At 40.2% G+C, this 57,671-nt stretch carries 53 protein-coding genes and 2 pseudogenes (1 of these 55 running past the window's edge); 19 read left to right on the plus strand and 36 right to left on the minus strand.

Translation table 11 applies throughout. The features are described 5' to 3' along the window. From RIC88_RS17450 to RIC88_RS17460, 3 genes and pseudogenes are all read left to right on the plus strand, one after another. Positions 1-480 carry the 3' portion of a sensor histidine kinase gene (locus RIC88_RS17450; protein WP_350218855.1) on the plus strand. 288 nt of this gene lie to the left of the window's left edge, so 480 of the gene's 768 nt are visible here — the last part of the coding sequence; the start codon falls outside the window, past its left edge; it ends in the stop codon at positions 478-480. Positions 481-505: 25 nt separating this feature from the next. Then, positions 506-853 (plus strand): annotated as a pseudogene (locus RIC88_RS17455) (response regulator); the annotation flags it as partial. Positions 854-928: 75 nt separating this feature from the next. Further along, positions 929-1,165 carry a response regulator transcription factor gene (locus tag RIC88_RS17460; protein ID WP_350219162.1) on the plus strand — a complete coding sequence of 79 codons (237 nt, stop codon included), beginning with the start codon at positions 929-931 and terminating at the stop codon, positions 1,163-1,165. A gap of 461 nt (positions 1,166-1,626) precedes the next feature. Here the strand turns inward: RIC88_RS17460 and RIC88_RS17465 are convergent, their stop codons facing one another. From RIC88_RS17465 to RIC88_RS17480, 4 genes are all read right to left on the minus strand, one after another. Next, positions 1,627-3,087 carry a M28 family peptidase gene (locus RIC88_RS17465; protein ID WP_350218856.1) on the minus strand — a complete coding sequence of 487 codons (1,461 nt, stop codon included), beginning with the start codon at positions 3,085-3,087 and terminating at the stop codon, positions 1,627-1,629. 104 nt (positions 3,088-3,191) lie between these two features. Beyond that, positions 3,192-4,367, minus strand: a complete 1,176-nt coding sequence (locus RIC88_RS17470) for a thiolase family protein (RefSeq protein WP_350218857.1) — start codon at positions 4,365-4,367, stop codon at positions 3,192-3,194. Positions 4,368-4,397: 30 nt separating this feature from the next. Further along, the gene (locus RIC88_RS17475; RefSeq protein ID WP_350218858.1) at positions 4,398-6,779 is read right to left on the minus strand and encodes a 3-hydroxyacyl-CoA dehydrogenase/enoyl-CoA hydratase family protein; all 2,382 of its coding nucleotides are present in this window, start codon (positions 6,777-6,779) and stop codon (positions 4,398-4,400) included. A 35-nt stretch (positions 6,780-6,814) separates the two neighbouring features. Beyond that, complete coding sequence (locus tag RIC88_RS17480; RefSeq protein WP_350218859.1) at positions 6,815-7,309, minus strand: MarR family winged helix-turn-helix transcriptional regulator; 495 nt, start codon at positions 7,307-7,309, stop codon at positions 6,815-6,817. Positions 7,310-7,405: 96 nt separating this feature from the next. On the opposite strand from RIC88_RS17480, the gene RIC88_RS17485 reads away from it, so the two are divergent. After that, positions 7,406-7,963 (plus strand): hypothetical protein, encoded by a 558-nt coding sequence (locus RIC88_RS17485; RefSeq protein WP_350218860.1) that lies wholly within the window; start codon positions 7,406-7,408, stop codon positions 7,961-7,963. A gap of 48 nt (positions 7,964-8,011) precedes the next feature. On the opposite strand, the gene RIC88_RS17490 is transcribed toward RIC88_RS17485, so the two are convergent. Together RIC88_RS17490 and RIC88_RS17495 are read right to left on the minus strand one after the other, a co-directional pair. Further along, entirely contained in the window at positions 8,012-8,869 is an 858-nt protein-coding gene (locus RIC88_RS17490; protein WP_350218861.1) for a hypothetical protein, read from the minus strand. A gap of 98 nt (positions 8,870-8,967) precedes the next feature. Continuing rightward, positions 8,968-10,206, minus strand: a complete 1,239-nt coding sequence (locus RIC88_RS17495) for a cystathionine gamma-synthase family protein (RefSeq protein WP_350218862.1) — start codon at positions 10,204-10,206, stop codon at positions 8,968-8,970. 138 nt (positions 10,207-10,344) lie between these two features. On the opposite strand from RIC88_RS17495, the gene RIC88_RS17500 reads away from it, so the two are divergent. Next, on the plus strand, positions 10,345-10,815 hold the full coding sequence (locus RIC88_RS17500) for an Lrp/AsnC family transcriptional regulator (protein ID WP_350218863.1): 471 nt from the start codon (positions 10,345-10,347) through the stop codon (positions 10,813-10,815). On the opposite strand, the gene RIC88_RS17505 is transcribed toward RIC88_RS17500, so the two are convergent. The 8 genes from RIC88_RS17505 to RIC88_RS17540 form a co-directional block, all read right to left on the minus strand. Further along, a complete protein-coding gene (locus tag RIC88_RS17505; RefSeq protein ID WP_350218864.1) occupies positions 10,792-12,600 on the minus strand; it encodes a tetratricopeptide repeat protein in 1,809 nt (602 codons plus the stop codon). The two genes, RIC88_RS17500 and RIC88_RS17505, sit on opposite strands and share 24 nt — an antisense overlap. A gap of 381 nt (positions 12,601-12,981) precedes the next feature. Further along, a complete protein-coding gene (locus tag RIC88_RS17510; protein ID WP_350218865.1) occupies positions 12,982-14,664 on the minus strand; it encodes an Ig-like domain-containing domain in 1,683 nt (560 codons plus the stop codon). After that, positions 14,661-15,533: a class I SAM-dependent methyltransferase gene (locus RIC88_RS17515; RefSeq protein WP_350218866.1), complete on the minus strand. Its 873-nt coding sequence runs from the start codon at positions 15,531-15,533 to the stop codon at positions 14,661-14,663. The genes RIC88_RS17510 and RIC88_RS17515 overlap by 4 nt, the downstream gene beginning before the upstream one ends. Continuing rightward, a complete protein-coding gene (gene mnmG, locus RIC88_RS17520; protein ID WP_350218867.1) occupies positions 15,533-17,398 on the minus strand; it encodes a tRNA uridine-5-carboxymethylaminomethyl(34) synthesis enzyme MnmG in 1,866 nt (621 codons plus the stop codon). The genes RIC88_RS17515 and mnmG overlap by 1 nt, the downstream gene beginning before the upstream one ends. A gap of 61 nt (positions 17,399-17,459) precedes the next feature. Beyond that, on the minus strand, positions 17,460-17,882 hold the full coding sequence (gene ybeY, locus RIC88_RS17525) for an rRNA maturation RNase YbeY (protein WP_350218868.1): 423 nt from the start codon (positions 17,880-17,882) through the stop codon (positions 17,460-17,462). Continuing rightward, positions 17,883-18,284, minus strand: coding sequence for an ATP-binding protein (locus tag RIC88_RS17530; protein WP_350219163.1), 402 nt, complete (start codon positions 18,282-18,284; stop codon positions 17,883-17,885). Further along, positions 18,280-21,666 carry a DUF4175 family protein gene (locus tag RIC88_RS17535; RefSeq protein ID WP_350218869.1) on the minus strand — a complete coding sequence of 1,129 codons (3,387 nt, stop codon included), beginning with the start codon at positions 21,664-21,666 and terminating at the stop codon, positions 18,280-18,282. Before RIC88_RS17535 ends, RIC88_RS17530 begins: the two co-directional genes overlap by 5 nt. Before the next feature lie 40 nt (positions 21,667-21,706). Further along, positions 21,707-22,063, minus strand: coding sequence for a hypothetical protein (locus tag RIC88_RS17540; protein WP_350218870.1), 357 nt, complete (start codon positions 22,061-22,063; stop codon positions 21,707-21,709). Between the two features lie 23 nt (positions 22,064-22,086). Here RIC88_RS17540 and RIC88_RS17545 point away from each other — a divergent pair, with 23 nt between their 5' ends. Next, positions 22,087-22,752, plus strand: a complete 666-nt coding sequence (locus RIC88_RS17545; protein WP_350218871.1) for a ComF family protein — start codon at positions 22,087-22,089, stop codon at positions 22,750-22,752. Between the two features lie 51 nt (positions 22,753-22,803). Here the strand turns inward: RIC88_RS17545 and gldJ are convergent, their stop codons facing one another. Beyond that, a complete protein-coding gene (gene gldJ, locus RIC88_RS17550) occupies positions 22,804-24,138 on the minus strand; it encodes a gliding motility lipoprotein GldJ (RefSeq protein WP_350218872.1) in 1,335 nt (444 codons plus the stop codon). 150 nt (positions 24,139-24,288) lie between these two features. Then, on the minus strand, positions 24,289-27,648 hold the full coding sequence (mfd, locus tag RIC88_RS17555) for a transcription-repair coupling factor (protein WP_350218873.1): 3,360 nt from the start codon (positions 27,646-27,648) through the stop codon (positions 24,289-24,291). A gap of 345 nt (positions 27,649-27,993) precedes the next feature. On the opposite strand from mfd, the gene RIC88_RS17560 reads away from it, so the two are divergent. Further along, positions 27,994-28,761 carry a S1/P1 nuclease gene (locus RIC88_RS17560; protein ID WP_350218874.1) on the plus strand — a complete coding sequence of 256 codons (768 nt, stop codon included), beginning with the start codon at positions 27,994-27,996 and terminating at the stop codon, positions 28,759-28,761. On the opposite strand, the gene RIC88_RS17565 is transcribed toward RIC88_RS17560, so the two are convergent. Continuing rightward, positions 28,758-29,216: a tellurite resistance TerB family protein gene (locus RIC88_RS17565; protein WP_350218875.1), complete on the minus strand. Its 459-nt coding sequence runs from the start codon at positions 29,214-29,216 to the stop codon at positions 28,758-28,760. The two genes, RIC88_RS17560 and RIC88_RS17565, sit on opposite strands and share 4 nt — an antisense overlap. A gap of 101 nt (positions 29,217-29,317) precedes the next feature. On the opposite strand from RIC88_RS17565, the gene RIC88_RS17570 reads away from it, so the two are divergent. After that, positions 29,318-30,802 carry a DUF4301 family protein gene (locus RIC88_RS17570; RefSeq protein ID WP_350218876.1) on the plus strand — a complete coding sequence of 495 codons (1,485 nt, stop codon included), beginning with the start codon at positions 29,318-29,320 and terminating at the stop codon, positions 30,800-30,802. Here RIC88_RS17570 and RIC88_RS17575 read toward each other — a convergent pair. The 8 genes from RIC88_RS17575 to RIC88_RS17610 form a co-directional block, all read right to left on the minus strand. Further along, the gene (locus RIC88_RS17575; protein ID WP_350218877.1) at positions 30,799-31,161 is read right to left on the minus strand and encodes a response regulator; all 363 of its coding nucleotides are present in this window, start codon (positions 31,159-31,161) and stop codon (positions 30,799-30,801) included. The genes RIC88_RS17570 and RIC88_RS17575 overlap by 4 nt on opposite strands. Beyond that, positions 31,158-31,871: a sensor histidine kinase gene (locus tag RIC88_RS17580; RefSeq protein WP_350218878.1), complete on the minus strand. Its 714-nt coding sequence runs from the start codon at positions 31,869-31,871 to the stop codon at positions 31,158-31,160. The genes RIC88_RS17575 and RIC88_RS17580 overlap by 4 nt, the downstream gene beginning before the upstream one ends. A gap of 612 nt (positions 31,872-32,483) precedes the next feature. Next, positions 32,484-33,032 carry a hypothetical protein gene (locus RIC88_RS17585; protein WP_350218879.1) on the minus strand — a complete coding sequence of 183 codons (549 nt, stop codon included), beginning with the start codon at positions 33,030-33,032 and terminating at the stop codon, positions 32,484-32,486. Between the two features lie 128 nt (positions 33,033-33,160). Further along, complete coding sequence (locus RIC88_RS17590; RefSeq protein WP_350218880.1) at positions 33,161-33,694, minus strand: hypothetical protein; 534 nt, start codon at positions 33,692-33,694, stop codon at positions 33,161-33,163. Beyond that, entirely contained in the window at positions 33,691-33,885 is a 195-nt protein-coding gene (locus RIC88_RS17595) for a hypothetical protein (RefSeq protein WP_350218881.1), read from the minus strand. Before RIC88_RS17595 ends, RIC88_RS17590 begins: the two co-directional genes overlap by 4 nt. Before the next feature lie 280 nt (positions 33,886-34,165). Next, positions 34,166-36,340: a ribonuclease R gene (rnr, locus tag RIC88_RS17600; RefSeq protein WP_350218882.1), complete on the minus strand. Its 2,175-nt coding sequence runs from the start codon at positions 36,338-36,340 to the stop codon at positions 34,166-34,168. Positions 36,341-36,362: 22 nt separating this feature from the next. After that, positions 36,363-37,085, minus strand: coding sequence for a 3'-5' exonuclease (locus RIC88_RS17605; protein ID WP_350218883.1), 723 nt, complete (start codon positions 37,083-37,085; stop codon positions 36,363-36,365). Between the two features lie 85 nt (positions 37,086-37,170). Next, positions 37,171-37,560, minus strand: coding sequence for a hypothetical protein (locus RIC88_RS17610; RefSeq protein WP_350218884.1), 390 nt, complete (start codon positions 37,558-37,560; stop codon positions 37,171-37,173). 64 nt (positions 37,561-37,624) lie between these two features. Between RIC88_RS17610 and RIC88_RS17615 the strand changes: the two genes are divergently transcribed. Next, positions 37,625-38,326, plus strand: coding sequence for a hypothetical protein (locus tag RIC88_RS17615; RefSeq protein ID WP_350218885.1), 702 nt, complete (start codon positions 37,625-37,627; stop codon positions 38,324-38,326). On the opposite strand, the gene lipB is transcribed toward RIC88_RS17615, so the two are convergent. Together lipB and RIC88_RS17625 are read right to left on the minus strand one after the other, a co-directional pair. Continuing rightward, positions 38,327-39,034 carry a lipoyl(octanoyl) transferase LipB gene (gene lipB, locus RIC88_RS17620; RefSeq protein WP_350218886.1) on the minus strand — a complete coding sequence of 236 codons (708 nt, stop codon included), beginning with the start codon at positions 39,032-39,034 and terminating at the stop codon, positions 38,327-38,329. Then, positions 39,031-40,017 carry a type I phosphomannose isomerase catalytic subunit gene (locus RIC88_RS17625; protein WP_350218887.1) on the minus strand — a complete coding sequence of 329 codons (987 nt, stop codon included), beginning with the start codon at positions 40,015-40,017 and terminating at the stop codon, positions 39,031-39,033. Before RIC88_RS17625 ends, lipB begins: the two co-directional genes overlap by 4 nt. A gap of 41 nt (positions 40,018-40,058) precedes the next feature. Here RIC88_RS17625 and RIC88_RS17630 point away from each other — a divergent pair, with 41 nt between their 5' ends. From RIC88_RS17630 to purH, 4 genes and pseudogenes are all read left to right on the plus strand, one after another. Further along, entirely contained in the window at positions 40,059-40,400 is a 342-nt protein-coding gene (locus RIC88_RS17630) for a YraN family protein (protein WP_350218888.1), read from the plus strand. Between the two features lie 2 nt (positions 40,401-40,402). Continuing rightward, positions 40,403-40,546 carry a hypothetical protein gene (locus RIC88_RS17635; RefSeq protein WP_350218889.1) on the plus strand — a complete coding sequence of 48 codons (144 nt, stop codon included), beginning with the start codon at positions 40,403-40,405 and terminating at the stop codon, positions 40,544-40,546. 96 nt (positions 40,547-40,642) lie between these two features. After that, a pseudogene (gene purN / locus RIC88_RS17640) lies at positions 40,643-41,167 on the plus strand (phosphoribosylglycinamide formyltransferase); the annotation flags it as partial. Positions 41,168-41,263: 96 nt separating this feature from the next. Next, on the plus strand, positions 41,264-42,790 hold the full coding sequence (gene purH / locus RIC88_RS17645; RefSeq protein ID WP_350219164.1) for a bifunctional phosphoribosylaminoimidazolecarboxamide formyltransferase/IMP cyclohydrolase: 1,527 nt from the start codon (positions 41,264-41,266) through the stop codon (positions 42,788-42,790). A gap of 116 nt (positions 42,791-42,906) precedes the next feature. Here purH and RIC88_RS17650 read toward each other — a convergent pair whose 3' ends face one another. The 9 genes from RIC88_RS17650 to mutY all read right to left on the minus strand — a co-directional run bounded on the left by RIC88_RS17650 (position 42,907) and on the right by mutY (position 52,336). Continuing rightward, entirely contained in the window at positions 42,907-43,326 is a 420-nt protein-coding gene (locus RIC88_RS17650) for a hypothetical protein (RefSeq protein ID WP_350218890.1), read from the minus strand. Positions 43,327-43,397: 71 nt separating this feature from the next. Next, positions 43,398-45,491: an ATP-dependent DNA helicase RecG gene (gene recG, locus RIC88_RS17655; protein WP_350218891.1), complete on the minus strand. Its 2,094-nt coding sequence runs from the start codon at positions 45,489-45,491 to the stop codon at positions 43,398-43,400. A 191-nt stretch (positions 45,492-45,682) separates the two neighbouring features. Further along, positions 45,683-46,588, minus strand: a complete 906-nt coding sequence (locus tag RIC88_RS17660) for a M57 family metalloprotease (protein ID WP_350218892.1) — start codon at positions 46,586-46,588, stop codon at positions 45,683-45,685. 173 nt (positions 46,589-46,761) lie between these two features. Further along, positions 46,762-47,640: a M57 family metalloprotease gene (locus RIC88_RS17665; protein WP_350218893.1), complete on the minus strand. Its 879-nt coding sequence runs from the start codon at positions 47,638-47,640 to the stop codon at positions 46,762-46,764. Between the two features lie 228 nt (positions 47,641-47,868). Beyond that, complete coding sequence (locus tag RIC88_RS17670) at positions 47,869-48,708, minus strand: M57 family metalloprotease (protein ID WP_350218894.1); 840 nt, start codon at positions 48,706-48,708, stop codon at positions 47,869-47,871. Positions 48,709-48,855: 147 nt separating this feature from the next. Then, entirely contained in the window at positions 48,856-49,422 is a 567-nt protein-coding gene (gene gldD, locus RIC88_RS17675) for a gliding motility lipoprotein GldD (RefSeq protein ID WP_350218895.1), read from the minus strand. A gap of 18 nt (positions 49,423-49,440) precedes the next feature. After that, positions 49,441-50,757, minus strand: a complete 1,317-nt coding sequence (gene gldE, locus RIC88_RS17680) for a gliding motility-associated protein GldE (protein ID WP_350219165.1) — start codon at positions 50,755-50,757, stop codon at positions 49,441-49,443. A 61-nt stretch (positions 50,758-50,818) separates the two neighbouring features. Further along, positions 50,819-51,265, minus strand: a complete 447-nt coding sequence (locus RIC88_RS17685; RefSeq protein ID WP_350218896.1) for a single-stranded DNA-binding protein — start codon at positions 51,263-51,265, stop codon at positions 50,819-50,821. Between the two features lie 12 nt (positions 51,266-51,277). After that, a complete protein-coding gene (mutY, locus tag RIC88_RS17690; RefSeq protein ID WP_350219166.1) occupies positions 51,278-52,336 on the minus strand; it encodes an A/G-specific adenine glycosylase in 1,059 nt (352 codons plus the stop codon). 90 nt (positions 52,337-52,426) lie between these two features. Between mutY and RIC88_RS17695 the strand changes: the two genes are divergently transcribed. From RIC88_RS17695 to RIC88_RS17720, 6 genes are all read left to right on the plus strand, one after another. Beyond that, positions 52,427-52,717, plus strand: coding sequence for an HU family DNA-binding protein (locus RIC88_RS17695; RefSeq protein ID WP_350218897.1), 291 nt, complete (start codon positions 52,427-52,429; stop codon positions 52,715-52,717). Then, positions 52,714-53,499 (plus strand): tetratricopeptide repeat protein, encoded by a 786-nt coding sequence (locus tag RIC88_RS17700; RefSeq protein ID WP_350218898.1) that lies wholly within the window; start codon positions 52,714-52,716, stop codon positions 53,497-53,499. Before RIC88_RS17695 ends, RIC88_RS17700 begins: the two co-directional genes overlap by 4 nt. 144 nt (positions 53,500-53,643) lie before the next feature. Then, positions 53,644-55,194 carry an Rne/Rng family ribonuclease gene (locus tag RIC88_RS17705; protein ID WP_350218899.1) on the plus strand — a complete coding sequence of 517 codons (1,551 nt, stop codon included), beginning with the start codon at positions 53,644-53,646 and terminating at the stop codon, positions 55,192-55,194. Between the two features lie 71 nt (positions 55,195-55,265). After that, the gene (locus tag RIC88_RS17710) at positions 55,266-56,483 is read left to right on the plus strand and encodes a hypothetical protein (RefSeq protein ID WP_350218900.1); all 1,218 of its coding nucleotides are present in this window, start codon (positions 55,266-55,268) and stop codon (positions 56,481-56,483) included. 21 nt (positions 56,484-56,504) lie between these two features. Further along, positions 56,505-56,882 carry a bacillithiol system redox-active protein YtxJ gene (ytxJ, locus tag RIC88_RS17715; protein WP_350218901.1) on the plus strand — a complete coding sequence of 126 codons (378 nt, stop codon included), beginning with the start codon at positions 56,505-56,507 and terminating at the stop codon, positions 56,880-56,882. Between the two features lie 35 nt (positions 56,883-56,917). Further along, a complete protein-coding gene (locus tag RIC88_RS17720) occupies positions 56,918-57,643 on the plus strand; it encodes a hypothetical protein (RefSeq protein ID WP_350218902.1) in 726 nt (241 codons plus the stop codon). Positions 57,644-57,671 lie beyond the last annotated feature (28 nt).

A 57,671-nucleotide genomic window follows, 5' to 3' on the forward strand; every position in this document is an offset into this window, starting at 1 on the left:
TCGCTTGAGCCCATCCTGGGTCATCTGGATGAAACGATTTCCCAGGTTCGCACTATATCTCACCAGATGATGCCCATCATTCTAAAGAAATACGGACTTAAGCATGCTGTTGAAGATTTGTTTGAAAAAGTTTCTTCTGATGAAATTACTGCAAGTATTTCTGAATGGGAAGAGTCCAAACTTGATGAAGAAAATACGTTGATGCTATTTCGTATTATCCAGGAGCTTGTCAATAATTCACTGAAACATGCCCAGGCAAACAATATTACCCTAGGAATCACCACTCAGGAAGGTAAAATGCATCTCTGTTATCAGGATGACGGTATTGGTTTTCCGGAGGGTGTGATTAAAAACAGTGATGGAATGGGTTTGTTGAACATTAAAAACAGAGCTCAGGCCATTCATGCCAGCGTTGATTTTTCTAACCCGGAAACTGGCGGAGCAAAAGTAGATTTGGTAATAGACGCTTCGATTGATTAATTTGTAAGAGTCAACCTAGTGAGAAATGAATCAACCAGAGAAGCTAAACATCTTGGTCACAGATGACCATACCCTATTTCGTCGTGGCACAATGATGCTTCTCCAGTCTTTTCAGGAAGTTGGGGATGTTGCTGAAGCTGAAAACGGCAAAGAAGCACTAGAAAAACTAGAGGATGGAGAATTCAGTCTGGTCTTGCTGGATCTGGAAATGCCGGTCATGGATGGATGAGAAGCTGCCAAAAAAATTGTCTCCAAGCATCCGGAAGTAAAAATCATCATGATTTCCATGCATGATTCCCTCCAGATTATTTCTGATTTAATAGAAATAGGTGTTCACAGCTATCTACTAAAAAATGCGGACCCAGATGAAGTCCATAAAGCCATTGTGTCTGTTGTGAACAATGACTTCTATTACAATCAGTTGGTTTCTAAAGCTCTGCATAAGAAAGTGCAAAAGGATGGACTGGATAAAGGAGTAGCTCGGCGGGCGGATATCAGTCCCCGTGAAATTGAAATCCTGCAACATATCTGTCAGGAGCTTACCATGAAGGAAATTGGCGAAAAACTTTTCCTCAGTGAGCAGACCGTACATACTCACCGCAAAAACCTGATGAAGAAAACGAAAGCCAAAAATGCTGTTGGCCTGGTGAAGTTTGCTTTTCAGAATGGAATAGCAGCATTTTAACCCCTACCCACTTTCGGGTATTCTCCTACCATAATTCAGGTAAAAAAATAGACGCTGTTTTTTATAACAATCTGTTTTTCAGCACCTTATATTCATTGGGTTTTTCCCTAACTGTTTTGGTGTGTTTTATGAATCATGCGAATGCCTAATTTCATATTGTCATTTATTCTTTAATAGATGATATGCTCTTAGGTTGATGGTTAATCTAGAAGATGCCGGGAGTCCAAGGTTTTCGCTTAATCCTTTGGTTTGCCAACTATCTCACTCACATAGTGGACTCCCCGGTATTTTCAATTAAGAAATTCAGTTAGTAAAATCCACACCACTAATCCTGTAAAAAAAAAGGCCCGAAATGGGCCTTTTTTTATTACTGCAAGTCTTCTTCAAGAGATTTCCATGATTCGGACTCCCTTACGGTCATCCTCTCAAGGAATACGGCTTTTTTTCGTTTGAGAGAGTTTCTACTTATACAACACTTTCCCTGTCTCATAATACTTATCGTCTTTCACCCAGAATGGTGCCTTCTTCGCATTCCCGATCATGCGACATGCGTAGACATAGCTTCGAAAAAACTTTTCCAGATATACATAATCCAGGGTTTCAGGATTATCGCCCGGCTGGTGATAATATTTGGTGATCTCATCATCAAACGCGGTAAAACCCATCCCAAAAGTGGGTGCCGGAATACCCTTTGCCGCAAAACGTACATTGTCCGATCGGTCGAATAAATTTTGCTCTGGTGCCGGATCATCTGTCGCTTCCAGACCAAAAGCTTTGCATGCCTCGATAATCATTTCATCGGCCGTGGTTCTACCCAAACCAATAATGGTTGCTTTGGAAGTGTCATTATATCCACCATTATCAGAGTTAAAGCAGTAAACCATCTTATTCAACTCAATTGGTGAATTATCCACGAAATACTTGCTTCCAAGCAGTCCCTTTTCTTCTCCGGTAAACAGCACAAAAAGTGCAGATCGCTTGGTTGGGTTTTGTGCAATACTTTTCGCGGCAGATAAAACAGTAACCGTCCCAACTGCATTGTCTCTGGATCCATTATAAATGCTATCTCCATTCGCATCCGCTTGTCCAATTCCTACGTGATCGTAGTGGGCTGAGTACACAATGAACTCATCTTTTAGCTTTGAATCTGAACCCTCAATATATCCTACCACATTTTGCGAGTTGAATTTTTCATTCATAGCACCACTTATTGAAAGATTAGCATCCCCCTCAATCTTCATATCATAGTCAGAAGGTCGATTCATCCATAAGTGAACTATCTCTTTTCGATCTTCTCCTCCTTCATCAAGTATTATTTGGTCGCCAGAAAAATACCTTACCAGAAAGTTCCATGGAATCTGTGGTGAATTATAAAACTCTACCAAAGCCAACGCTCCCATTTCGGAAACCCTCTTTCGCTTGGCTGCCGATTGGCCAAACCACTGCCGAGGGTTATCGCTTTCGCCATCCCCACAAATCGCAACTACAATTTTACCTTCTAAATCCATTCCTTCAAGATCAGCATCCAACCCATAATTGACGAAAACATATGCTCCTGAGAGGTCTTTGTTGTCTCCTTCCATCATGATAAAATCTTCCGTAAGGTTATATGTTGAATCTCCCAACGCAAGTGTTCCCGATTTAGGTGGTGCAACTTTTTTCATTGGTACATCCTGAAAATAGCTGGTCATGCCAGGAGCCATTTGAACACCATACTCCAGAAATCTACTTTCGATGTACTTTGCTGCGATTTTCAATCCTTCAGAAGGAGTATCTCTTCCTTTAAGTTCGTCAGATGCAAGAAAACCAATATGGCTTTTAATTATCGCCTGGTTTGTGGCTTGCTCGGCCAGCTCCTTGTCTGTTTGTGCCAAGGAAAAAAGTGAGGCAGTGATTAACGTTAGTGATAAGAAGTTTTTCATTGTTAGATATTTTGCCACAAGATAATAGCTTGGTGTTTACCCTCAAACAAAAAAGGTCATCCACCGAAGTGAACGACCAATTTATCACTAACCTACTACTATGTCTAATTCAGGAATTCGTAAATACCAGCCACTCCTTGTCCTCCTCCTACACATGCTGTAACCATGCCATACTTACCTTTTCTTCGTCTCATTTCATTGAAAAGCGAGATGGAAAGTTTTGCACCAGTACATCCCAGCGGATGTCCTAACGCAATGGCTCCCCCATTCACGTTCAATTTGCTCGTGTCCAAATCCAATCCACGGATAACACCTAAAGATTGCGCGGCGAACGCCTCATTTAACTCAACCAAATCAAGATCAGATTGCTTTAAGCCAGCTTGCTTCAGAGCTTTCGGCACTGCTTCTACCGGACCGATTCCCATAATTCGCGGATCAACTCCAGCTGCAGTATAAGAAATCATCTGTGCAATTGGCTCCAGATTGTGTTCTTTCACCATCTTCTCGCTCATCACCATAACGAATGCAGCGCCATCAGAAGTTGGAGAAGAATTACCAGCTGTTACTTGTCCACCTTGTTTGAATGCAGGACGAAGTTTTGCAAGTGTATCCATATTGGTTTCTTCTCTGACGCACTCATCCGTATCTACTACAAATTCTTTGGTGTGCCTTTTGCCGTCCTCACCAACAAATGTTTCGTTTACGGTAACGGGCACAATCTCATCTTTGAACTTTCCATCTTTGATTGCCTTAGCGGCCTTTTGATGTGATTCCATCGCAAACTTGTTTGAGTCATCGGCAGAGATATTGAAGTCTTTTGCCACTTCCTCCGCAGTAAGACCCATGTTCAAATAATATTCCGGATGATCTTTTGCAATCTTCCAGTTCAGTGCTGCTTTATATCCCATCATCGGTACCAATGACATGGATTCTGTTCCTCCGGCAATGATGCAATCGGCTGTTCCGGAATGAATTCGAGCACACGCCAGGTGAATCGCCTCCAACCCTGACCCACAATATCGATTGATGATCATACCCGGGACTGACATTGGTAACGAAAGAAGTGAAATGTATCTTCCCATCTGCAATCCTTGCTCCGCTTCGGGAATTGCATTCCCAACTATTAGGTCGTCCACACGGGTGGCATCAAAGTCTTTGATCGAGCCAACAAGGTGTTTAATCACATCTGCTGCCAAATCATCCGGGCGGTAAAAACGGAAGCCTCCTTTTTTGGCCCTTCCAACCGCCGATCTATATCCTGCTACTATATATGCGTTCATAATTTTTTTGAATTTATCTTAAAACAAATGTTAGTTCCTCAAAGGTTTACCCTTGAACAAAATGCTTTGGATTCTCTCCAAAGTCTTTGGCTCTCCACACAAGCTCAAGAAAGCTTCTCTTTCCAAATCCAGTAGATATTGCTCAGAAACTTCGGTTGGAGCTGAGAGATCTCCGCCAGCCATTATCCAGGCTAACTTTTGACCAATCTTCTTATCATGCTCAGAAATGTAGCTTCCATACTGCATTCCGCTGATTCCGGCATGGAACATCGCAAGAGCAGCTTGCCCCTGAACTTTAATATTTGTTCGCTCAACTGGTTGCGTATAGCCAGCGTCTGCTAATGCCAATACTTTTTCTTTGGCATCTGTAAGAAGTCTTGTTCGATTCAGTGTGATTTCATCACCACCTCTTAGGATGTGCATGTTTCTTGCCTCTGCCGCTGATGTTGCCACCTTTGCTGTTGCAATGTTCATAAAGTATTCCTGAAGCGTATTCAATTCCGGATCGCCTGGAGTAAAGTCATCTGCCGCTCGAAGCGTCATCTCCTTAGTTCCACCACCTCCGGGGATTAGACCTACACCTACTTCAACCAAACCAACATAAGATTCGGCATGTGCCTGAATTGCATCACAATGAAGCGAAAGCTCACAGCCTCCTCCCAACACAAGACCAGAGGTGGCCGCTACAACCGGCACACTAGAGAATCGTGCTTTGGTCATGGTGTTTTGGAAAGTACGAACCATCAGGTCAATTTCATCAAACTCCTGATCTACCGCATACATGAACAGCATTGCGAGATTCGCTCCGGCTGAGAAGTTCTGTCCTTCATTACCGATCACCAACCCTCGATAATCTTTTTCCGCCATGGTAATCGCAGTGTTGATACCTTCTATCACGTCAGCATCAACTGAATTCATTTTTGTGTGGAACTCCAGATTGAGCACACCATCACCAATATCATAAATGGTAGCACCCGGTTTCTCCCAGACTACCTTGTTTTCTTTAAATGCATCTAGGAAGATCAGGCCTTCCGTTCCTGGAATTACCTTGTACGACTTAGATGGGATGTCATAATAATGCTTCTTTCCGTTTTCGAATTTGTAGAAAGATTTGTTTCCGCCATCCAGCATCTCATGAACCCAGCTTGCCGGCTCCATGCCTGCTTCTTTCATTTTAGCCGCTGTGTCTGCAACGCCTAAAGTATCCCATGTTTCAAATGGGCCAAGCTCCCAGGCAAAACCAGCTGCTACCGCCTGATCGATTCGGTAAAGCTCATCAGCTATTTCAGGAATTCGATTCGAACAATATTTGAATAGATCGTAAAATGTTTTTCGATAAAAGTCTCCTGCTTTTCCATCATCCTTCAACAGGATCGGAAGTCTACCTCTCACATCTTCGATGTTTTTGGTTTTATCCATCACATCGAATTTTGCTTTTGATTTTTCCTCGTATTCGAAAGTCTTCAGGTTGAGCTCAAGAATCTCAGACTTGCCATCCTTCTTTACTTTCTTGTAAAAGCCCTGACCGGTTTTGTCGCCCAACCACTTTTCATCTGAAAGTTTTTTAACAACACGCGGTAATTTGAACTTGTCTCTTGATTCGTCTTTTTCAAGTGCTGCATAAAGGTTATTGGAAACGTTCACCAATGTATCAAGTCCTACAACATCAGAAGTTCGGAATGTGGCAGATTTCGCGTGACCGATAACCGGTCCAGTCAATTTATCTACTTCATTCACCGTCAGGCCGAGCTCATCTACTACATGCATGGTTGACATCATGCCATAAACACCAATTCGATTGGCGATAAATGCTGGGGTGTCTTTACATAGTACTGTTTCTTTGCCCAGATACAGATCACCGTACTTCATGAAAAAGTCTACAATCTCAGGATCTGTCTTCGGTGTAGGTATGATCTCTAGCAACCTCAGGTATCTCGGAGGGTTGAAAAAGTGGGTGCCACAGAAATGCTTCTGAAAATCTTCACTTCTGCCCTCCAGCATCAAATGAATTGGAATACCCGATGTGTTTGATGTAATAAGCGTTCCAGGCTTTCTTTCCTTTTCTACTTTATCGAAAAGTGATTTTTTGATATCCAGGTTTTCTACCACCACTTCGATGATCCAATCAACGTCTTTGATTCGATTCAGATCATCATCAAAGTTTCCGGTCTCGATTAATCGAGCTTTTAACTTATCGTAAAGTGGTGATGGGTTTGATTTGATTGCAGTTTGCAATGCATCATTCACCAGTTTATTCCTTGCTGCAGGATTGTTTTTGTCTTTCTCGTCCAAATCTCTGGGAACGATATCAAGTAAAATCACCTCTACACCAATGTTGGCAAAATGGCAGGCAATCCTTGATCCCATAATTCCGGATCCTAATACTGCTGCTTTCTTAATGGTTCGTTTCATTAGATATATTTAGGTTCTGTATTGACGATTTGTTTTCAATGATTTTGAACTAGGCCTTTGTTAGCAAATTCACTTGAAATTTGCTCGGCTATCTTATTGAACAAAGAAGCGTCCTCAACAATTGCATTAATTTCCTGCACAACAGAAAAAAAATTGCTAAGACGTTCCTGATCAATAAGCGTTCGGATTTTTGAATTGAATTCGCGAACTGCTCTTCGTGAAAGCTCTCGCTTTTCTTTACCAATTTCTGACAGGAATATTCTTACAGACCTGCCGTCTGTGGGGTCTTTCTCCCGATACACCCATCCCTTTTCTTCCATTGCCTTGAGCATTCTAGTAAGGCTTCTTGATTCCATTCCAAGGAGTGGTGCAATTTTAGTTGCAGGAGTTCCTTTTTCTACATCAATGTTGAGTAGCACGAAACCTGTGGACGCTGTGATATCATATTGTGAACCGAATTGATTGTACATTCGGGAGATACTATGCCATAGTCCTTTGATATTATAATCGATGGTTTCTTCCCTTTTCATTCGATAGGTTTATGCTCTGTAGTTCAAATATAGCAAAATTTGTTATGCATGCATACTATTTTTTCTTCCGTATGCATTTCACCTTAGCTTTGATGTATGCGAGAAAATGATATTCCTAAAGAGTTTTATTCTTTCGAAACCAATGCCCCATTTGAGCGATGCATTGAGTGTGAAAAGTATCTGCTGGATGATGAAACTGAGTATATCATTGAAAAAGCAGTGAAAAACTATGAGGGGTATGCTGCAAAGGATACCGTTTTCGACTATGCCATTTGCATGGACTGTGCTGAGCACATGCGAAAAAAAATCTCGAAGGAATCGTGGAGTAGTATGATGCGATACTTCCAAGAAAATATGGACATAGAAAGGAGGCTGGAAATGCAACACAAGCATCCCGAAGAAAACCTCAAATCATGCATGATCAAAAAAACTCAAATAGATGACTGTCGGGAATACCAGATATATGCTCACTGCAAAGGTGGACGGTTGAACATGGACAATCCGCCTTATCTCATTTCTGGTGAAGTAATGGAAGAGTTGATTCCACTACTTTCAGACAAAACAATTGATGATATGAATGGGTTTTTAAACAAACACTTTTCTCCTGATCCTTCCTTAATGGAGCCTACTCCTCCAAGATTGATTTTGGTTTAGGACTTAACCACAGAGCGAACGGAGAACAAAACAAAGAAAACAGAGGGGTTAATTTTTGAATTCGGGATGTCTTTCCAAAAAATCATGGTAGAGTTTGATAAAGCGAGGATCTTTTGCCGACAAATGAATTGACTCAATAAAATATTCTTTTGCGACAGCTGGTTGATCCCATTGTAGCTGAAGAGCTCCTAGAAGTCTATTGTAAGAGTCATCTTTATTTATTTCTAAAAAATGAAGTGCGAAAACTCCAGAGGTAAACTCTTCATCAATAGATCTGACTTCAAAAAGAGTTAATTCAGTGGAATCAAGTTTATTTCTGGGGATAGCTATTTGATTAGAAGTAGTCTTCACTAAGAAAATTTCCTCATCAAAAATATTGACCAATCTCACAAGATATTCATCAATATACTCTTCGGATTTCCAAACAAGATTGATTGAATCTTTAAACGCAGGAATAGAAGCATAAGCATCTATTATCACAGGGTAAAGTATTTGAACTTGAGGCGTTCCACATATAAATACGGCTCCTTCACTATTCAGTCTACTCCTAAATGGAATAGAATCTAAAGTGGTGAGTTGAGAATCTATAGTTCGTGAGATCTCCGGTCTTTGAATGCTATTCCAGAATTTACTTGAATAGTTTTTACTTATTTCTCGAATTCTAAGTATTGGCTCAGAGGTTTTATGAATTTTTCCTGAATAGTGAACTAGTACTAACTCACCATAATTTTGAATCAACTCATATTTTCCAACAAAATCATATTGTTTAATTGGTTCCTCTTTACCAATTAGAGTTGCACTGTCAACAAATAATACTTGAAAGGGATGTGAATTATTACTTTTTGCATCCTGTCCATGAATTATCACTGAAATCAACAAAAGAAAACTTGAGAAAAGTAGCTTCATTCGAATATGAAGATACAGCCATCTTAGATTCTTCGAAAATACTTTCGATTAATGGAACAAGTCTTATGAGGGCTGTCTTTGTTTGTTCGAAATACTGGTTAAGACTCTAACGCTTGCTCAATATCCCAGATCAAATCATCTGCGTTTTCAACGCCTACTGAAAGTCTCACCAGGTTATCAGAAATTCCATACTTTTTGCGATCCTCCGGATCTACTCCGGCGTGAGTCATAGAGGCCGGATGCTGTGCAAGTGATTCAGTACTTCCAAGACTCACAGCAAGTTTGATCAATTTCAAATTGTTCAAAAATTTGAACGATTCTTTTTCTCCGCCTTCCAAAATGATGGAAAGCATCGCTCCCGCTGATTTGTATTGTTTTTCGAAAATTTTATGCTGTGGTGTTCCCGGCTTCAATGCTCCCAGGTAGTGAATGGTTTGTACTTTCGGATGCTCTTTGATGGCTTCATAAACAAGTGCTGCATTTCTTGCCTGCTGCTCCATTCGCACTTTTAGCGTTTCCAAACTTCTAAGCAATAACCAACCGGTCCATGGTCCGGCCATGTTACCCAGAAATGTCCGCATGCCTTTCACTTCTTTGATCAGTTCTTTACTTCCAAGGCAAGCTCCGGCAATTACATCACTATGTCCGCCGATATATTTTGTTGCCGAATAAAGCACTAAATCGGCACCATGTTTTAACGGGTGCTGCCAAAGCGGTCCCATGTAGGTGTTGTCCACCGCAACCAAAACTTTTTCTTCTTTTTGAAAATTATCAGCAATGGAACGACACATTTCCAAATCTACCAGGTGGTTGGTCGGATTTGCTGGTGTCTCCACATAAACCATCTTCAACCGATCCGAGTGACCACTGTCGACAATCATTTTCTCAATTTCCTCTTGTGATTGGTCTGGATCAAAGCCAAGAATGTTAATTCCAAATTTTGGCAGTACATGTTTCACAAAATGATCAGTCCCTCCATAAATCGGATTGCTATGTACAAGCAAATCTCCGGGAGCAAGAAATTGTAAAAGGACTGTGGTGATTGCACCCATTCCACTTTCAAAAACTGCTGCATCTTCCGCCTGATCCCATAGGGTAAGTCTGTTCTCAAGAATCTCAAGATCCGGATTGTTGAGCCTGCTGTAAATCAGTCCCAGCTCTTCTTCCTCGTATTTTTCACGAAGGCCATAGGCCTGTTCGAAAAATGCCTTTCCATGTTCAGCACTTTTGAAAACGAACGTGGACGTTTGAAAAATGGGTGGCTTTATGGCTCCTTCGGAAAGCTCCGGCTTAAAACCATAGGACATCATCAAACTTTCAGGACTCAATTTCTTCATGACTTTTTTGAATTTTAGTGAAAGGTGAATGATTTGTCCATATATTCAAATTGGTTTGGAAAAATCATCTAATATTTAATAAAATAGTTTGTTTTTTTTCTAATTTTCTTGCGATGATAGTACAAATGAAGAAAAGTAATGGATGATATTGATAAGAAGCTGGTTTCACTGCTTCAGCAGAATGGAAAGCTGACAATGAAAGAGCTAAGTGCTCAGTTAGGATTGAGCATCACCCCAATCTATGAACGCTTGCGTCGGCTGGAAAATAATGGCATGATAACCGGGTACCATGCCGCCGTTAATTCAAAGAAAGCCGGGTTTGGGTTCGAGGTGTTTTCGTCTGTGACGCTTGAATCACATAAAGCAGATTACCTGAGAGAGTTTGAAATTGAAATTACGAAATTTCCTGAAGTGATGGAATGTTATCACCTTGCAGGAACATTTGATTTCTTACTGAAAGTGCTAGTGAGAGATATGGATGAATATGCCGCATTCGTCAATCGAAAACTGGCCAAACTCAACAACATCCGTTTGGTGCAGAGCATGATGGTTCTGAAGAAAATAAAACAAACCGCAGTACTACCGTTAATTGATAAAGTCTCCTCTTAGTTGGCGGAATCTTTTTCGAGCCTCAGCTGCATACATGCTTCCAGGATACTCTATTAAAAACTGCTGATAAAGTGTTTTGGCTTGCTCCACATCTTTGATGTGGCGTTCCAAAATTTCGGCTTTTTTAAAGGCTGCATCATCTGCGAGAATATCGTAAGAATAGCTGGCGACAATTTTATCCAAATACTCGATCGACTTTTCAGTGTTGCCGGCTTCCAGTTCGAGTTTGGACTTGAGCCAAAACACTTCATCCGTTATTGAATGATGCATATAATCTTCCAGCATTTTGGAAAGTCGTTGATTTGCCTCTGCTTTTTTGTTTTGGAAAATCAGCAATTCAATATCTGCAAATTCCTGCATCACAGCATCGGTGGTGTCAAGTGCTGTGTTATCTGTGATGAGCATACCAAGCGAAATGGCATCATTGGAAATTTCGCGGGTTGTATTCTTTTTCAAAATATCCAGATGGCCTTTTGCCAACGCGAAGTTTCCGGTAAAATAATGTAAGCGAGCATTTCTCAATTTGGCATCATAACCCAGCTCATGACTTTTGTATGCTTTTTCGACCTGGGAATAAAGTAGAGTGGCTTCCCATGGCTCACCTTTCAACAAATAGATATCTCCGAGATCCAATTTGCTTTGAGAAATAAGCTGCATCCCGGCTCTTGGATTTTTAACCAATTGATTCAAGAGCTGAGCGGCCATGTCAATCTCATCCAGATAAAAGGCATGCAATAGTGCTTTGCTACGTAATGCATCAAATGCTGTTTGTGATGGATATAGTTCTGTATAAAGTGCTTCGTATTCGCGTGCTAACTCTTCAATATCATCCTGACTAATCGGATAGGTGTTTTTTATTTTTTGCTCCTTGGCTTCCATCCAGAGTCTTCTGGCATATTGATAATTTCTCGATCCGGGATATTGTGAAGCGATGTATTCGAAAATTTCCTCAGCATCTTCATAAGCATTATTCTCCAAAGCGATTCTTCCAATATCCATTGATCTGTCACCCGGACTTTCGTTTCTTTTATCAATGGCTCTGGCCTGAACAAAAGCACCGTAAAAATTTTTTCGTTGTAGTTCAACCCAAAGGAGTAATTCAGCAAACTTTGTGTCGTCCGGATTTTCCTGCATTTTCCGGATAAGGGTAGATTCCAATTCATCAAGCTCCTCTTCTTCCTGAATGAAGCTTTGAAGTAAATTTTTGATGTAGCTTAATCGGTTTGGACTATCAGTGGCATAATTCAGATACTCTTCGATCATTGCAGATTTGTCATTAACCATTCGATAGATTGACGCCAATTCAAGTGCGTGAACCGTAGGGTTATTTCTAACGTCTCTTGAATCCTTGAAAAATTGAATGGCTTCATTATACAACTGCTCATTTGCCATATACTGAGCAAGGATGCTCAGCTGAAATGGATTTGATCTTGATTCCTTCCTGAGATTCTTTATATAGTTATCGAGTTTATTGTGATCTCCGGATTCACTGTAGACTGCTGCAAGATTTGACTGGAATTGTAAATTGGAAGGAAAGGACCTTATTGCTTTCTGCAAAAATTTTTCAGCTACATCAAACTCCCCTGTTGACTTTAATAACGTAAGATAGTTCCCGGCAACCAGCTGAATATTATATGGATTTTCAATCAACTCTTCGTAAAGCAATTTCGCTTTTTCTAAATCTCCCTGCAGATAGTATTCATTGGCGAGCTGGACCTGATCCTGGTTTTGACCCATAATCAAATTGAGCGGAAGGAAAAATATTATCAGTATTCGTTTGATCATATTGCTGAGACATTAACATATATACATACCTATATATATTATATAAAGTTTAATTAAATACTATTCTTATTATTAGGGCTGTGGATACGTGGATAAGATTTAGTGATTTGTTTTGGTTTTGTTGATTGTTTATAAGCTTGTTGTTTATGAATTCAGATTGACAATATATTAACATCTAATTAATTGAGAATGAAAGGTATAGTAGAATGTTGTGGATAAGATAAATGGTTGGATGTTGGTTAATTTTTTTGATTGTTGAGATACAAGTTGTCTATAAGTCTGATGTTGTTAGGAGTTGTACTTTTAGTTTGTATGATCTCATCTTACTAATGTGATAAGTTGATAAATTATCCACTGTTATGCAGAAGTTGTTAACAAGAATTATAGGGTTATGCTTAGCTCAATCTCCCAGTTTTCTCTAACGGATGTTTCTTCGGGATGCAGGTATACTTCTTCCGGCTCTTGATTTTGAATGAGATTTCCGTATGACCAATTACCATCTTTATTGGAGTCGATTAGTATTCTGATTTTATAGGTATCAGGTTTTATGGAGGAGAATATGATATTTTTTTGATTGGCTATTTGATATAATACTTTATCTCTTTTGGTAATAAGCTGTAGAGTAAAATGGGTGAGCTCTGTATCTAATTTGATTTTAAGCTTTCCCGTTTGTTGTTCTTTAGGAACTTGAAGGGGAATAGATTTTACTTTAGATGTGTCTTTTTCTGCTGATACGAACGCACCTTCTATAAGTTTGATTTCTAGTCTTTTTACATTTTTCTGTAGACTTATTGGTTGTGATGTTGAGTCGTTCGAGATGGTATCTTTTGGTAATATTTTTTCTAATTCTGATAACAGTATGTCTGCATTAGCCTTAATAGTTATGTCAGCCTTCGTGAAGTTGTAATTCCATTGAATAGTCTTTTGATGAACAAATGTTTTAGTACTGTCTATTACAATTTGAATTTTAGTTGAATCAAATTTTGTAATTGGTTTATTGAAGTCAATTGTAAAGTTTGGATCATTGACGAGAGGTACATTGTTTGGTTCTATGGTAAAAGAGAAACCGGATGGTTTTCTATTTGATTCAAGAAATACAAACTTAATGGTGTCATTGGCCTGATTACCCAGACTATCGGAGGCGATGATTATTGTCTCAATACTGTCATTGTAATCAAGCAGTTCTGGTTTGAATATGCGCACAACTTCTTTCTTTTCACCTACCCTGTTGCTTTTCAGAATCTCATTAGTTAGTTGATAGTTGTCTATTTGTTTATTGTACTTCGCCTCAACATATGGACCGGCTGGTCTGGCATTAATTAGCTTGATAGGTTTTACGTTTTGCAGAACACATCTTAAGGTTGGGAGAACCAATGAGGAGTCCAGGTCTATGATTGATTCCAGAAAGCCATGAGATTCGGTTTCAGGATCTAAAAGAAAGTTGCCATTGTCGTCATCAAAAGCTAATATTTTGTACTTGCCGCTTTTAATATAATTCAAACTGTATTTTCCTGAATCATTTGCTGTTGTAAAGTATATCGGGCTGTCGGTGAAATAGTCCAATGAGTCAGTGTATGGATACAAGGAAACGACATATCCTTTTCCGGCTTCTTTGGTTAGCAATTCTTCTACTTCTCCCTCTATCGATAGGCTGTCTATAAACGGCCCGGTACTGAATGCTAATGATAGATTTATAACAGGATTTTTTTCTGTGATATCTGTTACGCCATCACCGAAATTAAAGCTGTAAGTGGTAGAGTCCAGGAGATCACTCTCTAGTTTTATAATAAGTTTATTGCGTTTGACTATGTGCTTATACCTTAAATCCGTTTTCGGAGTAATAATTAGTTGTTGCTTTAGCTTATCCGCATTGATGTATTCGGAGAATTCAAGTTCTATTTCTGCACCAGTAAAATTAGTTGTACCTAAGGTCGGTATTGCATTGATCAATGTTGGAGGTATGGTATCTTTTGGTCCACCTGTTGGTCTACCCGGATTCGCACATTGCTGGAATGTCAGATCTAAAAGAACAACGAAGATAATTAGGTATAGGAATCGCCTCATTTTTTAAAAATATAGATCAGGCTTGAATATTCTTTAGACGTGGTAGCTTTTGAATTCGATTTGAATCCAACCTTTAAAGCATTTAAGAGATTGCCATTCCCACGATATTTCTCACTAAGCATAGATACGTAATATGAATCGAATTTCATTGGAAGAGTTTTTGTCAATGTCATTTTAAGTTCGGAGGCTAAGACCTTCATACTTGTTCGATCAAAGTGATAGAGATGGCGGGGGACATCAAATGCTGCCCAATTGTTTTTATAATATTGTGCGTCGTATGATTGATGATTTGGAACAGCCACAATAAGATGACCCTTATCTTTTAATTTTTTCTTAAGACTTTTCATGGTTTCCTTCAAGTCAGCAACATGCTCGATCACATGCCAGGCGGTAATCACATCATATACTTCACTTCCACCTTTTATCGAACTTATCAGACTCTCGGGGTTTTTTCGTGATGCTATCGATCTTGCGCTCTCGTCAGGTTCATAACCAAAAGCTTGCCAATTATTTTCTCGAGCTTCTTTTATAAAATCTCCAGTACCACATCCATAGTCAAGCAATGTCCCGGTTTTCTTATTCAACTGTTGAATTAGCTTGACTTTCTGTTTTAGGGTATGGTTTCTAACTAGCTTATAAATAATATTAATGAACGAATTCCCCTTATCGGTGTGGGAGATATATTCATCACTTTTATAGTAATTAGATAGCTGATCTTCCTTAGGCCTTGGGTTGGTGAAAAGTAATGAACAAGATGGACATTTTACAAGTGCAAAACTTTCTCCGGAAACAGAATCGTCAGCACAAATCATATAATTGTCGAATTGCGTGCTTTTGCAAACAGGACAATACTCAAGCCTTTCGTACATTATCTTCCGAGGTAAACCATTAAAACTGATACATCTGACGGAGAAACACCGCTTATGCGAGAAGCCTGTCCCAATGTTTCGGGCTTTATTTTGAGAAGTTTCTCTTTCGCTTCGGCGGATAGTGATGGTAGTTTGTTGTAGTCGAAAGTTTTATGAATTTTCAGATTCTCAAGATTATTCATCTTTTCAGAATTTTGCTGTTCCCGCTCAATGTAAGTTTGATATTTGACTTGAATCTCAGCTTGCTCAATAATCTCGGGAGTGTATTTATTCAGCTCTTTTTCAATTTCGCCTGAAAAGATCTTGAAATCATAAATTGAAATTTCCGGTCTTTTTAAGATGGTAGATAAATTGGATGTATCCTTAATTGGAGCAGAGGATAAAGAAGCAAGTGTTTCCTCAACCTCAGCCGGTTTGAATTTTGTTGAATCCAATAGCTGTTTGAGGGCATTTGTTTGTTTTTCCTTTTCCTGAACCTGTTCTAGTCGTTCATCTGTAGCCAGACCGATATCATGACTTCTTTTCGTTAACCTGATATCTGCATTATCCTGTCGAAGCAAAAGCCGAAACTCAGCTCTTGACGTAAACATTCGATAAGGCTCGTCGGTACCCTTGTTGATGAGATCGTCAATAAGAACACCAATATAGGCTTCATTTCTCTTAAGGATAAAAGGATTGTTCTCATTGATTTTCAAATGAGCATTTATACCCGCTATCATTCCCTGGCATGCGGCTTCTTCATATCCTGTAGTACCATTGATTTGTCCTGCGAAATAGAGATTTTCAATCAGGTTGGTCTCAAGTGTAATTGACAATTGTGTTGGAGGGAAGAAGTCATATTCGATCGCATATCCTGGACGGAACATTTTCACCGCTTCAAATCCAGGTACTTTTTGTAGTGCTTTGAGCTGCACATGCTCAGGAAGAGATGTTGAGAATCCATTCACATAGATTTCTACCGTATTCCACCCTTCAGGTTCTACAAATATTTGATGTCTGTCCCGCTCTGCAAATCGGTTTATTTTATCTTCAATGGATGGACAGTATCTAGGACCTAATCCTTTAATTCGACCGGTGAACATTGGGGACTGCTCAAAACCTGTTTGGAGAATTTCGTGAACTTCCGGGTTGGTGTAGGTGATATGGCAACTTCTTTGTTGAGACAAAGGCCTTGAAGACTCCAGGTATGAAAACTTTCCTGGCATTTCATCCCCCTCTTGTTCCTCCATTTTAGAGTAGTCTAATGACCTGCCGTCCACACGAGGAGGAGTTCCGGTTTTCATTCGTCCTGCTTCAAAGCCTAAACCAACCAGTTGTTCTGTTATTCCTGTAGCAGCTCTTTCTCCGGATCTGCCTCCTCCAAATTGTTTTTCTCCAATATGAATAAGTCCGTTGAGGAATGTCCCGTTGGTAAGCACTACAGCTTTAGATCTTATTTCTAAACCTATGCCGGTCTTAACCCCAACTACTCTTCCGTCTTGGACAAGAAGTCCGTTCACCATTTCTTGCCAGAAATCAAGATTATGGATTCTTTCTAAGGATAGGCGCCATTCTTCAGCAAATCTCATTCTGTCAGATTGTGCCCTCGGACTCCACATGGCCGGGCCTTTAGAGCGATTGAGCATTCTAAACTGGATCATGGATTTGTCAGTGACAACCCCGGAGTATCCACCGAGCGCATCTATCTCCCTAATAATTTGCCCTTTGGCAATTCCTCCCATGGCCGGGTTGCATGACATATGAGCAATGGTGTTCATGTTCATTGTAACCAATAGAACTTTAGAACCCATGTTCGCCGCAGCAGCTGCAGCCTCACATCCGGCATGCCCGGCACCTACAACAATGATATCGTACTCTTGAAGCATATAATTTATGTTTCACGTGGAACCTAAACTAGCCCCACACCTGAATGTTTCACGTGGAACCTTAATTTTTCAGCAAAGATAAGCAGGCATCTTCTTTTTCTCTCATCACCTTTTGCTCTGCTTCAGACTTGTCCCCGAAACCTAAAAGATGCAGAACACCGTGAATCATTACACGGTTCAGTTCATTTTGAAATGAGGTCCTTTGAAGTTGAGCATTCTCTCTGACACGATCAATGCTTATAAAAACGTCTGCCTCTATTTCATCCCCGGTTTCAGAGTTGTCAAAAGTGATGATATCCGTGAAGTAATCGTGATTAAGGTGTTCTTTGTTTACCTCCAAAAGGTAGTTATCAGAACAAAAGATGTAGTTGATTTCTGAAAGCTTTCTCTGATGAGTAGTGATAATGGAAGAAACCCAATGGGCTATTTTCTGAGAGTGATCGAGTTGGAAATCTATATCCTCATTGAAAAAGCTAATATTCATTTATGATAGGTAGAAACTTAGCTCAGCAATTCTGCCATCATTTTTAAATGAAACTTCATCACATAAGTTTTTCATAAGGAAAATTCCTCTTCCACCTGGCTTGCTCAGGTTTTCTGGAAGTGTAGGATCTGGAAGATCGTGATAGTCAAACCCACTCCCCTCGTCTTCAATGATGAACTTTATTAATGACTGCTCCAATGCCAATTGCAGGTGAACGTTTTTCTTGCTGTCTGATTTATTTCCATGAACGATCGCATTGTTAACAGATTCTGTTACGGCTATCATGATGTTGCCATAGATATCGTCGTTCAATTGATACTGATCTTTGGCATTATCAATGAAACTTTCTACTATCCTGATATTTTCAGGAAGGGAAGGTATTTGTATTTGAATGTTATCAATCATTCTTGTCATCTGAACTTAAGCGTCTAAAATAGTCGTTTACTTCTTTTTTATAAAATGGATTTAACTCTAAAGGAATAGTTTTTAATAATTCAAGCTCTTTCTTTTTCAATTCGAGATATTTTTCAAAACCAGGAGGGATTTCCCGGGTGATAACACGGGCTTTTTCCGCTTCTCTTTCCTCATCCATTTCCTGATCTCTTTGGGCTTTTTCTGCTTCTAACATCCTGGTCATGATCTGCTTTTGACGGTTGATGAGCTGTTGAGTTAATCGTTTATTAACTAGATCTACCTCATTTTGTTCCATCATATCTATCGCTCTTCCAAGATCATCAGATCCATTTCCACCACCCGGTCGACCATCCTCAGCCTCTTTCAGCATTTCCATTTGCCTCCGAATCATTTCCTGTTCGGCTGCCAAACGTGCTAATTCTTCAGAGAGTTCACGGCCCGACTTGCCTGATCCTTTGAGTTCATTGATTTTTTCTCCCAGCTGATTTTGCATCTCTTGAAGATTGGGCATTCCTTGAGGCTGCTTTTTGTCCCCGGAGCTAGAGTTACCCATCGCTTCAGACATGGCCATTTGCATTTGCTGCATCGTGTCATCTAGTAAAAGCGCAAGGTTATTGATGGATGTCATGGCAAATTGCTGGCTTGAAAGGGCACGCCCCCTATTTCGATCTTTTAGAAACTCGATGGATTCGTCGATGTTTTCATTAATGGATTCAACCTCTCTGGTGACATAAGATGAAATCTGAACAACCTTCGATGCAAGTGAAAGCAAGCTGTCCTGAATCACCTTTGCATCGTCTTTTAGTTTTAGCTGATTTTGAGAAAGTTCTAAAAACCTTGGATCGGATTGGTTGACCTCCCTCATTTCGAGCATTATTTCTTCCTGATTGAATGAGAGCTTCACCAGATTGTCCAGAATGTCACGTAGTTGATCCAGGTTGGCCTGCATCATTTCCATTTGCATACCACCCTGCATGTTTGAAAGCTTTTTGCTTAAGCTTTTCATTTTCTGAGCAGCGTTCTTTTGTTTTTGCTTGGTTTGCTGCTGAGAGGAGTTTTGTTTTTGAGAGCTCTGGTTGGATGGACTTTGCTGATCAGACTCCTGATTTTCACTTTCTGAGTTGTTTTCAGAACTACTATTCTGATCCTCATTTCCGTTTTCACTATCCTTGTTCTCCATCTGCTCCATTATTTCACGCAGTTCTTTAGCGATCTGACGCTCCTCAAGTTCAAAATCCTCCATCGCCTCTGGTCGTTTCAACTCTTGATTTAGTTTTTGAACTTCGTCCATCTTCTCCCTAAAATCATCAAACTCTTTATTTATTGATTTCTGCGTTTCTTTATCTGTAGGAGACTCGGAAGCATTTTCCTGTTTTTGGCTTAAAGTGTCTAGCTTTTGAAGGTTTTCTTCCAATGCACTTTCCATTTTTAAGCGTTTGAAAAGTTCAAGTGCACGCTCCAGGTCTCTTTCCAGGTTTTGTTCATTTTTCTTTAGGTCATTGACTTGTTGGCTGATCTGATCGGAAGGAGCATTTTCCTTCATAAGTTCTTTTAGTTTCTCGTAAAGCTTTTTGGTTTCTTCATCCATTAGCTGATCCAGCAACTCCTGCAGTTTCTGGTTTTTTTCCTGGAGCCGCTGGCTTTGCTGCTGAAAACTTTTGGAAGACTTCAAGAGCTCTTCATGTTGCTTTTTTAGTTTTTCCAGTTGTTCAGATAGTTTTTCTCGATCTTTAATTACATCGTCTAATAGTTTTTTCTCCTGCCAGTCAAATTTTTGCTCTGACTTTAAACGCTCTTCTACTTCTTCCAATCGTTCTGCAATTTCTTCTGCTCTTTTTTCTGTCGCCCCTAATTGGCTTTCTACATTATCCTGCTTTTCGGCAATAAGTAAGCTTATTTCATCCTGGCTCGGGGCTTTTAATATAAACGTTCGTGCTTTGGTTTCTTTAGGGCCATTTACTCCATCATTGTCTAAAACGCTTAAGTATACCTCGACGGATTCTCCGGCTTTCAGATTTAGACTATCCAGGTTCCAACTTGCAAAGTAGCTTTGGCGGTTAGTTTGCTTGCTTATTTCAATGGGTATTTTGTCAAATGAACTTTCATTTGCCTTTCTAAAATTAATTCTGAGATCGCTGAAACCGTAATCGTCTGAGATTGAGCCTGCAAACGCCAATGATTGATAGGTAACAGAGTCTGGAAAGTACTCTGCTACTATTTCGGGATACTCATCTTTGATTACATCAATGGAATAGCTTAATTCGGATTTGTTTTTGCCGAACTCATTGAACAACTCAATATTATAACCACCTTTTTCAAAAATTCTTTGCTCAATCATGAAGCTATTTTCGTCTAATTGAGAAACATGCGCTTTTTTGTCATTAATGGTTACAAGAGCACTATCAGTAGCAAGTGAATTTATTTCCCACAAAACTGATGATCCTTCTAGCAAAGTCAGATCTCCGGTATTCTCAATGGTTCGTCTTTGCCCTCCTGTATATGCAGGTTCAGTTACTTGTATAAGCATTGAAACCAGGTCTGGTCGGTCTACAACTGAAATTTTAAACATTTGAGATCTAAAACCAGCAGCTTCAATTTGGAACACCTTGTCTTGCTGAATTTTAGAGAATCCATAAGAGAAAGTTCCATCTGACTTGTTCAAAACCCGATTGGACTGTCCATCAATTTGGATTTTGGCAGATTCCGGGATTTGATCGCCTGAGAGTTCAATAGCTAGCGTAAAATCCTCTCCCCGATAAGCAGTTAACTCCTCGTTTAGAATTAAAAAATCAAAAGGAGCCTTTGGTTGAAATTGCTTTTGAAAATTGACGATTCTTGCAGGACTCTCCATAATAATGGAAGGATTAATAAACGAAACCAGCGCAAAAGTTGACACAATTATGAAAAGAAACAGTGCATATTTCTTAACTGGCGAGAAGTCAACTGCCTGAATAAAGGTCAGCTTGCTAAAAGCAGCAGATTTTTTATCAATTGCTGCCGCCAGAAGTTCATTGTTTGAATGATTTGCTAGTTGCAACGTATTGAGCAACTTGTCTTCAATCTCCGGAAAATGCTTTGAGATTTCGTTGGCTGCTTGCACATCACTGATACCTTTTTTCACTTTTGTTAATCGAAGCAACGGTGCACCGATCAATAAATAACCGGAAAAGGTAATTGAAAACAAAAGCAAAAAGAATAGGATTGTTCTACCGGTAACTCCCAACCAAAATTGGTTTTCGAGGCTACTAATAAGGAGGAAAAGTGTCGAGTTAATGATTAGAAAACCAAAAGTTCCTATGATCACCTGCCGGATGTAATATCTTTTCTTAAAAGATTCGAGCTTGCTTTTTATATTTTCTAAACCAGTCATCGTTCGATTGTAAACGGACAATACGAATCAAAGGTGCATGTTACCAACCAATTTCTTCTTTGAAATATTCTAAAATTTGAATTTTTAGCAACTTTTCCTGTTCCAGCAGGTCGAAACGAGGAAGTTTTTTCACCAGTTTCCAATGAGGCCAGCCATCTTCATCGTGACCTTCCAGTTCATAATAGCCTGCAAGCGAGAGTACTTTACAAATTGCTATGTGCAAAATGTCTTGTTTCTCTTCTTTAGAAAAAAGCTTGTTTCCCTTACCTAGCTCCTGAACACCGACCAGAAACAACACAGCATTAAGGTCGGCAGGTCTTTTTCCTGTCACTTCTTTTATTTTGTAAAGAAGCGCTACCCATTCCTTTTGTAAATCAAGGTCTTTTTTATAAACCATTATTTATCATTATTTTTCCTTTCATGATTAGAGATTTTGTTTCACTCATTTTCCCTCAAAACTGCATAAACTGTCAGCAATCGTTAATTTCTGAAGAGAAATTCATTTGCACAGCATGTAAGATTGACTTGCCGTTAACCAATGATCATAAGAACACAGATAATGATCTCTTCACAAAATTTGCATTTGAATCCAAAGTAATGTCAGCAACCTCATTTCTTTACTTTATTAAGGGAGGAATTACACAAAAACTATTGCACGAGGTTAAATATAAAGGCAAAAAAGAGTTAGCTGTTTTACTAGGTTTGTTGTTTGCTCCCTATCTGGAGGATATTAAAGTGGATTTAATAGCACCAATTCCGCTACACAAATCAAAACTGAGAAGGCGTACATTCAATCAAAGTGAGCAGATTTCATATGGCATTTCAAGCGAGCTTGATGTGGAAGTCAATCCTCATTTAATCCAAAGAGTAGTAGCTACAAATAGTCAAACCAGAAAAGCTAAAGTTGAGCGCTGGCAGAATATGAGAAATGTATATTCTGAGGCACAAACTTTACTATCCGGTAAATCTGTTTTGGTGGTAGATGATGTAATAACTACCGGAGCTACGATAGGCATGTTTTGTCAGCGACTTGTAGAAGCTGATGTTAAGGAGATTCATATAGCATCTATCGCGAGAGGGAAATAAAAAAGGCTGCCCAAATTGGACAGCCACTTGAAAAATCTGTGAGATTTAAATTTAGAAATTAGATCCTGCGCGAATCATCGCACATCTGAATCCAATAGTTGAAGTTGCAGAATCTTCAAATAGGTATCTTCTTGTTCCCGGAGATAGCCAGTAAGCTACATCTGCCCAAGATCCACCTTTATAAACCCTTAATCTCTTCATTGGTGGATTTTCAGCATCAAATGACTTCTGAAGTCCTGATGTTGCCACCCAATCTGCTTCTTCATATGCACCTTCACGACCAATGAAAGAGTAGTCAGCATCGTAACCGGTTTCTTCATCCAATACCGCGTCTCTACGTGCCGGGTTCAAATCATTCATTTCCTGGAAGGAAAGAGGTCTGTACACATCCTGCACCCACTCATTCACGTTTCCAGCCATGTTGTAAAGTCCAAAATCATTTGGAGGGTAATCGTAGATATACGTAGTTATCATAGCGCCATCATTCAACTTACCTGCGATACCGGCATAGTCACCATTTCCTCTTTTGAAGTTGGCCAGGAAGTAACCCATGCTTTTTCCGTATGGATTCCTTAACGCATGACCATCCCAAGGATAAAGTCTTTTGTGAGTTTGGTTTTCATCGAGCCATTGAGTTCCAATAAGTGCTTGAGCTGCATATTCCCATTCAGCTTCCGTTGGAAGTCTATAGCCTGGAAGTACAACACCTGAACTAATTCCTGGAACCGTTCCGGCAGATGCACCTAAATCACCGCCTTCAGCTCCAGCAAAAGCATCGTCACCTGCAGCAACCGGATCAAGATAACCAGCATCCTCTGCTAGTTTTAGGTTTACCACAGTGGTTCTCCACTTGCAATAGTTTACAGCCTGTCTCCAGTTTACGCCAACAACAGGGAAATACCTGAAGCCCGGGTAACGATAGTAACTATTTACATATGGATCGTTGTAAGCAAGATCTTTAGCCCAAACCGTAGTATCAGGAAGGTTGTTTTTCCAATAATACTCATCTGAGTCTTGTTTGATGTAATATTCATACTCTAACCAGTGGATGTTGGCAACTTCTGTTTCATCCATATAGAACGAAGCAACAGTCACCGCTCGTTCCAGGTTATCATGTGTATAAAGCACATCTTCTTCAAATGAACCAAGCACTGTCCTTCCACCCTCAATAAAAATGAGGTTTGGCCCGTCTGGTTGCCCCTTAAATTCATTTACTTGAAAGCCACCCTCTTCATTGAATTCTAGTCCGGTGGCCGAACTAGCATATCCGGGTCTTTCAGCGGAAGGAGCTCCCCCACCACCTCCAATGAGGTTACAAGCACTAAAAAAAGTTGCAGCAAGGGCTGTGTAACCAAAGCTCTTTACTGCTCTCACATAATTTTTCATAACACCGTTTGAATTTGTCTTGAAACGTTTCAACGTACTAATAAACACAAATATTTCAAAAAAGCCATCGTAAGTCCATGGATTTTAGATTAAACCTATAGTTCTAATGCCAATCTAACCTGTTTTATTGTCTTATTCATAGAAAATAGGTTAGACGATAGCATGAGGAGTATGCATTTGATCAATCACCGCCCTTGCTTGCTCAATAGAAGCAACATTTTCAACCGAGATCAGCAACTTGTTCTTGACCTCTTTCATTTTACTGTCACGTGGGTTTGACTTTATAAAGCCCAGCACATTACCAAATCTTGATGATTGGAAGTATTCCTGCGGTTTTTTATCAGACAAATAACACCTCATCTTTTCATTTTTTATGGTCACTTTTTCAAAACCAATCTGCATGGCTTTCCATCTTAGCCTGACCGTTTCTGTTAAGTTGCTTACACCGCTTGGAATGGGTCCAAAGCGATCTTTGATCATTTTAATAAAATCGGAAAGCTCTTCTTCTGACTTTAAATCATCTAATTGGGTGTATAGTCCCAGCCTTTCAGAAATGTTGCTCACATAGCTTTCAGGAATTAAAGCTTCAAAGTCAGTTTCTATATTGCAGTCTTCAACCATTTTATCAAGGGCATTCTTGTTCTTTAGCAAATCTGATTCAAAGAGTTGTTTGTATTCGCCTTCTTTCAATTCCTGAACAGCCTCATCCAGGATTTTGTGATACATATCAAAACCTATGTCATTAATAAAGCCACTTTGCTCTGCCCCAAGCAAATTACCGGCCCCACGAATATCCAAATCCCTCATAGCTACTTTAAATCCATCACCCAATTCGGAAAACTCCTCTAGTGTGTTTAGTCTCTTCCTTGCATCACTGGTTAGAACTGATACAGGAGGGGTAAGCATAAAACAATATGCTTTTGTATTCGACCGGCCGACCCTTCCTCGCATTTGATGCAAATCAGAAAGACCAAACATGTGGGCGTTGTTGATGATGATAGTATTGGCATTAGGTATATCCAAACCACTTTCGATAATATTTGTGGAAACAAGTACATCATACTCTCCTTCGATAAACTTTAGCATGACTTTTTCAAGCTGAGGTCCTTCCATTTGTCCGTGTGCTATTCCAATTCGGGCATCCGGGACAAGTTTAAAAATCATATTTCCCACTTGTTCAATATCACTGACCCGATTGTGAACCATGAAAACCTGTCCGCCTCTTCTAACTTCATGACTAACTGCATCGCGAATCACTTCCTCATTAAATTCATGAAGCTCTGTTGTGACCGGCCGCCTGTTTGGTGGCGGGGTTGAAATGATGGATAAGTCACGCGCCCCCATCAACGAAAAATGCAACGTTCTTGGAATTGGAGTTGCTGTAAGAGTTAAGGCATCCACGTTCACCCGCATATCTTTCAGCCGTTCTTTTACCTTCACTCCAAACTTTTGCTCTTCATCAATGATCATGAGCCCCAGGTCCTTGAACTCAATGTCCTTATTGACGATTCGATGCGTTCCAATCAGAATATCAATCTTTCCCTCCTTCACTCGTTTCTTTATGTCTGTTATCTGTTTGGACGTTTTAAACCGATTGATATACTCAATGGTAACAGGCATATTTTCTAACCTCCCTTCAAATGTTCTGTGGTGCTGCATTGCCAGTATCGTGGTTGGAACTAAAACGGCAACTTGCTTACCTGAATTTACAGCTTTGAATGCAGCACGGATCGCAATTTCCGTTTTCCCAAACCCAACATCGCCACACACCAGCCGATCCATGGGGTGTTCCAGTTCCATATCGGCTTTTACGTCTGCAGTGGCCAAAGATTGATCTGGTGTGTCCTGATACATAAAAGATGATTCCAGCTCAGCTTGCAGATAATCATCTGGTGGGAAGGAGTATCCCCTCGCCGCTTTTCTTTTAGCATACAGGTCAATAAGGTCTTTGGCTATGTCTTTGACCTTGCGCTTAATTTTCTTTTTCTTATTTTCCCAATCCGGCGAGCCCAGTTTGTTGATGGTCGGAGGCTCACCTTCTTTCCCGGAATATTTCGAAATCTTGTGCAGGGAATGTAGACTGACATAAAGCAAATCATCGTCTCTATAAACCAACCGAATAGCCTCCTGTTTATTGGCACCAACATCCACGGTATCCAGTCCGGCGAAGCGGCCTACTCCATAATCGATGTGGGTAACAAAATCCCCTGGCTGAAGTGTTTTTAGCTCTTTGAGGGTAAGGGCTTTATTTTTGGTAAACTTTTCCTTGCCCTTATACCTATGAAACCGATCAAATATTTGGTGATCTGTATAAATAGCTAGCTCCTCATGGTCATCAATAAACCCTTCTCTCAAGGAAGCGGTCACACCTTCAAAACTCAACTCAGGATCAATCTCCTCAAAAATGGTTTCGAGTCGTTCGATTTGCTTGTAGGATTCTGCGGCTATAAATTTTTGATAATTGTTTTGCTGAAGCCCACGAAGGTTTTCGGCCAGCAAAGAGAAATTTTTATGAAAAGATGGCTGGGGTCTTGTCGAAAGTGTCAATTCCTCATCCGGCTTCAGGTAAAACCTTTTACCAAACTCAATTTTTGTGAATTTTTCAAGGGAATCAGTAAAGGATTGCTGGGTCTCGAATAGCTGGCTTGGCGAAGTGATGAGTTTGGAGTCACCACTCATTTCTTTTATGATCTGAAACTGCTCTTCGACCTTATGAAATGATTTGTCTATGATGTCAAGTGATTGTTGGTAATCTTTCAACCAAATGGTGGTTTCTTCCGGGATGTACTCTAAAAAGGACTGTCGTTCCTCACTCACCAACTTGGTTTGGACATTCGGTATCAATGAAATATGATCCAGCTCTTTAGTTGATAACTGGCTCTCCGGATCAAACTCCCGAATAGTTTCAATTTCATCACCGAAAAGCTCGAGTCTGTAGGGCCTTTCATGAGCATAGGAAAAAACGTCAATTATTCCTCCACGAACGGAAAATTGCCCTGGTTCATAAACGAAATCTGTTTTTTCGAAATCATAAGTAACCAACAAGTCTGTTAGAAATTCAGTATCTAACTGCTCTCCGGGCCTGGCCGTGAATGTGTTTGAAACCAGCGATCGTTTATTAATGACTTTTTCAGAGAGTGCTTCCGGATAGGTGACTATTATGAGGTTGTCCTGATCATTCAGATCATTTAATACCTCAGCTCTCTGAAGAATATTGGCATTTTCAATTTCTTCAAAATGATAAGGTTTCCTGTATGAAGAAGGGAAGGGGATGAACTCATCAGTTAAAAAATTGGCAAGATCATTTTGAAAATAAGAAGCTTCTTCAAAATCATGAAGAACTATCAGGTGAATACCACCTAGAGCCTTGAAAGTTGAAGCAACTAATAATGCATCATAACTTCCAGCAATTCCCTTTAACCGAAGCTGTTGCTTTTTTTCAATCGATTCAGCAATCGCCTGGACATTTGTGCTTTCCTGATATTTTTGTAATAAGTCTTTCGTGTTCAAACCCGCTATTTCAAAATTTAGATGGCAAAAGTAACCTTTATACTACATCATTAATGAAGGAATGGTTTTACCATATTCCAGAGTAGCTGTTAGTAGAACCTAAAGCCTTGTTTGTCTAAAAAATGAACTATTTCAAGATCACATTGCAACATTTTGTGCGTATTACGGGTTCTTAAGACTAAGAATTTCATAATAAAATAAACATCATACGTTTATTAAAAACTTTCTTTTAGGTTAGGTTGGTGATTAGGCGTGTACCGATTCTTCGGTCACGCCTTCTCTTTTTTAATACTTTCATAACTTGTTTGCATCCTATCAAACTTTACTTCAGTTTACATTTAAGGTATGAAAAGAGTTTTAATTTCTTCTTTGGCTTTGCTATTTGTACTTCAATCTTTTGGATGGGGAGCAACTGGCCATAGAATTGTAGGTCTTATTGCTGAACGACACTTAACCAAAAAGGCCCGAAAAAACATTGAAAATGTACTAGGCACAGAAACACTTGCTGAGATTAGCAATTATATGGACTTCATAAAATCCGATGAGACTTACGTACATATGTCCCCTTGGCACTATGCGACCATCCCTGACGGTAAGACTTATGAAGAAGCCGGGACTCCTGATGAAGGGGATGTGATTATAACTATTCAGCGGATGATGAAGGAATTGGAAACAAAATCATTTACTGATGAAGATGAAGCCTTTGCATTGAAATGTTTAGTTCACTTGATTGGAGATATTCATCAACCATTGCATGTGGGAAACGGGGAGGACAAAGGGGGCAATGATGTGAAGTTGGATTACTTCTGGGAAGACTCTAACCTGCACCGGGTTTGGGATAGCGGCATGATTGATGGCCAGAAATACAGTTACACTGAATATGTAGAATGGATTGATCATGCTACAGAAGAACAGCTTGCCTCATGGTCATCTTTAAATGTTCTTGATTGGGCCAATGAATCCAAAGATCTGAGAAGGCAATGCTATGAAACCATGCCGGACAGCAAGAAACTTAGCTATCGCTACGATTACGAAAACATTGACTTATTGAATCAACGCTTGCTTCAAGCGGGCATTCGGTTAGCGAATGTGCTGAATAAAATATATGGTTAAAGAATGGTCATGCGGAGTTTATTGGCCGCATGCTCTAAATCAACAAGTGCTTCAATGGCCATAACCGTATCCATCGGTACTTTTAGAATTTGTGCCGCATGATGTACCTGCTCACGCTCATCTTGTGCATAGTCTCCATCCGCGCTAGACATTCTAATGGCATCATAAATCAATAGCTTGCTGAAATTAGCGAAAGATTTAGAGTTGAATTCATAAAATATTTCTTCCAATTCCCCTTCTTCAAAATCATATTCTTCCCAGTCGGCTATGATTTCTTCATCTACTCCCACTGCTTGAGCACACTCGATTGTAAGCCATTCCAACTCAGGGTCTGACACATCCCCGTCAGAACCAGCAATGGTCAAAAGAGCATAACCATATTGTCTCCAGGAATCTTTAGGAACCATTGTGATTCCATAAAAAGAAGGTGCGATGTTAAAAATATCTGCGCTCATAATTGTGAGGTAATTGCTTTGTAATATTCCAAATTAATTGTTTTCCCTTTAAATGGAACAACTTCGGTTGCTCAATTTACATTTGTGTTTTTAAATCGGCAATGTTTTCAGAAGCGGACAAGATACAAATCAAAGAAAAGGGAATTTCAATAGACAAAGTTGAAAGGGAAATTGAGCGTTTTAAAAAAGGTTTTCCCCATGTTCAAATTACCGCTCATGCATCTATTGAAAATGGCATTTTCAAGCTGACCAAAGAAGAAACCGTATTGTATCAGGGTTTATACGATCATGCAGAAGTTGATGCAATGAAATTTGTGCCCGCTTCGGGCGCTGCTACTCGCATGTTCAAATCATTGTATGGATTCTTAGAAAAATTTGATGGTTCAAATGAGTCCATTTCCGAGATTAAAAGGGAGGAAAAGAAAATCGGGAAGTTTTTTAGTGATATTGACGAGTTCGCTTTTTTCCATGAATTGAATCAAGCAGTTATTAAAAGCTTAAATCTATCAATTGATCAGGCAAAAAAGGAGTTAAAGCATAAGGAGATAATCAAACTACTTCTTGAACCTGAAGGCTTGGGCTATGAAAAGAAACCGAAAGGATTGCTAACATTTCACGCCTACGAAAATGGCGAAAGAACAGCGGCGGAAGAACACATCCATGAAGGCCTGGCGTATGCCGAAAAAGGGAACAAAGTAAGACTGCACTTCACAGTTTCCCCAGAGCACATGGAAGATTTCCAAAAGCATGTGGCAGAAGCGATCGATCAGCTATCAACAGGTGTTGAAATAAAAGTGGATTATAGCACCCAAAAGTCAGAAACTGACACCATTGCCTCAACGCTTGAATATGAACCATTTCGCGATTCAGCCAATAAATTACTATTTAGGCCAGCAGGTCATGGGGCATTGCTTAGAAACCTGAACGAACTCACTGCAGATATAATTTTTATAAAAAACATTGACAATGTAGTTCCGGATGCGCTAAAGCCGGAAACGATTAAATTCAAGAAGGTTCTCGCAGGTGTGCTACTGTCTTATCAAAAAAGGGCTTTCCAACTTCTTGATCAGTTTGATTTCGGAACAAATATTTTTGAAGAAGGAGAACAACTACTTATGGAGATGGGGATCAAGGGGTTTTCTAAAAATGATATTCCGCATCTTCTCAATCGGCCGATAAGAGTTTGCGGCATGGTTAAGAATGAGGGTGAGCCAGGGGGGGGACCATTTTGGGTTAAAAATGGAGCTATTGAATCACTTCAAATCGTAGAGTCAGCTCAAGTCAATAAAGCAGATTCGGAGCAATACCGAATCTTTAAGAAAGGCACCCATTTTAACCCGGTTGATTTAGTGTGTGGAGTTAAAAATTATAAAGGGGAAAAGTTTGACTTAACGACTTATCGTGATGAGGAGGCAGGGTTTATTTCTGAGAAATCCTACAACGGTAAAAAACTACTGGCTATGGAGTTACCTGGTTTGTGGAATGGTGGAATGGCACATTGGAACACGATTTTTGTAGAGGTTCCCCTTGTGACGTTTAATCCTGTAAAAACTGTTACTGACTTACTGAAGGCAGAACACCGCTAAAGGGTACTTTTTAAAACCGAATCAATTTCATTATAGTCAAATGGCTTTTTGAACATGTAAGCCACTTTCTTAGAATCTATTGCTTCTTCGATTTGCTTGTTTCGGTCGTAACCGGTCAACAAGAAACAAGGGACATCTATGAGCGAAGGGATCGCTTTGTCGATAAGCTGCAAGCCATCCATTTCGGGCATTCTTAAATCACTTATTATGGCGTCAAGGCTGCCTTTATTTTCTTCTATAATCCTTAATGCGTCATGACCGGATTCTGCTGTTAGTACATTGTACTCAGATTCAAACCTTTTTTCCAGCACAAAAAGATTGATTATTTCATCGTCTACAAAAAGAATAGTATGCCTCACTTCTCACTAAATGATATGACAAATTTAGAACCTTTCCCCGGTTTAGAAGAAACCTTAATTATTCCTTTATGCTCTTCAATGATTTTGTAGGTAATGGAAAGACCAAGCCCCGTGCCCTTTCCTACCGGTTTAGTGGTAAAAAAAGGATCGCTGATTTTTTTTAGGTTTTCCTTAGTGATTCCGATTCCATTGTCAGCTATTTCCACATAGATTCGTTTCTTCTTTTTTATCGTGCTGATGGTAATTAATCCATCTTTTTGAATGGCTTGTTCTGCATTCGAAATTATATTCAGGAATGCCTGGTGCAGCTTTCCTTCATTTCCTGATATTACAAGTTTCTCACTCGTAAACAGCTTTTTGACCTCCCCTTTATACTTTAGTTTAGGCTGAAGCATTACCAGGCTATTGTTAAGAATCTGATGCAAATCACAAGATTCATTCATTGTTTCTGTATCTCTACTAAAATGGTTTAGGCTTTTTACAATTATAGAAGCACGTCTAAGCCCTTCTTTCATAACGTTTAGACAAGGGGTTGCTTCAAATTTTAATTCTTTTTCATCTTCCAACCCTTGCTCTAGGAGTTGAAGGCCTCCTTGAATAAAGTTCAGGGGATTGTTGATTTCATGCGCTACACCTGCAGAAAGCATACCAAGAGAAGCTAGCTTTTCCGACTGGATTAGTTTACGGGTTGTCTCCTGTAATTTTTTCATTGCGTCACCCATTTTTTCATTGCGTCGTATTAGAGCATTTCGAAACATGAAAGTATAAATGATTACGCTAGCAAAAATGAAAACAGTACAAATTACCCCATGAGTCAACTTGAACCCTTCAGGAACTAAATCATAGGGTAAGTCCATCAAAGAAAGAGGCAGCATAGATATAACGCATGCACCAGATAGTATCATAAAAAAATACCTATCGTGTATAGGCTTATAAAAGAACGCTAACAAGGGTGGAATCAGAAAGTTTGGATATGCGGAAGATTGAGATCCTCCGGTAAAAAAAACCTGAAGATAAAAAGCGATCAGGATCGTTAAAATTGATAAGCGAAAAAGCGTAACAATACCCACTGAATAGAATGAAAGAGCTCCTAATATTAAAAAGATGAGGAATGCAGATAAAGTTGTCAAAAACAAGATTTGTACACCAGCAAAAAAGTAGAACCCTCCAAAAACAAGGGTTGAAGCATAAGCGGAAATCATAAGAAAGCGATAAAAACTTTCTTCTCTGGTTAGGTATTGACTTGTACTCAAGGTGTGGTGACTTTATCCTTGATGAAATTAACACAATCTAATCATCTAAAAATGTAGTAAGTCATGGTTTTATGTGATTTTTGCTGACTTAATAGAATCCTCTAAAAGGGAATAAATTTCATTTATCTGGGCCGTTGGCTCAGACTGATCAGACTTTAGATGGAACAGGGTAAGCTCTTCTTTCGTGATTAGCTGAATCTTAATCGAAATCAAATATTCTTCCACGGAGTTTCTAGCTGCGGTTGTATATTCATCTACAAACTTTGATTGAAGCGTGATAGTCGAAATCATTTTTAAAGGTTGATCTTCCTGATAATAAGTGCCAATGATGGCCGTAAATGTGTTTTGGTTCAGGTCAATAGTAAGGCTTGATTTTTTTGCAAAATAGATTTTACGGATAATGATGCCGCCAACCACACCGCCAATCAATATTACACCGTAGATAGTACCTGCCGAAAAAAGAGGAATAGAAAGAAATAGGGTAATAAAAAGAAGCACGATGGCCCCCATATATCCCGATTGGTGTTTAATGGTGATTTTGCCATCTTTTGATTTGAAAGAATAGTTGTTTTCCGCAAGAATATCTAATGCTTCTTTGCTGAGATTGGGTGACTTCATGGTTAATTGGTTTGAAAGTCCCTCGACTTTACTATCAATTGTAATCTAATATTAAGCGAAAAAAAGGAGTATTCCTCTCTTTATTCGAATAATCATAAACTATCTCTGGTAGATTCAAGAGAAGAAAATCAAGCAAAATTTTTTGCTTTAATAGACGATTCTAAAAAATCATACACTTCATTCATCTCTTTAGAAGGTTTGGCATGATCGGAGATGAGTTTGAAGAGCGGTGCTAATTTCTGATTGTCCAGTTCAAGACCGATTGTGATCTGATGTTCTTCGCTCGTGCTTTTAAACGCACTGGAGTATTCATCAACAAACTTTGAGTGGATATAAATACCAAAAATCTGGTCGAAATTGTAGGCTCTGGTACGGTTGTCAATTTCAACAATCTTCTTTTCCGGATCAATGACCAATTTTAAGCTCCCTGGTATTCTTTTAACCAGTGGACGGAAAATGAGAAAAGCGACAATCAAGGCAATTAAACCAGCCCACCATTGAAGCGCAAAAATAAGTCCGACAAACACCAGACTAACGATTATGACAATCGTAAGCCCAACCCGATCCGTACCCGCTTTTCTAAAGAGGATTAGATGATTATCCTTTTTGTACCGGTATCCATTGTAATCCAGCATATCGCTGGCTTTTTTGCTGAGACTCATGCGCTTTTGCGATCTAAACATTTAATCCCCAGTTGCCGCATATGCTTTCCTAACTTTTCGTAAACACCTTGCTTAGAATTTTCGCGGAAAAGGAAGTATTGCCTTCCTTCTGAAGTTAATAAATAAACGTAAACAACAGTATATGGAGAAGAAACTGATTGAACCGCTGGGTTTTGCCAAACGTCTTTCATTCTACTTGAATTTAGCCAAAAACAGTTTAGTAGATCATACTTCTTTTTTAAGCCAAATCTTATGAACAAGATACTTAGATACGGCTTAATTGACTTTCTCCTCGTATCGATTACAGTTCCGAAACGTGAAGTGGTTAAGAAGGCTCCAGCTATCAAAAACCAGATGGAGTAGTTAGAATATTCACTCTCAAGGCTGAGATAGCTAAACAGTATCAGTATGGCTCCAAGTCCAATAATATGGGGCGGAAAAATGTCTCCTTTAATTATGTGCTTAGTTTTTTTATTTGTCACTCACCAACTCTAAATCAATGGTTCTTCGGTCAATATCTGTTTTGGCTACAATGACGTTTAGTTTGTCACCTAATGTAATAATTCGTTTGTTATTTCTTCCAATCACTCGCATTTGCTTTTCGTCAAACTCATAGAAATCGTCATCCAAATCAGTCATTCGAATCATACCCTCACACTTGGTTTGGATAATCTCTACAAAAATGCCCCATTCTGTTACACCTGAAACAATTCCTTCAAACTCCTGACCAAGCATGGTTTCCATGAATTCAACCTGCTTGTATTTGATAGAGGCACGTTCGGCATCAGCGGCACGTTTTTCACGCTCCGACGAATGCATACACAATGGTTCATGCTCTTCATTACCCACATTTTTTCCTCCCTGCAGATAATGCTCGAGGAGGCGATGCACCATGACATCCGGATATCGCCTGATCGGAGAGGTGAAATGGGTGTAGTGCTCAAAGGCCAAACCAAAGTGACCTCTCGGGTCTGTGGTGTATTTGGCTTTTGCCATCGATCGGATGGCTAAGGATTCAAGTACGTTTTGTTCCGGCTTCCCTTCAATGTTTTCCATCAGTTTGTTCAACCCGTGGGAAATGTTTCCACCCGTATCAACCTTGTGACCAAAGCGTGCTGCAAACGAAGCAAAAGTGCTGAGTTTTTCAGGATCAGGGTCGTCATGAACCCGATATACAAATGTCTTGCTTCCTTCCTCTTTGCCTTTTTCTTTCCATTTGTAAATGTGGGTAGCTACTTCTTTATTGGCCAGCAACATAAACTCTTCGATCATCTTGTGCGCATCTTTTCGCTCTTTCGGGATCACCTCAAGAGGCTTGCCTTTTTCATCCAGCCTGAATTTTACTTCCACAGTTTCAAAATTCACAGCTCCTTGCTGGAAGCGTTTCTTTCGGAGTTGCTTGGCAATGTTGTTAAGCGTCACCACCTCTTTTGTAAAGTCACTATCCAATCCCTCAATTCGTTCTTGCGCCTCTTCGTAGGTAAATCGACGATCAGAATTGATGATGGTTCGTCCAAACCATTTTTTTGAAACGGCTCCTTTAGAATCAATATCGAAAACGGCCGAAAAGGTCAGCTTTTCTTCATTGGGTCTCAGCGAGCAAAGTCCGTTGGACAATCTTTCGGGCAGCATGGGAATGGTTCGATCCACCAGGTAAACGGAAGTGGCCCGATCAACAGCTTCTTTATCCAACTCACTTCCTTCGTCTACATAGTGAGAAACATCAGCAATGTGAATTCCGATTTCGTATTTGTCATCACCCAGTTCCTTGATTGAAAGGGCATCATCAAAATCCTTCGCATCATGCGGATCTACCGTGAACGTAGTGATATCTCTGAAATCTCTACGTTTTTTGATTTCCTCATCCGTAATAAGGTCTGAAATCTGATCAGCCGCTTTCTCCACTTTTTTGGTGAATCGAAATGGCAAACCAAACTCTGCCATAATGGAATGAATTTCTGCTTCATTTTCACCGGCCTGTCCCAGCACTTCCGTCACTGTACCAAGTGGACTCCTGTTTTTCGCATCGTGCCACTTGTCAATTTTGACCATCACCTTATCATTGGGTTTGGCCTTCCCGATTTTTTCGGGGTAAACCATGATGTCAAAATGAATGTGTCTGCTATCAGGAACTACAAAAGAGAATTTTTGCGAGACATCTATTTTCCCTACAAATTCATCCCGATCTCTATTGAGAATATTGACGACTTTACCTTCCGGGCGAAAACCTTTTTTGGCTGGGCGTGTCAGTACGACACTTACCAGATCACCATGGATAGCAAAGTTCAGATCCTGGGTCTTTACCCAGATATCGTCTTCTCCATCCGGTGTGAGGATATAGGCAAAGTTCGGATTGACATGATCGACCTTTCCCTGAATGTATTCGGTCTCAGCATTAGTGATGTATCGGCCGTCGCTTAGTCTTCTGATTTTGTCTTTGCTTTCCAGGCTGAAAAGCTGGGTTTTTAAATAATCTTTTGATTTTTTATCCCGAAGCTGAAGCTTTCGGATTAGCTCTCGATAGCCGTATGATTTTCCATCGTTTAAGGTGAAAATTTCATGGAGCTTACTTTTAATTGCTTTTACGTGATTGGGTTCTTGATTTTTTGATCTAGTTCCTAATTTCTTTTTTCGTTTTTTACTCATTGTTTGTTTTTCGACCGTGCGGTCATTTTACGATGTTTATCTGATCAGGATCGATCAGAGGTAAATTATTGAGGCGGAGGTAGAGCTGGGCGGTTGCTACCACATCTTTTTGACAATATTCCTCAATTTTCTTTAACCCATCTTTTTCTTCATAATATGTTTTTGTCACCATTGACCCGTCTAATTCTTTTTTGCTTGACGGAATTTTGAAAATGGTTGTTAGCAAATCCAGCGAAGTGAAACTTTTCCAGTCGCCGAACTTCCATAGTTCCATGGTGTCTATGTGATTTACTTCCCATGGTTTTTTCCCGGTCATGTTTAACGACCAGGGGATTTTAATGTCGTTGATCAGCATGCGACGGCACAAATAAGGAAAGTCAAATTCTTTTCCATTATGTGCGCAAAGCTTTAAGTTGTCCTGATCAAATTTTGATTCTATAAAGTTTTTAAATTCAGTTAATAATTTCTTTTCGTCTTTGGAAGCGATGGATTTGACCCGTAACGCCGGTTTTCCTTTATGTTCATGGTAAAACCCCATTCCAATGACAATGATTTTTCCAAACTCTGCGTAAATAGCTGCCCGATCATTATACAACTCATCAGGTGCTTTTTCTTCAGGGTTTCGAATAAAACCGGCTTTTCGTTCCCAGTGTTTTTGTAAAGCTGGAGGCAACTGCTCTACATTTTCATTTCCTGAGACAGTCTCAATATCAATGATGAGGAAATCTTGAAAGTGGTTACGCAAACTTCGTTTGTTTTAATACTTCGCTTGCTCTGTCTATCTAATCAATTTTGGAAAAGATATCTCTGTTTCAGAGATGATGGAGCAATTAGTCATGCAAGATACCGCTCATTTGCAACTCTTCAATGAAGGTGAGGTTTTCTTCAACGATTGAGTCTGGCACAAAGATAAACTTTTTATCATAGACCTGTCCATTGATAAAATAACTAACCCAATATTCATTGTTTAAATGGAACACTGATTCATCAATCGGTTCAATTAATGCATATTCGCCCGAATCAATGTAGGGAATCATGTGCCTGAGCGTGGAGGTCTTCTGCTTTTCCATTTTGGTCTCACCATAACCACGAGAAGTGACCATTACATTTTCGAGTTTGGCATGATTTCGGTTAATAAGAAAGACTTTCCAACCTTCATCACCTTTTCCAATGACCACATGAACATCTTTTACAGGCGAAAAATCAATGTCTTTTTTCACGAACTTCTATTCAGTTAAATAATGAGCTCAATGCTATGTTGCTCACAATATATATTTTAGGCAAATGAACCAAAATAACCCTCAAAAGGAAAGAATTTTTCCGTTTGTATGGCCATGGAAAGGAGCGGATAATGAAAATGTTTCTCTTGGAAAATTGATACGGCTAAAATCGTTTTCGATTTTGTACCTGATCATCATCTGGTCAATCATTGGAATCCTTGGTTTTGCTTCGACACGCAACTGTGAAGGAACCTGGCAGCTGGCACTTCAATGTGATTTCGCATTCTGGGTTAAAAACCTAAGAGAAGCTCCGCTGATTTTTGTGCGCAACATGTTTACCACACTGTTTCTCCACAATGGATTTGACCATATTCTATTTGTTTCTATTCTTGGGATTCTGGTAATTGTCCAATCACATGAAGCAATTTTTGGTTTTAAGACCACTGCGCTCATTTTTCTTTCTGCCTATCTTACGGTAGCTCCATTTTTTGGGGTGTTTTACACCATAGGTCTGAACCTTTTTCCGGATAGCGTATTTATGCAGTTTGCATTCGAGCGAAACTGGATGGGAGGATCGATTGGGATGTTTCAGGTATACGGTGCATTGGCAACAAAAAGCCGAAAACCGTGGATTATTTTAATGATACCAGTAGTTTTTGAGATATTCAATTTATCAGTTTTGGGAATTGACCTGCATATTTCTTTGATGCATTTGATGGCAACATTCCTCGGATATGGAATTTCAGTTTGGTTTGTAAGGAGATAATTATTCAATCAAATCCATTTCAAAGACAGAGGCCAGATGAAGTTTGAGTTTTTGCTCGACTTCCTTAATATCAACTTCTTTACCAAGTTCTTTTTGAAGTGAAGTCACCGCTTTGTCCTGAATGCCGCAAGGGACGATGTAATTGAAGTATTCAAGGTTTGTATTGACATTGAAGGCAAAACCATGCATGGTTACCCATCGGCTGCTTTTCACACCCAATGCACAAATTTTTCGTGCTTTCTTTTCATCATCACCATCCAGCCACACTCCCGTGAGCCCGTCTACTCTTCCGGACTCAATGCCATACTCTTTCAGCGTTAGAATCACAGCCTCCTCCAGAAACCGCAGGTACTTGTGGATGTCAGTAAAAAAATGATCTAAATCTAAAATTGGATACCCCACTATCTGACCCGGTCCATGATAGGTTATATCACCGCCTCTATTGATTTTGTAAAAGGAGGCTTTTTTTTCCTTCAAAAAAGCCTCATTGGCAAGGAGGTGGTTTTCATCCCCACTCTTACCCAAAGTATAAACGTGAGGGTGTTCACAAAAAATCAGATGATTTTTGGTTTCAACTTGTTCTGTTTCCGGCAGCTTCCGGTTGGCAATTTTCTGATCGACAGTTTCCTTAAAGAGAATTTCCTGAAAGTCCCATGCCTCCTTGTAATCCTTAAGTCCTAAATGAATGAATTGCGTTTGTTTTGTCATGCTGAGCTTGTCGAAGCATCAATATAGGTTTCTAACAACTCTAGTTCTCCATTCGGTTCAATGTTATAGGTCTTCATGGCTGCCGGAATAAGGACAACATCTCCAAGCTTGATGTTTTCGTTTCCAATTTTCCCCGAACCACCAACACCAATGTAAATTTTGAAACAATCAAGTTCTTTACGGTCAATTTGTTTCTTCTGGTTTATGATCAGTTTGTTTGTGGTAAAATATGGGGTAGCGACAATACCATTTGCCTTGTTTGGCTCGTTGGAATATTCGCTTTTTATCTGCTCAGGCTTGGAAAAGTTAATGGCATCCAATGCTTGATCGACATGGAGTTCTCTAACATTTCCATGTTTATCAACTCTGTCGAAATCATAAATTCGATATGTGATATCTGAAGTCTGTTGGATTTCCGTAAGGAGAATTCCAGCACCTATTGCATGAACCCGACCTCCAGGCAAGTAAAATGCATCTCCTTTAAATACAGATTCCATATTAAGTAGATTAAGAACATCTCCATTCCGAAAAGCTTTTGAGAATTCTGCCTCATCTGTTTTTTTGTTAAAGCCATTGATTAGCTTCGAATCACGGTCACACTGAATTATATACCACATTTCAGCTTTTCCCTTGGAGTTATGCCTAGCGTGTGCTAACTCATCATCAGGGTGTACTTGAACAGATAAATCCTGAGCGGCATCAATGTATTTGATGAGTAAGGGAAATTCATTACCAAACCTTCCATAGACACTCCTACCCACAAGATCGGCCTTGAGATCAGAAACCAAATCATTTAAAGACTCGCCCTTTAAAGCCCCATTGGATACTTCGGAAACATTTCCAGGAACCCCCGATAGCTCCCATGTTTCTCCACAATTGTCAAGATCGCCAAAATCTTTTCCAAGAATGGTTTTAATTTTCTGCCCGCCCCAAAGCTTTTCTTTGAAAATGGGATTGAACTTAAGTGGGTATAACTCTGACATTAACTTTAAGCTGTTTCGACAGGATAAACCTGACTGATAACATGGATCGCAAAACTAAAGGTATTGTAGGTGAAGGAATAGCAAAACGGCACTATGAAAATCAAGGTTGTGAAATTTTGGAATCAAACTATCGATACAAACGAGCCGAAATAGATCTGATCGCCTTGAAAGATGAGCAGATTTTAATCTTTGTAGAAGTTAAAAAGCGAAGCAGAGCAGACTTTGGTGAGGCAGAGACGTTTGTTTCAGAAGCACAACAAGATCGAATAAAAGAAGCAGCAGAAGATTACATCTATGGGATCAACTGGCAAAAAAACGTCCGCTTTGATATAGTCTGCATAGACGCTGAAAATAAAATTGAAGTGTTTGAAGATGCATTTTAATCATGGATGATGAGCGAATAAAAACCCTGGAAGAACAATTGGAACAAGCAAAGGAGAATCAGTTCCTCTCTCAAAATGATCTGGATTTTGCACGTACAGAAAACATTGCAATGAAAAACTTCATTCAAAACTTATATGTAAAGTGATGAGCTGGATTTGGCTGAAGTATTGAAAAATCTACGTGAGAACATTCGTGTGTTTGCAAGAGATCACAACATTACACTTTAGGCTACTTTTGCCGGATGATTAACCTTGCCATCTTCGCTTCCGGGAGTGGATCGAACGCTGAAAATATTGCAAAATATTTTGAAGGTCATGAAAGCATTCAAGTCAAAGAAATACTTTCAAACAAAAAAAATGCTTTCGTTCATCAGCGTGCGGATAAGCTTGACATTCCCTCTTCCACTTTTTCAAAGGAAGAGTTTTACGACTCATCGTTTATAAAACAATTATCGGATATAGATTATATCATCTTGGCTGGGTTTTTATGGCTGATCCCAAAATATCTGATAAAAGCTTTTCCAAACAAAATCATAAACATTCATCCTGCGCTGCTTCCGAAGTTTGGTGGTAAGGGAATGTATGGAGAGCGGGTTCATATGGCAGTGATTGATGCCGGTGAAAAAGAATCCGGAATTACGATTCATTTGGTAAATGAGGAGTACGATAAAGGGGAAATACTTTTTCAGGCCAAATGTCAGGTTGAACCAAACGACACACCTGACCTACTCGCTCAGAAAATTCACGCTTTGGAACATAAACACTTTCCCAAAGTGATCGAGGAGTATATTGTATGGGGAGCTAAATATAAAACCATCACAGATGGTACCTTTGCAAACCTTGAAATAAACCAACCCAAAAACATGTCCACAAAAAAGATTCAATCTGCACTTATTTCTGTGTTTCATAAAGATGGCCTGGAGCCAATTGTTCGAAAACTGGACAAACAGGGAGTAAAAATTTACAGTACCGGTGGAACGGAGAAATTCATCAAAGAACTGGGAATTGATGTTATTCCAGTAGAGAGTTTGACTGATTACCCGTCTATTTTTGGAGGGCGCGTAAAAACACTTCACCCCAAGGTTTTTGGTGGTATTCTTCATAGAAGAGATAATGAATCAGATCTGACAGAAGCCAAGAAATTCGAAATTCCACCAATTGATCTCGTTATAGTGGATTTGTATCCATTTGAAGAGACGGTTGTAAGTGGAGCAGGAGAAGATGACATCATAGAAAAAATTGACATTGGTGGAATAGCGCTTATTCGAGCCGGAGCTAAAAATTACAAAGATGTGGTGATGGTAAGCTCAATGGAATACTATCATGATCTTCAGGACATTCTTGACAATCAAAATGGCGAGACAACAGAAGAAGAGCGTAAACTATTTGCCGCCAAAGCATTTGCTACATCCAGTCATTATGATTCAGCGATCTTCAACTGGATGAATGAGAAAAAAGAAGTGCCGGCATTCAGGGTTTCATCCGCTCCGGGCCGAACATTGCGATATGGAGAAAATCCGCATCAGAAAGGTTACTTCTATGGAGATTTTGAAGCATATTTTGAGCAAATCCACGGAAAGGAGATTTCCTACAACAACCTGGTAGACATTGAGGCTGCCGTTCAGCTAATTGCAGAGTTTAAGAGAGATATTGCTTTTGGAATACTGAAGCATAATAACGCTTGTGGTATTGCAATTGGGAAAACAGTGAAAGACGCATACCAACGAGCTTTTGCTGCAGATACTGTTTCTGCGTTTGGGGGTGTTTTAATTACCAACCAGGAAGTGGACAAAGCAGCAGCTGAAGAGATGAGCAGCTTGTTCTTCGAGATTCTGATTGCCCCAACTTTTGCAGTTGATGCGCTTGAGATTTTGGAAAAAAAGAAAAACAGGATCTTGTTGATTCAGAAAAAACCATGGCATCAGGAGACACAATACAAAAGCCTGCTCAACGGTACGATTGTTCAGGACTATGATCTGAAATCTGAAACCAAGGCAGAGCTGGAAGTGAAAACGAAAAAAGCACCTACGGCTGATGAAGTGGAGGATTTGATCTTTGCGTCCAAGGTGTGCAAGCAGTCAAAATCGAATACAATCGTTTTAGCGAAAGACGGCCAACTACTGGCAAGTGGTGTAGGTCAGACTTCCCGTGTAGATGCGCTGAATCAGGCGATTGAAAAAGCCGGAAAGTTTGGTTTTGACCTCAATGGTGCCGTGATGGCATCTGATGCGTTTTTCCCGTTTCCGGACTGTGTTGAGATTGCACATCAAGCAGGCATAACTGCAGTGATTCAGCCGGGAGGTTCTATCAAAGATCAGGACTCCATTGACTATTGCGATGCAAATGGCTTAGCGATGGTGATGACCGGGGTGAGGCACTTTAAGCACTGATTTTTATTTTTAACCACAGAGAGCACAGAGACTTTCACAAAGTACTCAGAGAGAGTTTGTAATATTGATCGCTCTGTGTCCATTGCGTCTACTCCGTGTCTCTGCGGTTAAAATCCTCACGAAGTGAGCTTCATCAACAACTCCACCAACTCATTTTTCTTCATACTTTCAAAATGCTTTTTACGTTCTGATTCACTCATATTTTGTAATTTTTTTACAAAATCATTACCCAATACCTCTGCAGCATGATTTTCAGGAGCGCCAAAAATTTCAATTTCATCTATTGCAGTGTTGAGGATTTCCTTGCCCTTGAGTTTGGCAGTTTCTACAGGTTTATAGTTGGCATTTGAATCTCTCAGTGCCCAACTACTGTAGTCGATCTTAAGGTTATCAATTTGTTTAGCTCGAGGGTCTGATTCGCCAAAGATTCGTTGCAGGACGGTGATCGCACTTGTTTTCCAGGCTTCCAGATCGAAGCTTTCTTCTTCCAGTTTAGATATTTGCTTTTTGAGGAGTTTGATGTATTGGGATTTCATGGGCTAGCTGTAAGGATTAAGTCGCAAGCTTCAAGTTAGTGAATTGTTAATTATTCATTCACCATTGTCAATTATGAAATCCTTCCCCAATTAACGGCATTTTTACTGAATGAATCAATATGGGATTTAATCATTCGGTGCTCCGGCTTTAGCAGCTTTGGATCGCCTTTCAACAAATCTTGTGCTGCAATTCTAGCGGCTTTCAATATCTCCCCGTCCTTCACCAAATCAGAAACCAGCAAGTCCAGCGCACCACTTTGTCGGGTGCCCATCAGATCTCCCGGTCCACGCAGTGCTAAATCAACTTCTGCGATTTTGAATCCATCAGTAGTGTCAACCATCGTGCGGATTCGGGTACGAGCTTCTGTGCTAAGCTTCACTCCCGTCATCAGGACGCAGTAGGATTGATCTGCACCACGTCCGACCCGACCTCTGAGCTGGTGTAGTTGAGATAAACCAAATCGTTCGGCATTCTCGATTACCATGATGGAAGCATTCGGTACATTAACTCCAACTTCAATAACTGTAGTTGCAACCATGATCTTTGTTTCACCTTTGACAAAGCGCTGCATCTCCCATTCTTTGTCTTCTGATTTCATACGCCCATGAACGATGGAAATCTGATAATTTGGAAACCGGCGCGAGATTCCTTCATACCCATCCATCAGGTCTTTGTAATCTAGTGTGGCGGATTCTTCAATGAGTGGATATACGATATATGCCTGCCGTCCTTTTTCAATTTCCTTTTCCACAAACCCAAACATCTCCAGTCTTTTGGTTTCGAAAAAGTGCCTGGTTTTGATTGGCTTCCTTCCTGCTGGTAATTCATCAATTACCGAAATATCCAGATCGCCATAAAGTGTCATGGCCAATGTTCTTGGAATAGGTGTGGCGGTCATCACCAGTACATGCGGATATACTTCTTTGGTTTTGGTCCAGAGTTTGGCCCGCTGAGCTACGCCGAAACGGTGCTGCTCATCAATAACTGCCAGGCCAAGGGTTTTAAATTTCACTTTGTCCTCCAGCAAAGCATGTGTCCCTACCAAAATCGTGATCACCCCGGACATCAATCCTTCATGAATCAGCTTCCGTTCAGAAGTTGGAGTTGAACCTGTCAGTCTTGCAATGTGGATTCCGAGCGGTTTGGCTTGTTCTTTCAATCCTTTGAAATGCTGTTCAGCCAAAATCTCGGTTGGCGCCATAAAGGCACATTGAAACCCGGAACCAATGGCGATAAGCATGGAGAGAAATGCCACCATGGTTTTTCCACTTCCCACGTCCCCCTGCACCAACCGATTCATTTGTTGACCGGAGCGGAAGTCTGCATAGATTTCTTTTACCACCCGCTTTTGCGCGTTGGTCAGTTCAAAAGGCATGTGCTTCTCGTAAAACTCATTGAGGAGGTCGCTCTTGTTGATGATGGCTCCCCGGTATTTTTCAGTTCGGGCAATTTTTAGTTTGATCAGCCTCAGCTGAACAAAAAACAATTCCTCAAACTTCATTCGGTTTTGTGCTAAAGAAAGCAAATGCGCATCTCGCGGAAAGTGCATGGACACCACAGCAGTTTTCTTATCGATTAGCTTAAACTGATCGAGGAGGTTTTGTGGAAGTGTTTCAGGAATGTGGTTAACAGCCTCTACTAACAGCACCTTCATCACCTTAGAAAAGAACTTACTCTCCATTCCATTCTTTTTCATTTTCTCAGTGGTGTGGTACACGGGCTGGAGATAACCGCTTTTGGTATTTTTCTCTGTTTGAATTTCAATCTCCGGGTGGGCAATGTTGAATTTACCATTGAAAAGAGTGGCCTTACCAAAAGCCACATACTTTACGCCAATAGTCAAACTCTTCTGGATCCACTGGACACCTTTAAACCAGACCATCTCAATGGTTCCGGTTTCATCTGCAAATACACCAACCAGCCTGGCTCGCCTGCCAATACCTATGGTTTTGAAAGATTTAAATTCACCAATAAGTTGGACATAGGGAAGGTCAGGTTGCAGTTCATTGATTTTATAAAACTTACTCCGGTCTTCATGTCTGAAAGGGTAGTGCTGAAGGAGGTCACCGAATGTGAAAATCTGCAATTCTTTGTTGAGTGTCTCGGCACGTTGCGGACCTACCCCTTTTAGGTACTCGATGGATCGATCAAAGAATTGGTGCATCCGGCTAAGATAATCGTAAGCATAAAAAAAGGGAGCTATAAAACTCCCTTTGGTTCACCTATTCATCTTCTCATAATAAAAGGTGATGGTTAATCACCTCGCAATATAATATTTTGTTTTAAAAAAGGAAACACAAAAAAAAGGGGACTAACCAGCCCCCTTTTCCAAACACCCTTTTTGGTTAATGTATTTTAGTATAGGTAATCTAGTGCGGTCTTATCATCATTGTTGAACGGACGATCCCCACCATCGGTACAGGCAAGCATCCATGACTTTTTAGATAATGAAGCACCAGTTGGAGTTCCCGGGATATGGTTTGCGCCTATGGAGCCGGCACCTTCATCCCCTCCGCTTCCACAAGAAATACTTCGGTCAAAGTAGTCGGTGTGACGGAAACCAATGCAATGTCCCATTTCATGCGCCATGATGGTGGCGATACCATTTACTGACAAGCCATAATTGGATTCAAGGACACCACTCATTTTTATTTGACCATATGGATCGCAATTATTTGGGAATCCTGCTGAACCAAGTACGCCACGATTTTCATCACGCTTACTTAGCCTGGAAAAAACGATATCAGCTCCAGAAGAAGTGGATCTTTGGAATGTTAATGAAAGATTTTCAGCGTTAAATCGCGCAATAGCTTCATCTACGGCCTGTCCATAAGTAGATGAAAACGATGCAGAAGAGGATGTTTTATTAGGACCTTTTCCTGGGGGCGGACCTCCTCCGTTTCCACCACCATTTCCACCCCCGCCATCGGAGGTGCCTTCATCTAAATACACGGTGATAACGCGACCACCATTAGCACAAACTAACTCATTCGTGCTGTACTGCTCAACAGTAGCCAAAGATTTGGCCGGACTCATGTTGATTAAATCCTGATCTGTTAAATAGATATCTCCTTCAACAAGGTACCCATCTTCGAATTTGGTTGGAGCGAAGTTGGTCACATCAAATCCAAGTGCTGCAATTTGAGCTGTGACCTCATCAGATACAGAAAAATCATCTGTTAAAGGCTCCTGTTCTGAACAGGAGAATAATATGACACTGGCTATCAGACCCAGTGCCAACATGTTGTTCATTCTCTTCATATTATTAGGGTTTTGATTAATAGGGTGTTTATATCATTTTGCAATGTATAAAAAAGATAACACAACCCCAATTACCTGTTTTTAACCCAAAAACGATAGATTATTCTGAATTAGGCAAATAAAAAAGGAGGCTGTTCAGCCCCCTTTTTAAACACCCTTTTGGTTAAAGTATTTTAGTATAGGTAGTCTAGTGCTGTTTTATCGTCATTGTTGAATGGACGATTGCTACCATCAGTACAAGCGAGCATCCAGGATTTTGCTGAAGCAGAAGCTCCAGTTGGTGTACCTGGGATGTGGTTTGCACCTACTCCGGCAGTTCCTTCATTCGAAGTTCCACCTCCACAAGAGATGCTTCTGTCAAAAAAGTCTGTGTGACGGAAACCAACACAGTGACCCATTTCATGAGCGATGATAGTCGCGATACCATTTGTGCTAAGTCCATAAGAAGACTCAAGCACGCCACTCATTTTGATTTCACCGTAAGGATCTCCAGAAGCCGTAGGGAAACCTGCAGATCCAAGCACCCCTCTTCTTTCATCTCTTTTGTTTAGTCTGGTCATTACAATATCAGCACCTGATGACGATGTAACTCTTTGGAAAGAAATCGTTAGGTTTTCTGAGTTATAGCGAGCGATCGCTTCATCTAGTCCGGCAATCATTGCAGGGCTGTAGCCATCACTACCTCCACCACCTTTCTTACCTTTTCCGCCACCACCACCAGATCCTTCTTCAGGAGCATAGATGGTAATCACTCTTCCACCACCAGCGTTTACCAGGTTGTTGGTGCTATACTGCTCAACAGAAGCAAGTTTATTAGGCTGTCCCATTTCGGCAATGGTTTGATCTGTTAAATAAATGTCACCTTCTACCAGGTATCCATTTTCAAACTTGCTAGGGACGAAATTGTCCACATCAAATCCAAGCGCAGCAATCTTTGCTACAACTTCACTAGGTACAGACAAATCATCTGCGATTGGCTGTTCTTCAGAACATGAAAATAGGGTGAAACTTGCGATTAGAGCAAGTGACAAAATGTTATTAATTCTCCTCATAATATTTAGGTTTTGTAAAGGGTGCATTTTTAGCAACGTGGCAATAATAGGCTAATTTTCATTAGCAGAACAACCAATTTCTAATATTCAGAAATATGTATGGAATAAATTGATATTACTTTCTCAAAACAAATTTTAATTTGCCTTTATCGATTTGACCAAATTTCATGAAAACAAAAAAAGGAGCAAATGTGCTCCTTTTTCATACCCCCGGGTTAATGTTTAATTTTAGTATAAATAATTCAAAGCGGTTTGATCATCGTTGTTGAATGGACGATCGCCACCATCTGTACAAGCCAGCATCCATGATTTCGCAGAAGCGGTAGCTCCTGTTGGGGTTCCCGGGATGTGGTTTGCTCCAACACCAGCCGTTCCTTCATTCGATGCGCTTCCACCACAAGAAATGCTTCTGTTAAAGTAATCTGTATGACGGAAGCCAACACAATGCCCCATTTCATGGGCGATAATAGTAGCAATCCCAGCGGTACTTAATCCATAGGAAGACTCCAGGATACCACTCATTTTAATTTGACCATAAGGATCACCAGAAGAAGTTGGGAATCCTGCTGATCCGAGCACGCCTCTTCGCTCATCTCTTTTGCTTAGTCGTGTCATTACGATATCAGCACCAGAAGAAGAAGTCTGTCGTTGAAATGAAATAGTAAGATTTTGAGCATTGTAACGAGCAATCGCCAGATCAAGACCGGCAATCATACCTGCACTGTATCCGTTATTTCCTCCTACAGGAGCATACATGGTTATTACTCTTCCTCCTCCAGCATTCACCAAATTATTTGTGCTGTATTGCTCAACAACAGCCAACCTATTGGGTTGGCCCATTTCAGCAATACTTTGATCTGTAAGGTAAATATCACCTTCAACCAGGTAGCCATTTTCAAATTTTGTAGGAACAAAATTGTCCACATCAAAACCTAAAGCAGCTATTTGAGCCACCACTTCGGATGGTACGGAAAGGTCTTCCACCTCCAGATCTGAGTTATCAGAACATGAAACAAATGTGAAGCTTGCCAGGACGGCAAGACTAAGCACATAATTAATTCTCCTCATAATATTAAATTTTGTGTTTAGGGGTATTTAAATAATCGAGTAAACTAGATATTAAAATCTGATATTACAAGATTTTGCAAAAACTAAATGAACAAAATTATCTTCTATGAAGGAATCAAAAAGAATGTAATAATTGGAGGGCTGATTTCAACGCCACTCAAGGGTGGTCAGCAAGTGAATAATATCACTTTTTAAGTAGGTAATGACCGGGGCAAGTGAGTCGTTTTTTGTAGCAGTCCTGAAATAGAGTGCACCCCTCAAAAAGTGCTCTGAACTGTCTTTATCGGTTACATGAAATTGAGCCTGAGTGGGTACTTCTCCCTCGAGCTCTGTGAAAGAGGCATAAAGTCCGTTGGGTAGTTCAAGAATACTTTCTTCAATAGCGTAAGCTTTTACGTTATGCTGAGAGGTGAGCTTGTATGAATCGCTTAGATATTCTCGCACAATCGAGTCTGTTACTGGCTTGTAGGTGATTTGAATAGTTGCACCCATTTTCGGATAGAAAAGGTTGATCCAGTACCGCTCGGTAATCCAGCTAGAATCCCGCAAAAGCTTTGCATGTTTCGAATACTCAAATTGATAAGGAAAAGAATCAGGAAGTGGTTGATAAGAGGATTGTGGAAGGTCTATTCTATTATACCCTTTTGGCTTAGGAAGGTAGTCGGTACCACAAGCCACAAACATTAATGCAAAAAGTATCAGGAAGTATTTCATAAGCTCGCAAAGCTGAGGCTAATCTTCAAACCCTGCAACGTTCGTTTTGTCTGAGTTAATATAAACCCGAAGGCGCTTTATCCTCCTTTGATCTACAGCCACCACAGTGAAAACAAAATGTGAAACACGAATCTTTTCCCCTGCACTCGGGAGCTTTGTGTTTATCTCAAGAAGCAATCCGCCGAGAGATTCACTCTCTCCTTTTACTGAATCGAAAAGGGTGATGTCCGAGTTGGTGATTTTGCAGAAATCATTTAGGGAAGTCTTTCCTTCAAAAATAAATGTCTGATTGTCCAGTTTATTGTAGGCTACATCACTGTCATCATCAAATTCGTCATTGATTTCACCAACAATTTCTTCAATGACATCTTCCATGGTTATCAGTCCGGAAGTTCCTCCATATTCATCGATAACCACGGCTATATGCACTTGCTTTTCCTGGAAGTCTCTAAAGAGGTCGTCAATCTTTTTGCTCTCCGGAACGAAGAATGCCGGTCTTAATAGATTCTGCCATGAAAAGTCTTCTTCTTCACCTATGTGCGGAAGTAAGTCTTTTATATACAAGATGCCGTCGACCTTATCAATGGTCTCAGTGAAAATGGGGATTCTTGAATAACCGGTTTTATTGATTTGGTTCATCAGCTCATGAAAATCCGTTTCCCGGTCGATGGCTGTAATGTCCATTCTGGATTTCATCACCTGCTTCACTGATAGTGTTCCAAAATTTACAATCCCTTTCAGGATCCCCTTTTCCTCTTCGCTCACGGCTTCTTTTTCCACAGAAATCTCCAGTGCCTGATTTATTTCCTCCACAGAAAGGTTATATCCTTTTTTCTCCATTCTGCGCTCAATCAACCCCGTCACACTCATTAGAAACCACGATATTGGTTTGAAGAACCTGTATGAAAGCATCAGCAGGCCGGAAGTCAATTTTGCAAAGGCAGTTCCATTGTGATTGGCATATACTTTTGGAATAATTTCCCCAAAAAAGATGATTAATAATGTAATGATGGTTGTCAGTATGACAATGGTGAGACCCTGTTTTCCATCCTCTCCAACAATCTGCCAGGTAGCAAATGTTGAAATTGTCACAATGAAAATATTGATAAGGTTGTTGAGAATAAGAATGGTGGCCAGTAAGCGCTTTGGATGGTGAAGAAGATGACTTATCCTTTTCTCATATATATCAATGGAAGCATTAAACTCTTTGATTTGATTATGAGAAAAAGAAAAGAATGCTACCTCAGAGCCAGAAACCAACCCGGACAAACCCAACAGTACCAAAATCACTACCCCATTGATCAGGAAGAATGAAATAGGCATTTCTGCCATCATACTCAATAAAACCGTGGGGAATGGATCGTCTAAAGATGTTTCCAAGAATGCTTATTTAATTTTAAAATGGGAGGTCATCCGACACATCACCGGAAGAATCCTGTGATGGCGCTGACTCCTGCTGCATTGGTTGGCTCTGCTGGCTGTAATCTCCTCCTTGCTGAGAAGATCCGCCTCCGCTACCGCCAAGCATGGTCATGTTGTCACCCACTACTTCAGTGGTATATCTGGTCACTCCGTCCTTTTCCCATGATCGGGTACGCAGTTTACCTTCAATGTAAATCATATCACCTTTCTTGACATACTTTTCGGCTACCTCGGCCAAGCCTCTCCATAGCACTACGTTGTGCCATTCGGTTTGTTCCCTTTTTTCACCTGTCTGGCGATCCTTATAGGTTTCAGAAGTAGCCATAGAAAAGTTGGCTACCGTTGCTCCGTTTTCAAGATGACGAACTTCAGGATCTTTACCCAGACGACCGACTAAGATTACTTTGTTTACTCCAGACATATTTCTTAATGATTATTCAATACCTATTCGTTGTAGGTAATTTACGATTAGTTTAGGTTTCGGCAAATTTAGCACTTCCTCAACGGAATATGCTTTTAATGAGCTTTTTTGAGAAATAATATCCTTGTCTTCATCCGTAAGTGCTATCTGATAAAATCGGGCATTTATTTTTTGATGACTCAAAATGTGAATAAAGGTTTCGGAGACTTCCTCAATTATTGGTTTACGAAAAGCAAAGGTTTTTGTGATAGATTCCAATACATATTCCTCATCTCCATTTCCTTCAATTAGGTAAAAATCAAACAGGCCACTCCAGACATCTTTTGTGGTTCGCTCATTCATGAAGTAATTACCAGCATTTTTAAAAACCACGTAAAGAAGCTGACGATCTCTCACTTTTGTTTTGCCTGTTTTAACTGGAAGGCTCATTTGCCTGTTTTTTGAAAAGGCATAACAACCTGTTTGAAATGCGCAACTATCACATTGAGGTTTGGGGGCGCAAATGGTTGCCCCAAATTCCATCATTGCCTGATTGAAACTCCCCGGATGTTTTTGGGAGATCTCCTTTTCCAGTTTTTTTTCAAAAATTTTTCGGGTACTGGATTTCGAAATGTCATCTTTTATCCCAAAATATCTGGACGAAAAACGGAACACGTTTCCATCCACAACTGGAGTAGGTTCATCAAAACAAATCGAGGCTATTGCAGCAGCAGTGTAAGGACCCACACCTTTGAGTTTTATAATCTCATTATATGTAGAGGGGAACTTCCCGTCCAGTTTCTCCGCTACGTGCTTGGCAGTTAAATGGAGATTGCGAGCTCTAGAATAATATCCTAGTCCTTGCCACAGTCGAAGCACTTTTTCTTCCGGAGCATTGGCAAGATGCCTGACGGAAGGAAAGGTTTCCATGAATTGCTCCCAATACGGCAGCCCCTGATCTACACGCGTCTGCTGCAGGATGATCTCCGAAAGCCAAACCGGATAAGGGTCTTTTGTTTTTCGCCAGGGAAGATCACGCTTTCTCTCTGTATACCAATTAATTAGCCTTTCGGCAAATGTTTTCCCTTCGATGACTTAATAATTTAGAAATCCTTTTTTTATGTGAAGGTGCAAATTTAATTTTGGCCTCCCAATTTTAACCCACCTATAAACCAGACAGTTGTGACAAAAGCGGATGTGATAAACGAGATATCTGATAAAACAGGAATTGACAAAGCAGATGTACAGGCTTCTGTGGAAGCTTTCTTTACTGTTGTGAAAAACAACATGGCCAATGGAGAGAATGTGTATGTGAGAGGATTTGGCAGCTTTGTGAATAAGAAGCGTGCAAAGAAGATTGCCCGAAATATCTCAAAGAATACAGCCATTGTCATAGATGAGCATTTCATTCCTTCGTTCAAGCCATCCAAAATTTTTGTGGAGAAAATCAAAAACTCACCAAAAATCAAGTGACAAAAACGCAACTCTTTTTAGTCTTAGGAGCTGCCGTATTGGTGGTTATCCTATTTCAACTACCTCGTAGTGTAGTGGAAAATGAGCAGTTGCAGGAGGTAACACAAACGGAGAGTCACTCCATGGAAATTCCTCAAGAAGTTGAAACTCAGATCAATGAGCTAAGAAGATTAGTAGAAGACGAAGAAAATATTGATAAAAAAGCTAACTTTGCGCACTCTTTGGCGAGACGTTACCTTGATTATGGGGTAGTGGACAGTGCAGCAAGGGTTGCGGAGGACATTGACGGATGGACAAATGAGCCATCTGAACTGGTCGCTGATATTTATTTTACAGCTTATGAAAGGTCCTCAGGACCAGAGCAAGCAAAAAAATATGCTGCTGAAGCCAGAGCGGTTTTGCAGGAGTTGTTGGATAAAGATCCGACAAATCATTTTTTGAAAAACAGACTGGCTATGACGCTGGTGGTATCGGAGAATCCCATGGCGGGAATCGGGATGTTAAGAGAAATCTTAGCCCAGGATGAAACCAACAGACAAGCCATATTAAACCTTGGGCTTTTGGCAATCCAAAGCGGACAGTTTGAAAGAGCCAGGGAGCGTTTTGAAAATTTGGTGTCAATGGACGCTGGGGATTACGAAGCAAAGCTTTACCTCGCAGTTTCATTGATGGAAATAAATCAACAATCGCAGGCACGCCTGCTTTTGGAGGAAATTTTAGCCACACAGGATTCCATTCCGGCCATTAAGATGATGGCCAGTGATTATCTGAGTGGGCTTTAAAACATTTTAAAAACTTTAAAAAATAGAAATTATGCCTTGCGGTAAGAAAAGAAAGAGACATAAGATCTCCACTCACAAGAGAAAAAAGAGACTTAGAAAAAACAGACATAAGAAGAAGTAATAGGCACCCATTAAACAATCGCTATGAGTAATGAACTAATCATTAACTCAACTCGCGAGGGAAGTCGTATTGCTTTACTTAAGGATAAAAGGCTGGTAGAATTTCACCAGGACGGAGGAGGTCAAACCTTCAACGTTGGTGACATTTATCTTGGATCGGTTAAAAAGGTTGTTCAGGGATTGAACGCTGCTTTCATTGATTTAGGATACGAAAAAGATGCCTTTTTACACTACTTGGATTTAGGACCACAGGTCCAATCACTTAATAAGTTTACCAAGCTTACACTGGCTAAGAAACTAAACAGCACAAGGCTGGCAGGTTTCAAAACAGAGCCGGATATAAATAAGCTTGGAAAAATGAGCCAGGTCCTTACCAAAGGGCAAAAGATTCTGGTGCAGGTAGTAAAGGAACCTATTTCTACAAAAGGTCCACGACTTTCATGCGAGTTGTCATTGGCAGGTAGATACCTGGTAATGGTGCCGTTTTCAAATACGGTAAACGTATCAAAAAAAATAACTGACGCAAACGAACGCAAGCGTCTTCAAAGGCTAATCAGCTCCATCAAGCCGGAAGGGTTTGGTGTGATTATCCGTACTGTTGCAACGGGAAAGGATGTAAAAGAGCTTGACACTGATCTCCGCAATCTTGTAGAAAGATGGGACCAGGGGATGAAGATGCTTCCAAAAGCAAAAGTTCGGGATAAGATTATCGGTGAGATGAACCGAGCCAACTCGATCCTTCGTGATGTGCTGAACGAAAGTTTTGATAGCATCCAGGTCGATGATAAAGATCTCTATCAGGAGATCAAAACATTCGTAAAGAATATCGCCCCAGATAAGGAGAAAATCCTTCGTCACTATACAGGCAAGGTAAAAATCTTTGAAGCAACAGGGGTTGAAAAGCAGATGAAGACCTCATTTGGTCAATCTGTAAGTATGCTCAATGGAGGATATATCATTATTGAGCATACAGAGGCACTTCATGTGATTGATGTCAACAGTGGAAACAAATCCAACAAAGAAGACAATCAGGAGGACACGGCACTTAAGGTTAATCTTGATGCTGCGGAAGAAATTGCCCGGCAACTTAGGCTTAGGGACATGGGGGGAATCATTGTGATCGATTTCATCGATATGCGAAGGATAGAGAATAAGAAAAAACTCTATGCCAAGATGAAAGATGCCATGAAGGATGACCGTTCAAAGCACACAATCCTTCCTCTTTCAAAGTTTGGGCTTATGGAAATAACCCGTCAGCGGGTGAGACCGGAACTTTCCATTGCTACTAAGGAGGTTTGTCCTACCTGTAGCGGAACCGGGAAAATTTCAGCATCCATTCAGGTAGCGGATCAGGTGGAAAATACCATCAAGTACTTCTTCGAGTCTCAAAACGAAAAGAAGATCACGGTGGCACTGCACCCTTATTTGTATACCTACTTTACTGCAGGTGTTTTTTCTCGTCGCGTTAAATGGTTTTTCAAATACTTTCGTTGGGTTAACATGGAGGAGGATAGCTCGAAAGCTCTCACCGAATTTGAGGTGCTCAACGCTCAGGGAGAACCAATTCAAATCTAGGAGACGAATCGAATCGACCGAATCGTTGAGATTATCACCTAAATTGTGAACCTTTGGGTGAGACAGAGTGAATGAAACGGTTTCTGATCATAACATTATTAATTGGCGCGGCGGTTTATACCGCCGACGCTCAATTACTAGAGGATTCAGATAGAAGGCTGAAGACAAAAAAGGTAGAACGAAAAGGATTCCTTTTTTTCCGAAGCAAAAAGAAACCGGGCAGAAGTGATGGTATTCCTGCAGGAGATGGCAGGACCAGCCCACGATATTCAACTGCTTCTTCACCGTTTAAATTATCTCATTCCACCTCTCCAAGGTATTCACCAGCCCGTGATAGGCAAAAGCGATATTCATCAAGGCCTAGATACTCGAGTGGAAGGGTGGCTAGTTTTAAGCCGAGAAAAACATCACCCAGATATTCCGGAGGAAGCCCATTCAGAGGTAGGGACTATAAGGTAACACCCCGGTATTCTTATGGAAATCCATTTAGGGGCAGTAAATATAAATCTTCACCAAGGTACTCGCCATCGAATCCGTTTAGGGGAAAAGACTATAGAGTATCTATCAGATACTCTCAAGGAAGTCCATTTAGAGGCCGAGATTATAAGGTAACACCACGCTATTCTCCTTCTAATCCCTTCAGGGGAAAAGATTATAAAGTCAATATTCGATATTCACAGGGGTCGCCTTTCAGGGGACGAGATTACCAAGTCACTCCAAGATATTCGCAAGGAATGCCGTTTAGAGGAAGGCATTATAAAGTAGCACCTAGATACACGCAAGGAATGCCTTTTAGGGGTAGGGATTATAAGGTCACCCCAAGGTATTCAGTTGGAAATCCATTCAGAGGCCAGCGATATAATGTGAACCCGCGCTACTCGGAAGGAATGCCATTCCGTGGCAGGGATTACAAAGTAAACCCAAGATATTCGGCAGGTTCACCTTTCAGAGGGATTGACTTTAAAGTGAAGCCAAGATATACGGGTACCAAAATCAGATTTTTTGCAAATTCGAAAGAGTGGGGAGAAGCCAAATACTTCCAGGAGTCTTCTTTATGGGAAGGAGATATGAAAGTGAAGCATCGAAAAATTGGTGACCAGCACCCAAGCAGCAACTATCATATTGCGATAAAATTCAGTAATCCCAAAGTCAGAAAAATGTTTAGGAAATGGAATATCTTCTGGACACGAATGAACGGGAACAAGCAGAACTCAGATGGGGTTAATGAACCAGTGAAAGAGCCGAAGTTTGATAAGAAGGAGCGTGTAATCTGGAATAATCAGCCTTAGGCTCGAAAATTATATAAATAGATGCTATCAAAACTATTTTCAAAGCCCGAAAAGGTTTCTGTACCATGGAAGCACATAAGCGATATCTCTCAGCTGGATGAGATTGATAAACGCTCGGTAGAGAAACCTGTGGTACTATTCAAACATAGTACGCGATGTTCAATTAGTGCCATGTCCCTTTCAAGATTTGAAAGGTCATATGAAGAGGAGTCAGTGTTTGATTCCTATTTTTTGGATTTAATCGCCTACAGGGAAATCTCAAATGCGATTGCCGAAAGATATGGGGTGCGACATGAGTCCCCACAAACAATCCTCATTAAAAATGGAAAGGCGGTATTTGATGCCTCTCACATGGGCATTAGCTATTCAGATCTGAACAGTCAGGCACAAAAATTTTAGGGACTTGCGCATTATTTTTGTTATATAAAGCAATCATGAAAAAGGCAATCATTTCTTTTATATTCGTTTTCCCACTTTTATTAAGTGCACAGCTTTTTGAAGGTGAGGAGTTTGAATATTCATCGGAATGGATTTGGGGTATAAACAAAAACACCAACGGGGGATTGATTGGCGGACTAATGCTTCGTCACAGCAGGAAAAAGGCGGATGATGTCTATCACACATTTGGCCTTGAGTTGTCCAATGTCAAACATCCGAGTGAGGCCAGATACATTGGGCTTAGTGGTGCGGGTTTTATTTATGGCAAATCCAATTACCTGTATGCTATTCGAACCAATTATGGTTTGGAAAAGTTGATGTTTAGAAAGGCCAATCAGCAGGGGGTTCAAATCAGTTTTGCTGTAGCAGGTGGGCCTACTTTTGGCTTGGTTACACCATACTATTACTTGAGTGCCGATCAAACCTATAAAGTTTATGGCCCAGTTAACGACTCTAACCCACCTTCTTATCCATCCCCCGAAAGTTTTGCAGGACCAGGAAAACTATTTCAGGGACTTGGTGAGGCCGATTTTGAACTGGGTTTTCATACGAAAGGATCAATTTTTTTTGAGTTTGGAACCTACAGAAGCAATGTTGCTGGAGTGGAAGTAGGCGTAATGGCAGAAGCTTTTACGAAAGAAATTGAGCTTGTTCCCTCACAACCGAACAAATCTGTTTTTACTTCTGTTTTCTTCACACTGTTCTGGGGAACCCGAAAATAAGAAGGAATCTCCCCCGGAGCTGATTAGA

Source organism: Ekhidna sp. (assembly GCF_040220215.1).
Classification (GTDB): domain Bacteria; phylum Bacteroidota; class Bacteroidia; order Cytophagales; family Cyclobacteriaceae; genus Ekhidna.

Excerpts from the sequence above, each read along its gene's own strand:
- RIC88_RS17465 (WP_350218856.1), bottom strand. The coding sequence starts at position 3,087 with ATGAAAAACTTCTTATCACTAACGTTAATCACTGCCTCACTTTTTTCC.
- RIC88_RS17470 (WP_350218857.1), bottom strand. The coding sequence starts at position 4,367 with ATGAACGCATATATAGTAGCAGGATATAGATCGGCGGTTGGAAGGGCC.
- RIC88_RS17475 (WP_350218858.1), bottom strand. The coding sequence starts at position 6,779 with ATGAAACGAACCATTAAGAAAGCAGCAGTATTAGGATCCGGAATTATG.
- RIC88_RS17480 (WP_350218859.1), bottom strand. The coding sequence starts at position 7,309 with ATGAAAAGGGAAGAAACCATCGATTATAATATCAAAGGACTATGGCAT.
- RIC88_RS17485 (WP_350218860.1), top strand. The coding sequence starts at position 7,406 with ATGCGAGAAAATGATATTCCTAAAGAGTTTTATTCTTTCGAAACCAAT.
- RIC88_RS17490 (WP_350218861.1), bottom strand. The coding sequence starts at position 8,869 with ATGAAGCTACTTTTCTCAAGTTTTCTTTTGTTGATTTCAGTGATAATT.
- RIC88_RS17495 (WP_350218862.1), bottom strand. The coding sequence starts at position 10,206 with ATGAAGAAATTGAGTCCTGAAAGTTTGATGATGTCCTATGGTTTTAAG.
- RIC88_RS17500 (WP_350218863.1), top strand. The coding sequence starts at position 10,345 with ATGGATGATATTGATAAGAAGCTGGTTTCACTGCTTCAGCAGAATGGA.
- RIC88_RS17505 (WP_350218864.1), bottom strand. The coding sequence starts at position 12,600 with ATGATCAAACGAATACTGATAATATTTTTCCTTCCGCTCAATTTGATT.
- RIC88_RS17510 (WP_350218865.1), bottom strand. The coding sequence starts at position 14,664 with ATGAGGCGATTCCTATACCTAATTATCTTCGTTGTTCTTTTAGATCTG.
- RIC88_RS17515 (WP_350218866.1), bottom strand. The coding sequence starts at position 15,533 with ATGTACGAAAGGCTTGAGTATTGTCCTGTTTGCAAAAGCACGCAATTC.
- mnmG (WP_350218867.1), bottom strand. The coding sequence starts at position 17,398 with ATGCTTCAAGAGTACGATATCATTGTTGTAGGTGCCGGGCATGCCGGA.
- ybeY (WP_350218868.1), bottom strand. The coding sequence starts at position 17,882 with ATGAATATTAGCTTTTTCAATGAGGATATAGATTTCCAACTCGATCAC.
- RIC88_RS17535 (WP_350218869.1), bottom strand. The coding sequence starts at position 21,666 with ATGACTGGTTTAGAAAATATAAAAAGCAAGCTCGAATCTTTTAAGAAA.
- RIC88_RS17540 (WP_350218870.1), bottom strand. The coding sequence starts at position 22,063 with ATGGTTTATAAAAAAGACCTTGATTTACAAAAGGAATGGGTAGCGCTT.
- RIC88_RS17545 (WP_350218871.1), top strand. The coding sequence starts at position 22,087 with ATGATTAGAGATTTTGTTTCACTCATTTTCCCTCAAAACTGCATAAAC.
- gldJ (WP_350218872.1), bottom strand. The coding sequence starts at position 24,138 with ATGAAAAATTATGTGAGAGCAGTAAAGAGCTTTGGTTACACAGCCCTT.
- RIC88_RS17560 (WP_350218874.1), top strand. The coding sequence starts at position 27,994 with ATGAAAAGAGTTTTAATTTCTTCTTTGGCTTTGCTATTTGTACTTCAA.
- RIC88_RS17565 (WP_350218875.1), bottom strand. The coding sequence starts at position 29,216 with ATGAGCGCAGATATTTTTAACATCGCACCTTCTTTTTATGGAATCACA.
- RIC88_RS17570 (WP_350218876.1), top strand. The coding sequence starts at position 29,318 with ATGTTTTCAGAAGCGGACAAGATACAAATCAAAGAAAAGGGAATTTCA.
- RIC88_RS17580 (WP_350218878.1), bottom strand. The coding sequence starts at position 31,871 with ATGAAAAAATTACAGGAGACAACCCGTAAACTAATCCAGTCGGAAAAG.
- RIC88_RS17585 (WP_350218879.1), bottom strand. The coding sequence starts at position 33,032 with ATGAAGTCACCCAATCTCAGCAAAGAAGCATTAGATATTCTTGCGGAA.
- RIC88_RS17590 (WP_350218880.1), bottom strand. The coding sequence starts at position 33,694 with ATGAGTCTCAGCAAAAAAGCCAGCGATATGCTGGATTACAATGGATAC.
- RIC88_RS17595 (WP_350218881.1), bottom strand. The coding sequence starts at position 33,885 with ATGAAAGACGTTTGGCAAAACCCAGCGGTTCAATCAGTTTCTTCTCCA.
- rnr (WP_350218882.1), bottom strand. The coding sequence starts at position 36,340 with ATGAGTAAAAAACGAAAAAAGAAATTAGGAACTAGATCAAAAAATCAA.
- RIC88_RS17615 (WP_350218885.1), top strand. The coding sequence starts at position 37,625 with ATGAACCAAAATAACCCTCAAAAGGAAAGAATTTTTCCGTTTGTATGG.
- lipB (WP_350218886.1), bottom strand. The coding sequence starts at position 39,034 with ATGACAAAACAAACGCAATTCATTCATTTAGGACTTAAGGATTACAAG.
- RIC88_RS17625 (WP_350218887.1), bottom strand. The coding sequence starts at position 40,017 with ATGTCAGAGTTATACCCACTTAAGTTCAATCCCATTTTCAAAGAAAAG.
- RIC88_RS17630 (WP_350218888.1), top strand. The coding sequence starts at position 40,059 with ATGGATCGCAAAACTAAAGGTATTGTAGGTGAAGGAATAGCAAAACGG.
- RIC88_RS17635 (WP_350218889.1), top strand. The coding sequence starts at position 40,403 with ATGGATGATGAGCGAATAAAAACCCTGGAAGAACAATTGGAACAAGCA.
- purH (WP_350219164.1), top strand. The coding sequence starts at position 41,264 with ATGTCCACAAAAAAGATTCAATCTGCACTTATTTCTGTGTTTCATAAA.
- RIC88_RS17650 (WP_350218890.1), bottom strand. The coding sequence starts at position 43,326 with ATGAAATCCCAATACATCAAACTCCTCAAAAAGCAAATATCTAAACTG.
- recG (WP_350218891.1), bottom strand. The coding sequence starts at position 45,491 with ATGCACCAATTCTTTGATCGATCCATCGAGTACCTAAAAGGGGTAGGT.
- RIC88_RS17660 (WP_350218892.1), bottom strand. The coding sequence starts at position 46,588 with ATGAAGAGAATGAACAACATGTTGGCACTGGGTCTGATAGCCAGTGTC.
- RIC88_RS17665 (WP_350218893.1), bottom strand. The coding sequence starts at position 47,640 with ATGAGGAGAATTAATAACATTTTGTCACTTGCTCTAATCGCAAGTTTC.
- RIC88_RS17670 (WP_350218894.1), bottom strand. The coding sequence starts at position 48,708 with ATGAGGAGAATTAATTATGTGCTTAGTCTTGCCGTCCTGGCAAGCTTC.
- gldD (WP_350218895.1), bottom strand. The coding sequence starts at position 49,422 with ATGAAATACTTCCTGATACTTTTTGCATTAATGTTTGTGGCTTGTGGT.
- gldE (WP_350219165.1), bottom strand. The coding sequence starts at position 50,757 with ATGATGGCAGAAATGCCTATTTCATTCTTCCTGATCAATGGGGTAGTG.
- RIC88_RS17685 (WP_350218896.1), bottom strand. The coding sequence starts at position 51,265 with ATGTCTGGAGTAAACAAAGTAATCTTAGTCGGTCGTCTGGGTAAAGAT.
- RIC88_RS17705 (WP_350218899.1), top strand. The coding sequence starts at position 53,644 with ATGAGTAATGAACTAATCATTAACTCAACTCGCGAGGGAAGTCGTATT.
- RIC88_RS17710 (WP_350218900.1), top strand. The coding sequence starts at position 55,266 with ATGAAACGGTTTCTGATCATAACATTATTAATTGGCGCGGCGGTTTAT.
- ytxJ (WP_350218901.1), top strand. The coding sequence starts at position 56,505 with ATGCTATCAAAACTATTTTCAAAGCCCGAAAAGGTTTCTGTACCATGG.
- RIC88_RS17720 (WP_350218902.1), top strand. The coding sequence starts at position 56,918 with ATGAAAAAGGCAATCATTTCTTTTATATTCGTTTTCCCACTTTTATTA.